This window comes from Parafrankia sp. EUN1f (genome assembly GCF_000177675.1).
Taxonomy (GTDB): domain Bacteria; phylum Actinomycetota; class Actinomycetes; order Frankiales; family Frankiaceae; genus Parafrankia.
This window is the reverse complement of sequence record NZ_ADGX01000001.1, coordinates 1-56145: the sequence shown is the minus strand read 5'-3', so window position 1 is coordinate 56145 and position 56145 is coordinate 1. Positions and strand designations below refer to the sequence as shown.

Annotated in this window: 52 protein-coding genes, 3 pseudogenes and 1 other annotated feature (1 of these 56 only partly in view); of the genes and pseudogenes, 37 read left to right on the top strand and 18 right to left on the bottom strand. The window is 68.5% G+C overall.

The features are described from left to right. On the bottom strand, window positions 1–512 hold the 5' portion of the coding sequence (gene fabG, locus FREUN1FDRAFT_RS00255) for a 3-oxoacyl-ACP reductase FabG (protein ID WP_006537896.1). The gene continues 250 nt to the left of window position 1, outside the view; the window shows 512 of its 762 coding nt (coding positions 1–512); its start codon is at window positions 510–512; its stop codon lies beyond the left edge, outside the window. A 145-nt stretch (window positions 513–657) separates the two neighbouring features. Here fabG and FREUN1FDRAFT_RS00250 point away from each other — a divergent pair, with 145 nt between their 5' ends. Together FREUN1FDRAFT_RS00250 and FREUN1FDRAFT_RS00245 are read left to right on the top strand one after the other, a co-directional pair. Beyond that, window positions 658–1896: an acyl-CoA dehydrogenase family protein gene (locus FREUN1FDRAFT_RS00250; RefSeq protein ID WP_006537895.1), complete on the top strand. Its 1239-nt coding sequence runs from the start codon at window positions 658–660 to the stop codon at window positions 1894–1896. A gap of 9 nt (window positions 1897–1905) precedes the next feature. After that, complete coding sequence (locus tag FREUN1FDRAFT_RS00245) at window positions 1906–3018, top strand: acyl-CoA dehydrogenase family protein (RefSeq protein WP_006537894.1); 1113 nt, start codon at window positions 1906–1908, stop codon at window positions 3016–3018. Window positions 3019–3942: 924 nt separating this feature from the next. Here the strand turns inward: FREUN1FDRAFT_RS00245 and FREUN1FDRAFT_RS00240 are convergent. Then, window positions 3943–4233: a hypothetical protein gene (locus FREUN1FDRAFT_RS00240; RefSeq protein ID WP_006537893.1), complete on the bottom strand. Its 291-nt coding sequence runs from the start codon at window positions 4231–4233 to the stop codon at window positions 3943–3945. Between the two features lie 132 nt (window positions 4234–4365). Between FREUN1FDRAFT_RS00240 and FREUN1FDRAFT_RS00235 the strand changes: the two genes are divergently transcribed. The 3 genes from FREUN1FDRAFT_RS00235 to FREUN1FDRAFT_RS00230 all read left to right on the top strand — a co-directional run bounded on the left by FREUN1FDRAFT_RS00235 (window position 4366) and on the right by FREUN1FDRAFT_RS00230 (window position 5707). After that, entirely contained in the window at window positions 4366–4905 is a 540-nt protein-coding gene (locus tag FREUN1FDRAFT_RS00235; protein ID WP_006537892.1) for a VOC family protein, read from the top strand. Between the two features lie 12 nt (window positions 4906–4917). Beyond that, window positions 4918–5328 (top strand): nuclear transport factor 2 family protein, encoded by a 411-nt coding sequence (locus tag FREUN1FDRAFT_RS40835; RefSeq protein ID WP_006537891.1) that lies wholly within the window; start codon window positions 4918–4920, stop codon window positions 5326–5328. A 91-nt stretch (window positions 5329–5419) separates the two neighbouring features. Next, window positions 5420–5707, top strand: a complete 288-nt coding sequence (locus tag FREUN1FDRAFT_RS00230) for a hypothetical protein (protein ID WP_006537889.1) — start codon at window positions 5420–5422, stop codon at window positions 5705–5707. A gap of 67 nt (window positions 5708–5774) precedes the next feature. On the opposite strand, the gene FREUN1FDRAFT_RS00225 is transcribed toward FREUN1FDRAFT_RS00230, so the two are convergent. Beyond that, window positions 5775–6881 carry an ABC transporter substrate-binding protein gene (locus FREUN1FDRAFT_RS00225; protein WP_232294973.1) on the bottom strand — a complete coding sequence of 369 codons (1107 nt, stop codon included), beginning with the start codon at window positions 6879–6881 and terminating at the stop codon, window positions 5775–5777. A gap of 189 nt (window positions 6882–7070) precedes the next feature. On the opposite strand from FREUN1FDRAFT_RS00225, the gene FREUN1FDRAFT_RS44840 reads away from it, so the two are divergent. The 3 genes and pseudogenes from FREUN1FDRAFT_RS44840 (at window position 7071) to FREUN1FDRAFT_RS39315 (ending at window position 8360) form a co-directional block, all read left to right on the top strand. After that, window positions 7071–7340, top strand: a complete 270-nt coding sequence (locus FREUN1FDRAFT_RS44840; RefSeq protein ID WP_035948338.1) for a hypothetical protein — start codon at window positions 7071–7073, stop codon at window positions 7338–7340. After that, window positions 7337–8047 (top strand): annotated as a pseudogene (locus tag FREUN1FDRAFT_RS47825) (aldo/keto reductase); the annotation flags it as partial. The gene FREUN1FDRAFT_RS44840 and the pseudogene FREUN1FDRAFT_RS47825, both read left to right, overlap by 4 nt. 19 nt (window positions 8048–8066) lie before the next feature. Next, entirely contained in the window at window positions 8067–8360 is a 294-nt protein-coding gene (locus FREUN1FDRAFT_RS39315) for an aldo/keto reductase (RefSeq protein ID WP_006537886.1), read from the top strand. 104 nt (window positions 8361–8464) lie between these two features. On the opposite strand, the gene FREUN1FDRAFT_RS00210 is transcribed toward FREUN1FDRAFT_RS39315, so the two are convergent. Together FREUN1FDRAFT_RS00210 and FREUN1FDRAFT_RS00205 are read right to left on the bottom strand one after the other, a co-directional pair. Then, window positions 8465–10225 (bottom strand): NAD(P)/FAD-dependent oxidoreductase, encoded by a 1761-nt coding sequence (locus FREUN1FDRAFT_RS00210; RefSeq protein WP_006537885.1) that lies wholly within the window; start codon window positions 10223–10225, stop codon window positions 8465–8467. A gap of 331 nt (window positions 10226–10556) precedes the next feature. Further along, window positions 10557–11291: an NADPH-dependent F420 reductase gene (locus tag FREUN1FDRAFT_RS00205; RefSeq protein WP_006537884.1), complete on the bottom strand. Its 735-nt coding sequence runs from the start codon at window positions 11289–11291 to the stop codon at window positions 10557–10559. 365 nt (window positions 11292–11656) lie between these two features. On the opposite strand from FREUN1FDRAFT_RS00205, the pseudogene FREUN1FDRAFT_RS47820 reads away from it, so the two are divergent. Together FREUN1FDRAFT_RS47820 and FREUN1FDRAFT_RS44835 are read left to right on the top strand one after the other, a co-directional pair. Further along, window positions 11657–11989, top strand: a pseudogene (locus tag FREUN1FDRAFT_RS47820) (LLM class flavin-dependent oxidoreductase); the annotation flags it as partial. A 133-nt stretch (window positions 11990–12122) separates the two neighbouring features. Beyond that, on the top strand, window positions 12123–12563 hold the full coding sequence (locus FREUN1FDRAFT_RS44835) for a hypothetical protein (protein WP_006537882.1): 441 nt from the start codon (window positions 12123–12125) through the stop codon (window positions 12561–12563). A 155-nt stretch (window positions 12564–12718) separates the two neighbouring features. On the opposite strand, the gene meaB (FREUN1FDRAFT_RS00195) is transcribed toward FREUN1FDRAFT_RS44835, so the two are convergent. The 3 genes from meaB (FREUN1FDRAFT_RS00195) to FREUN1FDRAFT_RS00185 form a co-directional block, all read right to left on the bottom strand. Further along, the gene (gene meaB / locus FREUN1FDRAFT_RS00195; protein WP_035948336.1) at window positions 12719–13702 is read right to left on the bottom strand and encodes a methylmalonyl Co-A mutase-associated GTPase MeaB; all 984 of its coding nucleotides are present in this window, start codon (window positions 13700–13702) and stop codon (window positions 12719–12721) included. Window positions 13703–13822: 120 nt separating this feature from the next. Next, window positions 13823–14518 (bottom strand): GntR family transcriptional regulator, encoded by a 696-nt coding sequence (locus tag FREUN1FDRAFT_RS00190; protein ID WP_006537880.1) that lies wholly within the window; start codon window positions 14516–14518, stop codon window positions 13823–13825. A gap of 21 nt (window positions 14519–14539) precedes the next feature. Further along, complete coding sequence (locus tag FREUN1FDRAFT_RS00185) at window positions 14540–15436, bottom strand: enoyl-CoA hydratase/isomerase family protein (RefSeq protein WP_006537879.1); 897 nt, start codon at window positions 15434–15436, stop codon at window positions 14540–14542. On the opposite strand from FREUN1FDRAFT_RS00185, the gene FREUN1FDRAFT_RS00180 reads away from it, so the two are divergent. Further along, window positions 15410–15964, top strand: coding sequence for a nitronate monooxygenase family protein (locus FREUN1FDRAFT_RS00180; RefSeq protein WP_083828430.1), 555 nt, complete (start codon window positions 15410–15412; stop codon window positions 15962–15964). The two genes, FREUN1FDRAFT_RS00185 and FREUN1FDRAFT_RS00180, sit on opposite strands and share 27 nt — an antisense overlap. Window positions 15965–16296: 332 nt before the next feature. Here the strand turns inward: FREUN1FDRAFT_RS00180 and FREUN1FDRAFT_RS00175 are convergent, their stop codons facing one another. Then, window positions 16297–16587 carry a hypothetical protein gene (locus tag FREUN1FDRAFT_RS00175; protein WP_006537876.1) on the bottom strand — a complete coding sequence of 97 codons (291 nt, stop codon included), beginning with the start codon at window positions 16585–16587 and terminating at the stop codon, window positions 16297–16299. Window positions 16588–16622: 35 nt separating this feature from the next. Then, window positions 16623–17521 (bottom strand): IS5 family transposase gene (locus FREUN1FDRAFT_RS00170; protein WP_369809761.1). Its coding sequence is split into 2 segments (ribosomal slippage): window positions 16623–17152 and window positions 17152–17521, totalling 900 coding nucleotides; the frame shifts between segments, so codons are not numbered across the junction. An 88-nt stretch (window positions 17522–17609) separates the two neighbouring features. On the opposite strand from FREUN1FDRAFT_RS00170, the gene FREUN1FDRAFT_RS00165 reads away from it, so the two are divergent. The 18 genes from FREUN1FDRAFT_RS00165 (at window position 17610) to FREUN1FDRAFT_RS00085 (ending at window position 37711) form a co-directional block, all read left to right on the top strand. Next, a complete protein-coding gene (locus tag FREUN1FDRAFT_RS00165) occupies window positions 17610–18377 on the top strand; it encodes a cyclase family protein (RefSeq protein WP_006537873.1) in 768 nt (255 codons plus the stop codon). 50 nt (window positions 18378–18427) lie between these two features. Continuing rightward, window positions 18428–18631 (top strand): hypothetical protein, encoded by a 204-nt coding sequence (locus FREUN1FDRAFT_RS44830; RefSeq protein WP_035948333.1) that lies wholly within the window; start codon window positions 18428–18430, stop codon window positions 18629–18631. Window positions 18632–18829: 198 nt separating this feature from the next. Then, window positions 18830–20368 carry a sugar ABC transporter ATP-binding protein gene (locus FREUN1FDRAFT_RS00155; protein ID WP_198144209.1) on the top strand — a complete coding sequence of 513 codons (1539 nt, stop codon included), beginning with the start codon at window positions 18830–18832 and terminating at the stop codon, window positions 20366–20368. A gap of 46 nt (window positions 20369–20414) precedes the next feature. Then, window positions 20415–21470, top strand: a complete 1056-nt coding sequence (locus FREUN1FDRAFT_RS00150) for an ABC transporter permease (protein ID WP_198144208.1) — start codon at window positions 20415–20417, stop codon at window positions 21468–21470. 125 nt (window positions 21471–21595) lie between these two features. Further along, on the top strand, window positions 21596–22705 hold the full coding sequence (locus FREUN1FDRAFT_RS00145; protein ID WP_035948330.1) for a substrate-binding domain-containing protein: 1110 nt from the start codon (window positions 21596–21598) through the stop codon (window positions 22703–22705). 91 nt (window positions 22706–22796) lie between these two features. Then, window positions 22797–23708, top strand: coding sequence for a mycofactocin-coupled SDR family oxidoreductase (locus FREUN1FDRAFT_RS00140; protein ID WP_006537868.1), 912 nt, complete (start codon window positions 22797–22799; stop codon window positions 23706–23708). Window positions 23709–23802: 94 nt separating this feature from the next. Then, a complete protein-coding gene (locus FREUN1FDRAFT_RS00135) occupies window positions 23803–24663 on the top strand; it encodes a TIGR03619 family F420-dependent LLM class oxidoreductase (RefSeq protein ID WP_006537867.1) in 861 nt (286 codons plus the stop codon). A gap of 122 nt (window positions 24664–24785) precedes the next feature. Next, window positions 24786–25535, top strand: coding sequence for an SDR family NAD(P)-dependent oxidoreductase (locus FREUN1FDRAFT_RS00130; RefSeq protein ID WP_006537866.1), 750 nt, complete (start codon window positions 24786–24788; stop codon window positions 25533–25535). Window positions 25536–25598: 63 nt separating this feature from the next. Continuing rightward, window positions 25599–26453: an SMP-30/gluconolactonase/LRE family protein gene (locus tag FREUN1FDRAFT_RS00125; protein ID WP_006537865.1), complete on the top strand. Its 855-nt coding sequence runs from the start codon at window positions 25599–25601 to the stop codon at window positions 26451–26453. Between the two features lie 152 nt (window positions 26454–26605). Beyond that, entirely contained in the window at window positions 26606–26746 is a 141-nt protein-coding gene (locus FREUN1FDRAFT_RS43285; RefSeq protein ID WP_157474163.1) for a hypothetical protein, read from the top strand. 418 nt (window positions 26747–27164) lie between these two features. After that, window positions 27165–28634, top strand: a complete 1470-nt coding sequence (locus tag FREUN1FDRAFT_RS00115) for an NAD(P)/FAD-dependent oxidoreductase (RefSeq protein WP_006537863.1) — start codon at window positions 27165–27167, stop codon at window positions 28632–28634. 47 nt (window positions 28635–28681) lie between these two features. Then, window positions 28682–29152, top strand: a complete 471-nt coding sequence (locus tag FREUN1FDRAFT_RS39310) for an SRPBCC family protein (protein ID WP_006537862.1) — start codon at window positions 28682–28684, stop codon at window positions 29150–29152. Between the two features lie 92 nt (window positions 29153–29244). Continuing rightward, window positions 29245–30834 (top strand): alpha/beta hydrolase fold domain-containing protein, encoded by a 1590-nt coding sequence (locus FREUN1FDRAFT_RS40825; RefSeq protein WP_006537861.1) that lies wholly within the window; start codon window positions 29245–29247, stop codon window positions 30832–30834. A gap of 524 nt (window positions 30835–31358) precedes the next feature. Beyond that, on the top strand, window positions 31359–31775 hold the full coding sequence (locus FREUN1FDRAFT_RS43280; protein WP_157474172.1) for an acyclic terpene utilization AtuA family protein: 417 nt from the start codon (window positions 31359–31361) through the stop codon (window positions 31773–31775). Between the two features lie 321 nt (window positions 31776–32096). After that, window positions 32097–33320 carry an ABC transporter substrate-binding protein gene (locus FREUN1FDRAFT_RS00100; protein WP_035948326.1) on the top strand — a complete coding sequence of 408 codons (1224 nt, stop codon included), beginning with the start codon at window positions 32097–32099 and terminating at the stop codon, window positions 33318–33320. Between the two features lie 2 nt (window positions 33321–33322). Beyond that, on the top strand, window positions 33323–34084 hold the full coding sequence (locus tag FREUN1FDRAFT_RS00095) for an ABC transporter ATP-binding protein (RefSeq protein WP_006537859.1): 762 nt from the start codon (window positions 33323–33325) through the stop codon (window positions 34082–34084). Then, on the top strand, window positions 34081–36822 hold the full coding sequence (locus FREUN1FDRAFT_RS00090) for a branched-chain amino acid ABC transporter permease/ATP-binding protein (RefSeq protein WP_006537858.1): 2742 nt from the start codon (window positions 34081–34083) through the stop codon (window positions 36820–36822). Before FREUN1FDRAFT_RS00095 ends, FREUN1FDRAFT_RS00090 begins: the two co-directional genes overlap by 4 nt. 34 nt (window positions 36823–36856) lie before the next feature. Continuing rightward, window positions 36857–37711 carry an SDR family NAD(P)-dependent oxidoreductase gene (locus FREUN1FDRAFT_RS00085; RefSeq protein ID WP_006537857.1) on the top strand — a complete coding sequence of 285 codons (855 nt, stop codon included), beginning with the start codon at window positions 36857–36859 and terminating at the stop codon, window positions 37709–37711. Window positions 37712–38187: 476 nt separating this feature from the next. Here FREUN1FDRAFT_RS00085 and FREUN1FDRAFT_RS00080 read toward each other — a convergent pair whose 3' ends face one another. Continuing rightward, window positions 38188–38715, bottom strand: a complete 528-nt coding sequence (locus FREUN1FDRAFT_RS00080; protein WP_006537856.1) for a nuclear transport factor 2 family protein — start codon at window positions 38713–38715, stop codon at window positions 38188–38190. Between the two features lie 333 nt (window positions 38716–39048). On the opposite strand from FREUN1FDRAFT_RS00080, the gene FREUN1FDRAFT_RS39300 reads away from it, so the two are divergent. Continuing rightward, window positions 39049–40179, top strand: a complete 1131-nt coding sequence (locus FREUN1FDRAFT_RS39300; protein WP_157474161.1) for an iron-containing alcohol dehydrogenase family protein — start codon at window positions 39049–39051, stop codon at window positions 40177–40179. A 92-nt stretch (window positions 40180–40271) separates the two neighbouring features. Here the strand turns inward: FREUN1FDRAFT_RS39300 and FREUN1FDRAFT_RS00070 are convergent, their stop codons facing one another. Both FREUN1FDRAFT_RS00070 and FREUN1FDRAFT_RS00065 read right to left on the bottom strand, forming a co-directional pair. Further along, entirely contained in the window at window positions 40272–41132 is an 861-nt protein-coding gene (locus FREUN1FDRAFT_RS00070) for a MaoC family dehydratase (RefSeq protein WP_006537854.1), read from the bottom strand. 47 nt (window positions 41133–41179) lie between these two features. Continuing rightward, window positions 41180–43558 carry a CoA transferase gene (locus FREUN1FDRAFT_RS00065; protein ID WP_006537853.1) on the bottom strand — a complete coding sequence of 793 codons (2379 nt, stop codon included), beginning with the start codon at window positions 43556–43558 and terminating at the stop codon, window positions 41180–41182. Between the two features lie 635 nt (window positions 43559–44193). On the opposite strand from FREUN1FDRAFT_RS00065, the gene FREUN1FDRAFT_RS00060 reads away from it, so the two are divergent. Beyond that, a complete protein-coding gene (locus tag FREUN1FDRAFT_RS00060) occupies window positions 44194–44532 on the top strand; it encodes a transposase (RefSeq protein ID WP_006537852.1) in 339 nt (112 codons plus the stop codon). Further along, window positions 44474–44602 (top strand) — a sequence feature (AL1L pseudoknot). Its footprint overlaps the gene before it by 59 nt. Next, window positions 44513–44761 (top strand): IS3 family transposase, encoded by a 249-nt coding sequence (locus tag FREUN1FDRAFT_RS43270; protein ID WP_006537851.1) that lies wholly within the window; start codon window positions 44513–44515, stop codon window positions 44759–44761. (Overlaps the previous feature by 90 nt.) Before FREUN1FDRAFT_RS00060 ends, FREUN1FDRAFT_RS43270 begins: the two co-directional genes overlap by 20 nt. A 97-nt stretch (window positions 44762–44858) precedes the next feature. On the opposite strand, the gene FREUN1FDRAFT_RS00050 is transcribed toward FREUN1FDRAFT_RS43270, so the two are convergent. The 4 genes from FREUN1FDRAFT_RS00050 to FREUN1FDRAFT_RS00035 all read right to left on the bottom strand — a co-directional run bounded on the left by FREUN1FDRAFT_RS00050 (window position 44859) and on the right by FREUN1FDRAFT_RS00035 (window position 49322). Continuing rightward, on the bottom strand, window positions 44859–46016 hold the full coding sequence (locus FREUN1FDRAFT_RS00050) for an acyl-CoA dehydrogenase family protein (RefSeq protein WP_006537850.1): 1158 nt from the start codon (window positions 46014–46016) through the stop codon (window positions 44859–44861). Window positions 46017–46367: 351 nt separating this feature from the next. After that, the gene (locus tag FREUN1FDRAFT_RS00045; RefSeq protein ID WP_006537849.1) at window positions 46368–47327 is read right to left on the bottom strand and encodes an LLM class F420-dependent oxidoreductase; all 960 of its coding nucleotides are present in this window, start codon (window positions 47325–47327) and stop codon (window positions 46368–46370) included. 58 nt (window positions 47328–47385) lie between these two features. After that, window positions 47386–48351 carry an alpha-ketoacid dehydrogenase subunit beta gene (locus tag FREUN1FDRAFT_RS00040; protein WP_006537848.1) on the bottom strand — a complete coding sequence of 322 codons (966 nt, stop codon included), beginning with the start codon at window positions 48349–48351 and terminating at the stop codon, window positions 47386–47388. Window positions 48352–48380: 29 nt separating this feature from the next. Then, the gene (locus tag FREUN1FDRAFT_RS00035; RefSeq protein ID WP_198144207.1) at window positions 48381–49322 is read right to left on the bottom strand and encodes a thiamine pyrophosphate-dependent dehydrogenase E1 component subunit alpha; all 942 of its coding nucleotides are present in this window, start codon (window positions 49320–49322) and stop codon (window positions 48381–48383) included. A gap of 433 nt (window positions 49323–49755) precedes the next feature. Between FREUN1FDRAFT_RS00035 and meaB (FREUN1FDRAFT_RS00030) the strand changes: the two genes are divergently transcribed. Next, entirely contained in the window at window positions 49756–50694 is a 939-nt protein-coding gene (gene meaB / locus FREUN1FDRAFT_RS00030) for a methylmalonyl Co-A mutase-associated GTPase MeaB (protein ID WP_006537846.1), read from the top strand. A 40-nt stretch (window positions 50695–50734) separates the two neighbouring features. On the opposite strand, the gene FREUN1FDRAFT_RS00025 is transcribed toward meaB (FREUN1FDRAFT_RS00030), so the two are convergent. Next, window positions 50735–51520 (bottom strand): enoyl-CoA hydratase/isomerase family protein, encoded by a 786-nt coding sequence (locus FREUN1FDRAFT_RS00025; protein WP_006537845.1) that lies wholly within the window; start codon window positions 51518–51520, stop codon window positions 50735–50737. A 141-nt stretch (window positions 51521–51661) separates the two neighbouring features. Between FREUN1FDRAFT_RS00025 and FREUN1FDRAFT_RS00020 the strand changes: the two genes are divergently transcribed. From FREUN1FDRAFT_RS00020 to FREUN1FDRAFT_RS00005, 4 genes and pseudogenes are all read left to right on the top strand, one after another. Then, a complete protein-coding gene (locus FREUN1FDRAFT_RS00020) occupies window positions 51662–52378 on the top strand; it encodes an NADPH-dependent F420 reductase (protein ID WP_006537844.1) in 717 nt (238 codons plus the stop codon). Window positions 52379–52670: 292 nt separating this feature from the next. After that, window positions 52671–53384, top strand: a complete 714-nt coding sequence (locus FREUN1FDRAFT_RS00015; RefSeq protein ID WP_006537843.1) for an ABC transporter ATP-binding protein — start codon at window positions 52671–52673, stop codon at window positions 53382–53384. A 79-nt stretch (window positions 53385–53463) separates the two neighbouring features. After that, a complete protein-coding gene (locus FREUN1FDRAFT_RS00010) occupies window positions 53464–54672 on the top strand; it encodes an ABC transporter substrate-binding protein (protein ID WP_006537842.1) in 1209 nt (402 codons plus the stop codon). A gap of 42 nt (window positions 54673–54714) precedes the next feature. Next, window positions 54715–56145: pseudogene (locus FREUN1FDRAFT_RS00005) on the top strand (ABC transporter); the annotation flags it as partial.

Genomic DNA, 56145 nt, shown 5'->3' with positions numbered 1-56145 from the left:
TCGATCGCGTGCGTCTTGGTCATGCCCTGCAGGCCGGCCTTCGCGGCCGAGTAGTTGGTCTGCCCCCGGTTGCCCAGCGCCGCCACGCTCGACAGGTTCACGATGCGGCCCCACCGCTGCTTCACCATCGACGCCTGCGCCGCCCGGGTGAACAGGAACGTCCCCCGCAGATGGGTGTCGATCACGGTGGTCCAGTCGTCGAGCGACATCTTGAAGACCAGGTTGTCCCGCAGCACGCCGGCGTTGTTCACGAGGACCCCAACCGGGCCGAGCTCCGCCACGGTCCGCTCGACGGCGGCCGCGACCTGGTCCTCCTGGGACACGTCGCATGCCACCGCCACAGCGGCGCCGCCGGCCTCGGCGATCTGGGCGGCGACCGACTTGGCGTTCGCCTCGACCAGATCGATCACCGCGACCGCGGCTCCCGCGGTGGCCAGCCGCTGCGCGGTCGCGGCCCCGATCCCCTGTCCTCCTCCGGTGACGATCGCGACCCGGTCCGTCAGGTTCACCATGTGGTCGTTCCTCTCTGGGAGCGGACCGAAGAGCGGCGGCCCGCACCACTGCGAATTCCGCCTGCTGCATCCACCATAAGCATGCCATACTGCATGCCAAGTAGATGCTTACCATACGAGGTCATGCCCTACTAGGAGGAGCAACGTGGACCTTCGCTATTCCGCCGCCGAGCAGGCCTATCGCGACGAGGTCCGGTCGACGCTGCGCTCCCTGTTGCCCGCGGACTGGGCTGGCTATGGCGCGCTCGGTACGGAGGAACGGGCCCGATTCGACCCGTGGTGGCGGGAACGACTGCTGGAGAGCGGCATGTTCGCAGCGGGCTGGCCCGCCGAGTACGGCGGCGGTGGGCTGAGCATCATCGAGCAGTCGATCGTCGCGGAGGAGCTGGCGGAGGCCGGCGCACCCCAGTACCCGACACCGAACGACACCTTCGGCCTCCAGCTGCTGGGCCCGACGTTGATGCACTACGGCTCCCCGGAACAGCGTGACTACTTCCTGCCCCGGACCCTCTCCGGCGAGATCCGCTGGGCCCAGGGCTACTCCGAGCCCGAGGCCGGCTCCGACCTGTTCAACGTGCGGACCGTGGCGCACCGCTCCGGCGATACCTGGATCGTCAACGGGCAGAAGGTCTGGCAGACCGCCGGCACCACCGCGAACTGGATCTTCACCGTCGTCCGGACGGACCCGGAGGTCAAGGGAGCCAAGGGGCTGAGCTTCCTGCTCATCCCGATCGACCAGCGCGGCGTGACCGTCCGGGGCATCCGGAACATGGCCGGAGAGACCGAACTCGCCGAGGTGTTCTTCGACGATGCCGTGGCCCGCGCCGACCACGTCGTCGGCGGTGTCGGGCAAGGCGCGACGGTGGCCATGGCGCTCCTCGGGTTCGAGCGCGGCGCGGGCGGCCTGGCCCTGGCCGTCTCGTCCCGGATCGAGCTGGAGCGGCTGGCGAAGCTGATCGTCGAGAGCGGCCGGGCCGACGACACGTCGGTGACCCGGCGCCTCGCCCGCTGCCGGGCCGACGCGCACGCGATCCGCTGCCTGGCCCTGCGCACGCTGGCCGCCGTCTCCTCGAAGGCGGTCCCCGGAGCCGAGTCGTCGGTGACCAAGTGGTTCGTCTCCCGCTACCGCCAGCGCGTCACCGAACTCGCGCTGGACGTGCTCGGTCCGGACGCAGTCGCTCTGGTGGGCCCCGACACCGTCGCCGCACGCGGCCCGCAGCCGAAGGGGGTCGACCCCACCTCGCGCACGGCCTGGATCCAGGCCGCCCTGCATGCCCGGCCGATCACCGTCTACGGCGGCTCACTTCAGATCCAGCGCAACACCATCGGTGAGCGGCTGCTCGGCCTGCCCCGTGAACAGCGCCCGACCACAGCTGCTCGGTAGGAGACGGACATGCGTTTTGAACTCGACGCCGACCAGGCCGACCTCGCCGCCTTGGCCCGCCGGTTCTTCACCGACGTGCTCGCGGACGACCGTGCGGCGATCCTGGCCGGGCGCCCCGGTCAGGAGCCCAAGATCTGGGCCCGGCTGGCCACCGAGGCGGGCTTTCCCGCCATCGCGGTGCCGGCCGAGCACGATGGCGCGGACGGAACATGGCTGGATCTTGCGCTCGTGCTGGAGGCCGCCGGGCAGGCGGTGTCCTCCCAGCCGCTGCTCGCGACCGCGGGCGCGGCGGTGGCTGTGCTGCGCGCCGGCGGGCCGGGTGCCCACCCCGCGCTGACCGAGATCGCCGCCGGGGAACGCACAGCCACCTGGGTGGACGCCGCGCGGCCCGCGGACGGGCTCACCGCCAGCGCCCGGGACGGGGGCTGGCGCGTGACCGGCCAGCGGGCGCACGTGCTGCACGGGGACTCGGTCGACCTGCTCCTCGTGGCCGCGAGAACGGCGGACGGTCTCGGCCTCTTCACGGTCGAGCGGGGGAGTGCCTCCGTGACGTCCGAGACGCCACTGGACCCGGCCCGCTCGCTCGGGACGGTGGTCCTGGACGGGACGCCGGCCACCTCGGTGGCCACCGATCTCGACGAGGCCGCGCTCGTCCGCGCCCAGGCGATCACCCGCATCCTGCTCGCTGCCGAGCAGGTCGGCGTCGGCCAGGGCGTCCTGGACCTCGCCGTCGAGCACGCGCTCACCCGGCAGCAGTTCGGCCGGCCCATCGGTGGCTTCCAGGCGGTCAAGCACCTGCTGGCCGACGCCTATGCCGACGTGGACTCGGCCCGGGTGGTCGCCCGCTACGCGGCCTGGGCGGTCTCGACCCCCGCCGCTGCTGTCGACAGGCTCGAGGACCCGGTGGAGCTCGCCGCGCTCACCTGCGCCCATGTCTCCCCGGCGATCGAACGCGCCGCCGCCGCCGCGCTCCAGGTCCTGGGCGGGGTCGGGTACGCGTGGGAGCACCCTGCCCACCTCTACTACAAGCGGGCGCTGTCCTCCGCGCGGCTACTCGGGCCGGCCGACGAACACCTCGACCGGCTCGCTGCGGGCCTCGGGCTGGGACCGGCACGTCGGTGAGCGATGGACCTGTGCTGTGGTCCTCGGTGCGGTTGCACCACGGCCCGGGCAGCGCCGCCCGGCTCGCTGACGAGCTCAGCCGGCTCGGCTCGCGCCGCCCCGCGCTCCTCGCCCCCCGGTCGGTCGCGCACGATCCGGGCCTGCGAGCCCTCCTCGGCGGCGCCGCCGGGCGTCCGTACGCCAGCCGGCGGGGTCCAGCCACATCCAGGTCGGCAAGCGGATCAACTGCCGGCCGATCGGGCTCAACGCGATCGCCGGGCCTTGCAGCCGCAGCTGGCTGCGGGCCTGCTCCGCCAGCCCACCCACATCCCGGCCTGCCTGCCACCGGCCCGCCCTGGCCGTCGGCTATCCATACCGGCGGCCGGTACAACGCGTCCCGCACCCCTTCGGTCTGGCACTGGTAGACATACCAGGCACCCGGCCGACCGTCCGGGCCCCGTCGCGACCGGCCGCGCGAGGAGCGGGCCGGGCCGGTCGACCGCCGTCACCACCCGCAGACCGCCGTCGTCGGGGGCCGGGCGGAACAGCACCGGCTGGATCGCCTCTGTGGTGGGCTGGAGGTCGCTGCGGACGTAGGAACAGCGCGCGACATCCGCAGGGTCGAGCGCCACATCACCCGGAGGGCGGGTCGACCCACCGCGACCCGAGCCGCCGCTCCCGCCGCCCTGCGGTGGCGGCGCCTGCCCGCCAGGAGATGCCGGTGCGAGGCCGTCACCACCCGCGGCCAGGTCACAGCCCGGGATCGGATTCTGCGCACAGTCCGTGGTCGCGTAGCTGTCAGCGAACGCCGGAGCCCCCGCAGCAAGTAATCCCAGTAGGCATGTGCCGGTGAGGACGAGGCGTGTCAACTGCATGAGCTCACCGGCTCGACAGCGAACCGGGTCACCTTCCACGACCCGTCCTGATGCAGCCGTACCTCGGACGTCACCGCCCGCCGCCCACCCGGCTCGCGGTGAACGGCGCCCCGTCCGCACGGTGACGCAGCCAGTTCGTGCTGTCGGAGCAGTCGAACACCATCACCGTCGTCGGCGCGTCGGCCGGCTCCACGGAGGTGACCTCCGGATGCAGCACGGGGGCGCCACGCGACACCAGCCCGTTGTAATGATCGGCATACAGGCTGCCGGAGACTGCCTGTAACGCATCCCCCGATGCGTACCGCGCCAGCTCGGGCGACTGCCAGTCCGAGGTATGGCCGCCTCGGCCATCGCCTCCCACAGACCGACATATGCGGCCACCAGAGCAATGGTTGAGACCTGTGGATCGGCTGGGGAGGGCGTACCTTCCCGGTGATCGAGGTTGAGGTCTCAGTCAGGCCGACGTTGGCGCGTCGGTCGGGAAGGCACACCCGTGCTCACGGTAGTCCCCGAGGAGAACACGCCCGAGAACGGTCCGGCGGCAGGCCCGTCGCTGATCGACGGGATCGAGCTCTCGGGATTCCGGCCGGCTGGGAGCGCGCCGTCAGTCGAGTTCAACCCGTTGACGCCAACGCTGCGCTGCGTCGGACTCCTCGTCGAGGACCTCGACGCCGCCGTCGACTTCTACACCGCGGGCCTCGGCTTCGCCGCGGAGTTGCCGACTGTCAGGACGCACGTGTTCGGAGAAGAGGTCGACCGAGTGGACCTCCGGCCCGGAGTCGGACCGTCGATCGAAATGATCCGTGGTGTCTCACCTGGGGGCCTCCACCGTATGTTGGGCGTCCCGGCGCCCGGCGTCGCCTACGTCGGCTTCGAGTCGTCCGCCCTGGCGGACCTCGCTCGGCACCTCGAGCGCAGTGAGGCACGGACAGCCGAGGTCCGCGCTGGAGACACACCGGACGAGGTGTGGATCCACTCGGACTCCACCGGCGGCCTCGCTGTTCGCATCCGCCCGGCGGTTCAGAATCAGTAAGGAGTGGACATCGTGCCTCCAGGACCGACTGGTATCGGCCGTGTCATCGCCAAGGACGAGATCAGGGACGTGATCTACCAGTGGTCACGTGGAGTGGCCCGGAAGGACTGGGATCTGGTCGCTTCCTGCTACACACCCGACGGCCAGGACAACCACGGGTCGGTCAACGGCGGGGTCCAGGAGTTCCTCGGGTGGATGAAGGACTACCACGCCCACATCGAGCAGGTGATCTTCTACTCCACCGACATTCTCATCGAGTTCGTGGAACGAGACGCACGCCTTGGTCGAGTCGCACGGCATCAGCTTCCAACGGCACGACGCGGGCGCGCGCGGAGCTCGGGTCCAGTTCCTCGGCCCGGAGTGGGAGCGAGCGCGAGGCCTTCATGGATCCGCAGGTCATCGCGGACACCGCCCTGTACCTGAACTCCGAGCTAGCCGCGGTAGTCACCGGCGTGACCATCCCGGTCGACGCCGGTCACATGGTGCTCCCCAGCTTCAACCACGCACCCGTCACGTGAGCGCGGAGACGCTGCGCCACTGGCCCCGCGCACGGACCCACAGCCTTGTCTCCTGCGATGAGCCGCACGACCGGCGCACCTGCGCCGGGCCGCCCGCTCCCCACGGCGGGTCGTCGGCCCTTGACGGCGGGATCGTCCACCGGGTGGACACGGCCGGCAGCGAAGGCCGAGCGGAGTACTCCGCCATGGCTACCCGCTGCCGGCCGCTGCGGTACCAGCCGAACTATGCCGAACCAAAGCAGGCGCCCGCGCAGAAGCGGCCGCCGCAGTTCACCCGCCCGTGATCACAATCGGTGGCCCGCTGCCGCAGGGTGCACGGGCGGAGCGCGAGTGGAGATCGTGACGGTGACGTCAGTCGATCGACTTGCCGCACCGCAGGGCGGGTTGCAGCGGTACGAACCGGCTGCCGTCGTCGCTGACCCGGACGAAGGCGTAGCAGTTGCTGAGCCGGCCGCGGTTTGTCGCGAAATCGACCTTTTGGGGCAGCAGGCCGCCGCCGTCATAGTCGTGGACCCCCCGTAGGCCGCGGATGAACGACTCACGGGTCGGGCAGTTGCCCGCCGCCTGGAGGCCGCGTAGAAACAAGTCTGCGGCCAGCCAGCCATATACCGCGCTGTCCCGCGCCGGAGGTTGGATCTGTGGGGCGTACCTGACCATCGCGGTGAGAAGCCGTGCATGCGTGGGGGTGTTCGTCTCGAAGGGGACGAAGTCCACGTAGATGGTCGCTCCAGCGAGGGCGGGACCGATCTCCTCCAGCAGCGTCCCGTCGTAACCGGTCGGGCTGAGCACAACCCTGAGATTGACGCCCGCTGCGCGGACCGCCGGAAGAAGCTTGGCGAGGACGTTCGGGTAGATGATACCGGTGATGGTGTCGATTTTGGCTGCCTTCATCAGCCGGGCTATCGTGTCGAAGCTGGTTACGGCGGCTGTCACCTCGAAGGTCAGGTCAACGCTGACGCCAGCAGCCTGCAGGCTGTCGACAAGCTGTCGGTTATAATTCCGGGTGGCCTCGCTCAAGGCCATGTTCACTATCGCGGCGCGGGTTCCGCCCTGACTGCGGACGAAGTTCCCCCATACGTCGGAAGAACCTGCCGCAGCGCTGTAGTAGTGCCAGGAGAACATGTTTTCGTACGCGCCCCAGGCAGCCTCGCCAGCAAGCCCAACAACCGGGGCCCTCCGGTCGCTCAGGTACCCCGCGGAAACAGATGCAGCGTTTCCCCCTTGGATAACGCCAAAGACCCCTTCGCCTTCAACGAGCTCGCGGGCTGCGGCGAGATTTAGTGTGGTGTCCGTGGCGTCGTCCCGCCAAGAATACGTGATCCTCCTGCCGTTGACGCCGCCCGCATCATTGGCCACACCGAGACGAGCGTCCACACCGGCGCGGAATGCAAGACTACCGGACGCCTCCCGCCCTGTGTCGCTGAACAGCAAGCCGGCTCGGACTTCGGAGCTGGTCACACCCGGCGCCGTGCACGACCTCGCTCCGGCCGGCCCCGCTGAATCTGGTGCGTCGCTACAACCCGTCGCCATCACGCCAGCGAGACAGTAAATCGCCAACGGCGCGGCAATATGACGTATTAATGAAGATCTCCCGACCGGCAACACGTTTGGCTCCGTTCTCCTATCGTAAATGTCGTTGAGCGCGCGGTGTTTGTTACCCAGAGGGCCGCGGACCGTCTGGTCATCGGCTGCGATCCGGGCGGCGTCACGGATCCGCCGGGTATGAAGATCGAGGTCGGCGCGGTCCATCGCGACACCCGCCGCGTGGGCGCGCTCGGCGTGCGCCTTGAGTTCGAGGAGGCCGTCGGTGACCTGCTGGGCCCAGCGCCAGTCGTCGCCGTCGCCGGTCGCGCCGATGACGGCCTGGAGTTCCCGCAGGAGATGCGCGGTTGCACAGGGCGTGACCGGCGTCGGTGAACGTGTCGTACGGGGCCCAGGCCGTCGTGCACCGCGATGCCGGTGGACCCGGGGAGCACCCCGGCGGCGAGCATCGCTTCCCGGCCGCGCCGACGGTGCGCGGTCAACAGCGAATACTCGGCGGTGGAGGCGGAGTGAATCCAGTGATTCGCGCCGTCGACCCGGAACCCGGTCTCGTCGAAGAGAACCACGCCCGCTCCCCACGGCGGGTCGTCGGCCCTCGACGGCGGGATCGTCCACCGGGTGGACACGGGTTCGGCCGTTCCGAGCGGGTCGTCGGCCGGGCGCTCGCCGAACTCCCTCCCGGCCGACGTCCCTACGTGTTCACCAAGGCGTCGTTGCTCGAGGGCCCGGGAGGGACCATCGAGCACAGCGTCAAGCGCGAATCGATCCTGCGCGAGGCGGAAGCGAGCTTGCGGCGATTGGGGCGGGCGGCGATCGACCTCTACCAGGTCCACTGGCCCCTGCCCGCCGAAGACCTGGAGGAGGGATGGTCGACCTTCGCCGAGTTCAAGGAGCAGGGCCTCGTCCGGCACATAGGCGTCTCCAACCTCAGCGTGGACCAGCTCCGACGGATTCAGCAGATCGCGCCCGTCGAGACCGTTCAGCCGCAGCTTTCGCTCCTCGACCGCGCCGCCGAGGACGACGTGCTTCCCTTCGCACTGGGCGAGGGGATCGGCGTCATCGTCTACGCTCCCATGGCCCTCGGGTCTTCTGTCCGGCGCCATGACGCACGAGTGGGTCGCGAACCTGCCGGACAACGACTGGCGCAAGGACGACCCGCGCTTCCAGGAGCCCCGGCTGTCGAGTGCCCTCGCGCTCGTCGAGCGGCTCCGCACGACAGCCGAGCGCCTCGGCACCAGCCCGGGCACGGTGGCGGTGGCCTGGACACTGCGCAACCCGGCCGTCGACGGCGCGATTGTGGGCTTTCGCCGTCCGGACCAGGTCGACCCATTGGTCACGGCGGCCAACCTGCGGCTCGACGATGGCGACGTGGCCGCGTTTGAGGAGCTCGCCTGAAAGCACGACCTCCTGTCCCGTCCGGGGGCCGGCACGTGGACGACCGCGTGCCGGCCCCCGGAGAGGTCCCCGCCCAGCAGGACGGAACCACTCCCGTCATCCGGCTACCGGAGTCCGTCCAGATCCGCGGCGATCTGCAGAGCGAGGAACCGGTTGTAGATCCGGCTGTACGGGAAGCTACCCGCCGAGAACCACAGGTTCGGGTGACCGGTAGGCCGCCACATCCCGTTGAGCTCGTGACCCTCGTCGAGCCCCCAGAGCGGCCCGCACGCGTCGGCCACCCGATCACCGAGGACCTTGCGCACCGTCTCGCGCATGTTCTTGAACCCGGTGGCCAGTACGACGATGTCGGCCTCGAGGACCGTGCCGTCAGCGAGCTCGAGCCCCTCCGGCACGAACCGGCGGATCTCGCCGTGGGCGACCGCGATCTTCCCGTCGATGATGTACTGGGCAGAACCGACGTCGATGAGGTAGCCCCCGCCGACTCCCAGGCCGAGGCCGACCAGGCCACCGCTCACGGAGCCGTCCTCGACCCGGAAGCCTGCGCCCTCGAGGCCCTCGATGGTCTTCCGGTCGAGCTCGCCCATCTTGCGGGTCAACTCGGGGGCGATCGCGAGCATCTGCCCAAACGGCATCGCGAGCTGCATCAGGTCGGCGATGTGCACCCCCGGACCGGTTGCGGTGTACGCGGGCCCGTCGACGAAGGGCTTGCTGCCATCCTGCGTCATCACGTACGTCGCCGACCGCTGGAGCATGGTCACCTGGGCACCGTGGTCGCAGAGGTCCTTGGCGACGTCGTGTCCGCTGTTGGCGGTGCCGACGACGACGGCTTTCTTGCCCTCCCAGTCCCGACCGTTGACGTACTCGGTGGTGTGGATGACGGTCCCCGTGAAGTCGTCCCGGCCCTCGAACGTGGGGATGTTCGGCTCGGTCATGAGGCCGGTGGCCATGACGAAGTGGCGCGGTCGCAGTGTATGGGTGGTCCCGTCGCCCCGGCGGACTTCGACCGTCCAACGCTCGTCAGTGGGCGAGTACGTGGCCGAGGTCAACTTCGTGCTCGTCCAAACGTTTAAGTCGAGCGCCTTCACGTAGACCTCGAACCAGTCGGCGATCAGGTCCTTGGGCAAGTACTGCGGCCAGGTCGCCGGATACGGCAGGAACGGCATCTCGTCGAGCCAGACCGGGTCGTGCAGCACGAGCGAGTCGTAGCGGTTGCGCCAGCCGTCGCCGACGCTCGCATTCCGCTCCAAAGTGAGCGTGCTAACCCCCATGAGCTGGAGGTACGCGGTGGCCGCCAGCCCGGCGTGCCCCGCCCCGAGGACGACGACGTCCGGGTCCTGTTTGAACTCCAGCGCTTCCCGGCGCCGTGTCGCCCAATTTCGGGTGGGGATCCGCTCGCCCTTCGGACGGTTGAGGCCGACGGGGAGCTCACGACCGTCCAGCTCCTGCAGCGAGGTCATCAGGCTGTGCGCCTTCCACCGTCCCTCGACCTCGATCAGCCGGGCCACGGCGAGCCCTCGCCCCACGCTGGTTCGGAAGCTCAGGAACACCTGCACGAAACCGCTGCCGTCCCCGTTGTCCACGAACGCCGGGTCGGCCTCATCCCACACCCTGAACTCGCCGATGCCCGACGCGGCCGTCCGGTCCTCGAGGAAGGTGCGCATCTGCTGCGGCCCCCGCAGTGTTCGAAGATTCCATGACATCGCGAGCAGGTCGCGCCACCAGGAGTCCTCGGCGAAGAGATCGACGATGGCGCCGACGTCTCGGGCAGCTACAGCTGCCGCGAACGGCGGGAGCCAGGCGGCTACCGCCTCGTCCGGTGCGCTTGACGCGACGCTCGACCTACCTGCGATTGCCTGAGTCACTCGAGATCCTCCCCTGGCGCCCGCGCCGCCCTCACGACGCCGGTCCTTGGTCGCTGTGACCGTCAGCCCCTGTGGCGTCGACGGTGACGTCGGAAAATGCATAACAGCGTATCGCTGTGCATGCATAACAGCATGCACCTTGTGGTCGATCGCCGGCCATCGCTTCGCTGGGGGCCGCGGTTCACCTCGTGTGTCATCGAGGTGAACCGACTGGCCTATGCCGTGCTCATGTCCCGGTCAGCGTTGCTGCCGTAACGCGCGGCGATGAGGCCCCCTATCGGGTGCCTGACGACGACGTGACGTCGACAGCTGCGCCGCGACGGGTACTCGGTCAGGAGTGCTCGGCTCGGTTGGTCGCGACTGTGTCCTCGTGGGAGGGCCATTCCGGAAGGCTCGCGAAGTGCCGCATGAGGCGGTCGCGGGTCTCAGGCGCCTTATCCTTGTCGGCCATAGCGAGGGCCCGGGCCAGCTGCTCAAGGTTCAGCTCGGTGCAGTACGCGGGTGTTCCCGGCTGCTGACGCCAGGAGTCCGCCAGCACGCCGGCGTCGAAGGCATCGAAGCCCGTGTCCTCGACGAGGCGCATGACAGTGCTGCGGGCCTCGGCCGAGTCGGCCGCGACGGGGATGGCGATCCGACCAGGCGATCCGGCGGGAAGGCCCTTGGTCTGCTGGGTCGCTGCGAGAGCTGCGTTCCAGGCCTTCACGATCGGCCGGCCAAGCTGCTCGGCGCTCCACAGGCTCTCGACCTGCCCGTCGTCGACGGCCCTGATGTTGCCGGCGATGAAGGGGTAGTAGTTCCCCGTGTCGACGATCACCGCCTCGCGTGGGGCAGTGGCGACGAGGTCGGCGACCTCGGGCTGCCTGCCGAACGGAATCGACAGGATGATGACCTCCCGACCTTCGGCTGCGGCTGCCAGCTCCACGGCCCGCGCCCCTGCCGCCAGCACCTCGGCCGACACGGCCTCCGGTCCCCGGGCGTCCGCGACCAGGACATCGTGTCCGGCCGCGCTGAGCAGCCGTGCGAGGTTGCCGCCTATCGCGCCTGCTCCGATGACCGAGATCTTCATGGTGTGTCCCTCTCCTCAACCGTCCCCGCGCACGAAACGTCCCCGCCGGAGGGCACCGCGCATCGGCGGCGTGGCACCCGATGCGTGGGATCGTCCGCATAATTGACGACAATTCTGCACACAGATAAGGTCGCGGTCCATCGTAAGCCGCTGGACGAGGTGGTGACACCCAGGTGACGCGTCGTTGCGAACGCGAGGCGGCCGGGACGCCAGCCCACAGTAGATCTGGCGCTGGCTCACGCCGGTGACCTGAGAGGACCGCGTGCCATGGGACGCCCGGACAACGTCACAGGGACGACGCATATCGTCGACGCAGGGGAGCTGCCGCCGTTCAAGATCCTCCCCCCTTGGCGCCGTGCCTCCTGATGCAACGTGCATCGATCTCCTTCCCGTCGCGCCTCGGTGTCTGGTGGCGCACCGACAACTGGCCGTCCCGAGATGCGCTCTCGGTTGCCGGCGAGATCGAGGAACTCGGCTACGGTTCGCTTTTCTTCCCCGAAGGGGCGGGCAAGGACTCCCTGATCCAGGCCAGCACCTTCCTCAACGCCACCCGAGAGCTCGTCGTGGGTACCGGGATCGCGAATATCTACCTGCGGAACGCGCTGGCGGCCGAGGGGGCGGGCCGCACCCTGACAGGCCTCCACCCGGGTCGATTCGTGCTCGGCCTCGGAGTCAGCCACGCGTCCACCGTCGAGGGCCGCTTCGCGGAGCACTACGGGACGCCGATCGCGACAATGCGCGGATACCTCGAGCGGATGGAGCATTTCCCGGCCGACGTCGAGCCGGGTGCCGGACGGGCGCCGCGGCTGCTCCGCGGCCCTCGGACCAAGGATGATCGAGTTGGCCGCCGCGGCCAGCGACGGAGTCCATCCCTACCTGGTCACCGTCGACCAGACTCGCGCGACCCGCGAGGCGGTCGGTCCCGACAAGTGGGTCGTCACCGAGGTGGCGGTAGCGGCGGGTGGCGACATCGACGACCAGCTACGCCGTGCGCGTGATCACCTGCGCCTCTACCTGCGGCTGCCCAACTATCGCCGGTCCTGGCTACGCCAGGGTTTCGCCGAGTCCGACTTCGAGGACGGCGGCTCCGAGCGATTGGTCCGCTCCCTGATCGGCCTTGGCTCCGTGGACGAGGCGGCCGGGGCCGTCCTCGCTCACCTCGAAGCCGGCGCCGACCATGTGGTGGTGCAACCGCTCGGGGACGACGGGCTGTTTGATCCACGCCCAGCGCTGCGCGAGCTCGCTGCGGCATTCGAGCTGCCAAGCCGCTGAGGACGGCCGACAGGTCCTCGCCGCACTGTTTCGGGTGCTGCCTCGTCGCGGTCGGACCGGGTCCTGCCCGGGGACGTCAGATCGCTGCCCTGGTGACCCCACCGCCCCGCCGCACACCAGGAGCCGCGGGCGGGGCCCTTGCTCCGAACCACCGATCAGAGCGCCCCGAGCAGGTCGTCGGCCGCGCGGTAGGGGTTGGTCTCCCCTGCGACGACCGACGCAGCCAGCGAGCTCAGGGTGGCTGACCAGTGCACGTTGCCCAGGCGCTCGCGAAGGCCGGCGATGGCGATCGCCTCGATCTCGCGCCTGACGTGGTCGGTGCGCCGGCGGTGCCCCTCGCCAGAGGACGCCAGCCACGCCCGGTGCTCATCCAGCCGGTCGAGGACCTCGTCGATGCCACTGTCGCCCTCCTGGCTGGCGACGGTCTTTATGATCGGCGGCCGCCAGGCACCGGGCTCGGCGTGCCGGCCGCCGAGGGACAGCATGGCGCGCAGGTCGCCGACCGTCTGGTCCGCGCCCTCCCGGTCGGCCTTGTTGACGACGAAGATGTCGGCCACCTCGAGGATCCCCGCCTTGGCCGCCTGGATGCCGTCGCCCATCCCGGGCGCCATGAGCACGAGCGTTGTGTCCGCGAGCGAGGCGATCTCCAGCTCGGACTGCCCGCCGCCCACGGTCTCCACGAGGACGATATCGCAACCGGCGGCATCGAGGACGCGCAGCGCCTGCGGGGTCGCTGGCGCCAGCCCGCCGAGCCGCCCGCGGGTGGCCATGGACCGGATGTAGACGTCGCGGTCGCCGGAGTGAGCTTGCATCCGCACCCGATCACCGAGCAGGGCCCCGCCGGAGAAAGGCGACGATGGGTCGACCGCGAGCACCCCGACGCGCCGGTCGCGGGCGCGGAGCGACCGCACGAGGGCGGTCGTCGTCGTGGACTTCCCCACCCCGGGAGGTCCCGTCAGTCCGATCACCTGGGCCCTGCCGGTGTGCGGTGCGAGGGCCGCGGCCACCTCGCGCAGCTCGGGGCCGGCATTCTCGACCATCGAGATCAGCCGCCCGACCGCCCTCGGGTCCCATGTGCGCGCCCGCGCGACCAGCGACGGGACGTCGAGCGCAGGGCCGCCGCGCCGCCCCGGGAGCATGGCACGATCGGGCGTCGCCAGCGGCGGCCCCTGCGCCCTCGTCACGGCGTCACCTGGACGAGCCTGGATCGTGCCGTATCGCATCCATGTCGGGCATCACAGTGATCCGTCGCGCCGACGTCAGGCGACCGATATCCGCACGCCCAGCTGCGCCTTTGACTGGGGCAGTCCCATCAGCGACTGAGGCCGGCCGTGGCTCAACATGTCGTGCAGCAGCATCCGGGACGTGGCGCGATGCGCGTCCTGCAGCTCGATGAGCCGCGCCGGGTCGCGGGACTCGATCGCCTCGATCATGCGGTCGTGATCGATGGCGACATGCGAGCGCCGCTCGCGGTTTGACAGGTGAAGGGCGCGATAGGGGTCCGACACCCGCCAGACCCGCTCGAGCTCGTTCACCATGATCGTCAACGTCGACCAGCGGAACATGCCGAAGTGGAAGGCCCGGTTGGCCGTCATCAGCTGATCGAGGTCGCCCGCCTCCGCTGCGACGCGACAGTCCTCGTTCGAGCGCCGCAGCTGGTCCAGCTCCTCCTCGGAGGGCCAGTGGAGCGCTGCAAGGACCTGGGTCTCGAGAAAGGCCCGCAAGGAGTAGTACTGCAGCAGATCCTCCGCGCTGAGCTTCGCCACCGCGTAGCCGGCATTCGGAGTGCGCGTCAGGACGCCATCGATGGCGAGCGCTCGCAAAGCCTCGCGGAGCGGCGTCCGACTGACCCCGAGCAGTTCCGAGATGACTCGCTGGTCCACGCGCTGCCCTGGAGACAACTCGCCGGTACGAATAAGCCGATACAGGGCATCAACCAGCGGGTCGTCACCCATGACCCGACCTCCTCTGTGCACTCACGATGACCGTACCGGATCGGGCATGCAAAATGGGCGGCGCGGGTGGCCTCGCGTCGGCCGTCGGGCCGGCGCCGGCTCCGGGATGACGGCTGGGGGCGTCATCCCGGAGCCGGGAGGGGCCTCAGCGGCCTGGGGCCCGGGCCGCCCGCTCGTCAGCTTCGCGACCATGGCCTTCCTGGCCGCGATCCGCCCCGGATGCGTCGACGCCCGGTCGTACATCCTGGCTTCCGCCTCGAACTGCCCGGCCAGGCTGTTGTGGCCGGCTGCCTCAAGTAGCTCCTTCACCGCCTGCACCGCGATCCCGGGCTTCGCGCTCAGCAGTTCGGCGAGCTCGACCGCCTCCGTCATCAGCGCCTCGTGCTCGACGACCCGGTTGACCAAGCCGATGGCCAGCGCCTCCTCCGCCCCCACCTTCCGTCCCGTCGCCAGGATCTGGAATGCACGGCCGTGGCCGACCAGTCGCGGCAGGAAAAAGCTCGCGCCGGTGTCAGGCGCCAGCCCGACGTTGACGAAGCCTGCGGAGAACATCGCTCGCGTCGACGCAACCCGGAGGTCCGCCGCGAGCGCCAGGGACAGTCCCGCACCGAGCGCCGGACCGTTGACGGCCGCGACGGCCGGCAGCGGCAGCGCAGCCAGTCGGGCGACGACCGGGTTGAAGACCTCACGCATGCGGCGTGATCCCGGTTCGATGGGCAGCCGCGCCGCCTTGAGGTCGCCGCCGGCGCTGAAGGACGGACCGTTGCCGGTCAGGACCGCCGCGCGGATCGACTCGTCCGACGGCAGCGGCAGGGCCTCGTTGAGGTCGGCCATTAACTCGGCGCTCGTGGCGTTGCGCCGCTCGGGAGGGCGGGGGTCGACGCCGTCAGCATCGACGGCTTCGAGTGCGCCGGGCATCCGGGCGAGGACGACGTCCCGGCTCTCGTGTTGATCCCCGCGACCGTCGCCGCCGTCTCCGTCCCCGTCATAGCGTGTGGTGGGATCGCCACCGGCGCAGGCCTGGCCGCCGCGCTCGCGCTCGGCGCGGACGGCGTCAGCATGGGAACACGATTCCTGGCTTCGCAGGAAGCGCCGGTTCACAGCTATGTGAAGCGCCGGATCGTCGAGGCGACAGAGCTGGACACCAACCTGATCATGCGACAGGTCAACAACACCTCCCGGGGCGCCCGCAACATCGTCAGCGACGAGGTCCTCAGCCGTCTCCGCGCCGGTTGCGCATTCGCCGACATCCAGCCGCTTGTTGCCGGAGCACGGGGCCGCACCGTTTTCGAGACGGGCGACCTGGACGCCGGGGTGTGGACGGTCGGTCTGTCGCAGTCGCTGATCGACGACGTACTGAGCGTGGCAGAGCTGGTCCACCGGATTGTCAGTCAGGCCGAGAGCATCATCTCCACCCGGCTGCGCGAGATGGTGACGCCCACGTAACGGCGCGGGGGCTGCGGGCCGATCCGAGCGAGCGCGCGACGATGGAAGGGGAGGCACATTGATGCCTGATGGTGTCGTGGATGCGCTGGCGGATGCGGACCGTATTGGGGTCCCGGGCGAGGTGCGTGCGGCTGCTCGCCGGGTGTGCAACTGGGGCAGGTGGGGCAGCGAGGACGAGCTGGGGACGCTGAATCATATCTCGCCGGCTTCCGTGGCACGCGCCGGGACCCTGATCCGGCAGGGAAAGATGTTCTCGCTCAGTGTGCCGCTGGACTCCTACGGTCCCCAGGGGGCTGGGCCTGTTTTAGAAGTGGTTTGAGCTGGTCGGCGGGTTAGCGGCTGGTCATCCAGGCCGTGAGGTCGTGGGCGATGGCCGCGGGGTTGGTCATGGTGGTCTTGGCCTGTTCACCGGTGCGGTGGTCGTGGCGTTCGACTTCGTAGGTGACGGAGTCGAGCAGGACCGCGGAGGTGAACCAGGCCGGGTCGTCGGTGTCGGGCTGGATCACGACGAACGTGTTCCCGGCCAGGTCCAGGGACGCGATCAGCCTGGTCAGGACCCGTGCCGACGGGTCGTCGACGTGGTCGCCGTTCTCGCTGTCGGCGCAGTAACGCTCGGCGACCATGCCCCTGCCTCTCCGGCTCGCTGACGGTTACGGGTTCAGCATGACAGTCCGGTCCCGGCCAGCGGCCGGAGCCATTCGCCGATCACGGCGAGGTGGATCGTGGCCTCGTAACGGACCGCGAGTTTGTCGAACCTGGTGGCCACGGCACGGTGGCGTTTGAGCCGGTTGATCCCACACTCGACGGCGTGCCGGGCCTTGTAGTCCTCCCGGTCGAACCGGGGCGGACGTCCACCGGCCCGGCCACGTCGTTTCCGGTTCGCGATCTGGTCGGCGGGCTCCGGGATCGTCGCGGCGATCTTGTGGGCGCGTAGCCAGGCCCGGTTCGCGCGGGACGAGTAGGCCTTGTCCGCGCGGACCCGCGCGGGCCGGGTCCGGGGACGTCCGGGACCCTGGCGGGGTACCCGGATCCGGTCGAGGACGACGGTGAACTGAGGGCTGTCACCGCGCTGCCCGGCCGTGACCAGCACCGACAGGGGTTTCTGTCCCTGCTCGACCGCCAGGTGGATCTTGCTGGTCAGTCCGCCGCGGGACCGGCCGAGCGCGTGGTCCGCCGGTTCGGCGGTCACGCCGCCGGGTGTTCCTTCTGCGTGTCACCGTCGCGGCGGGCGCCGGCGGCGTGCTGGTGGGCCCGGCAGACCGTGGAGTCGACGTTGACGTCCCAGACGATCAGACCGGCCGCGTCCGCGCGGGCCTGTAAACGGGTCACAATCCGCGCCCAGACCCCTTCGCGCTGCCAGCGGCGGAACAGGCCGTAGACCGTCTGCCACGGCCCGTACTCCGCGGGGAGGTCCCGCCACGGTGCGCCTGTGCGGATCCGCCACCGGATCCCGTCGATCAACCTGCGCCGGCACCCGGCCGGACGTCCCCGCCCCGCCACCGGCAGCAACGGTCCCAGCACCGCCCACTGCTCATCCGAAAGATCCCCACGGCCCACAGCGGATCATCATCACGGCGGTGATCCACTAGGAAACCGGGGTTCTGAAACAGGCCCTAGTGGTTACCGTCGGAACCCGATCCACCTGATGTCGTTGGACGGCGGTGACGACGAGATGACCCGGCGGCTGGGCGACTGGGGAGGCCCGACGGAGCATCGTGTGGGGCAGGTCTGGCGCAGTCCTTTCCGCTTCACCGACGACTTCATCATCATGCCGCTGCAGGCGGCGACCCAGTGGGATGCCTTGTCCCACGGGTACTACGAGAACCAGTTGTACAACGGGTTCCCCGCGGACTCGATCACCAGTTTCGGAGCGGCGCGGGACGGCATCGACAAGGTCGCCGCCACCGGCGCGGTTGTGGGTCGTGGGGTCCTGCTCGATGTCGCGCGCCACCGTGGCGTGCGATACCTCGAGCCATTGTCGATCATTGAGCCCGAGGAGCTGGAAGCGACGGCGCGGGCGCAGGGCGTGGAGGTGGGTGAGGGCGACATCGTCCTGGTCCGCATGGGCTGGTGGCAGCGGTGGCTGGAGACGCGCGATACCGCGACATGGGGTCCCACGTCGCCGGGCATCAGCTGGCGCTGCGCGGAGTGGCTGCACGAGCGGAGCGTCGCGGCGATCGCGGCGGACAATTTCGCCGTCGAGACCCCGGTCCAAGAGTTCCCGGGGGTGTTCCTGCCCTTCCACATGCTCGCGCTGCGTGACATGGGGATGATGCTCGGCGAGATCTGGGACCTCGAGGCTCTCGGTCGCGATTGCCACGAGGACCGCGTGTACGAGTTCATGCTGGTGGCCCAGCCCCTCCTGATCACCGGCGCCGTGGGCTCGCCGGTCAATCCGGTGGCACTGAAGTAGTCAAGGGCTTTGTGCCGGTTGATCCATACAAAGAGCGGTCGCCGCAGCGAGTGGACCAGCGGATCATCTCGGAGCGACTGAAGGTGAGCCGGACGCTGCGTGCGGCGCTGCACGCCCTCCCGGTCGCCCGCATCCTGACGCGCACAGCCACAACAGTTCTCTGTCGTTGCCTGGTGCCCGGCAAGGTCGGCGACCCGGTCGCGGATCACCCGCGGGCGGTCGGCGGCTTCGCTGCCTGCTTCGTCCTTGAATGAGCAAAATGGCATGCATCCTTGACAACGATCCTGCATGCAAGGAACCTGTGACACGAGACACGTTCGTGCGGGGTGACGGTAGTACGGAGAGGGTGACGTGGTGCCCATGAGCCTCTGGTGGCCTTCGAGCCGGTTCACGGATGTGGGTCGGTGAGCAGCCCTGTGTCGGGAGCGAGAGCGGCGCTGGCGCTCCGGTCGGTGAGCAAGACCTTCGGCGCCCAGTTGGCGTTGGACTCGGTCGACCTGACGGTCAGGATGGGTGAGATCCACGCGCTGGTCGGGCAGAACGGGTCCGGCAAGTCGACGGTGGTGAAATTGCTCGGTGGTTACCACGTGCCGGATGAGGGCTGCGAGGCGTTCGTAGGGGATCGGCCGTTCCAACTGGGGTCGATGACGGCGGCGCATGCTGCCGGGTTGAGGTTCGTGCACCAAGACCTCGGTCTCGTCGAGCACATGACGGTTGCGGAGAACTTCTTCATGTCCCCCCGAGCGGGGTGGGTGCGGCCGCTGTCGGCTGGCGCGGAGCGTTCTCGTACGGCGCGGGCGCTGGCCGATTTCGGATACGAGATTGATCCCGGCGCGCAGGTGTCGTCATTGTCGGCGGCGCAGCGCACGGTGGTCGCGATCGTGCGTGCCCTCCACGGGGAAAGGCCTCCCGCGCTGCTGATCCTCGATGAGCCCACGGCGTCCCTACCGGGGCCCGATGCGGAGTTGCTGTTCGCCGCGTTACGGCGGTTGGTCCGTGGGAGTGGATCGGTGTTGTTCATCAGCCATCACCTGGACGAGGTGATGGGGCTGGCGGACTCCGTGACGGTGTTGCGCGATGGCCGGCTGGCGGCCACCACCTCCTCGAAGGAGTTGTCTCACGATCGGCTGGTGGAGTTGATGCTCGGGCGCCCGTTGGCTCCGCGGGCTCCGGTGGCCGGCCCGTCCCGCACCGAGGACGCAGGTGATGGTCCGGTGCCGCGGCTCACGGTCGACAGAGTTCATGGCGTGAACCTGCACGGATTGAGTCTGGAGGCGCGGTGCGGTGAAGTTGTGGGCGTCGCAGGACTAACCGGGTCTGGGCGCGAGAACCTCGCGGGCGCGGTGGGCGGTCAGACTGACGTGTCGGGACAGGTGGCGATCGATGGTCATCCGCTCAAGCCCGGTGATCCCCGCGACGCGCTCGCTCGGGGGTTGGCCTACGCGCCCGCGGAGCGTCGACGGGATGCGTTGCTGGGTGCGGCGACCTTGCGGGAGAATCTGACGATCGCCGATCTGCGTTCGGTGTCCCGGCGGCGGCGGCTGAGCCGGCGTCTGGAGCGCAAGGAGGCGCGGACCTGGATCGAGACGTTGGATGTCCGGCCTCGCGATGAGGAGCGGGCGATCCTGCAGTTCTCCGGGGGGAACCAGCAGAAGGTTGTGCTGGGTCGACTGTTACGGACCAAACCGAAGGTTCTGGTGCTGGACGAGCCGACGCAGGGCGTCGACATCGGTGCCAGGGCAGCCATTCACGATCTTATCGAGGAGGCCGCCGCCGGCGGCGCGACGGTGATCGTGTGTTCCTCGGACCTTGAGGACCTGATCCAGGTCTCCACTCGAGTGGTGGTGGTGCGGCGGGGAGTGGTCGGTGCCGAGCTGACCGGTGCGGCACTGACTGTGGAGCACCTCGAAGAGGAACTACTGCGGCCAACCGTAGTTGAATCGACCACCGCCGACAGCGCGGGCCTGTACAGGGAGAGTTCGAATGCGTGACAGGACAGGTCTGCTTGGGATGTTAAGTCCACGCCGGATCAGCGTGGTGTACCTGCTGGTCGTCATCTTCGCGGTGTTCAGCATCACCATTCCCGACCTATTCCTGTCCTCGATCACCCTGCAGAGCGTGGCCTCGAGTCAAGCGGTCGTGGGAATCCTGGCGGTCGGCGCGCTGCTGCCGTTCGTCGCGGGGGAGTTCGACATCACGGTCGGTTCCAACATGGCGTTGTCGGTCATCATCATCACGTCGCTGAGCAACTCCCACCCCGGTGTGGGGGTCATCCCCATGTGCCTGATCGCGGTGCTGGTCTGCGGGTTTGTGGGGCTGTGCAACGGGCTGTTGGTGGGCCGGTTCGGCATCAACTCCTTCATCGCGACGCTCGCCACTAGTCAGGTCATCGTGGCGGTCGCGTTGAAGATCTCCAACAACCAGCAGGTGCTGGCGTCACTGCCGCACGCCTTTATGAACCTGGGGCAGGGCCGGAGCCTCGGTCTCCCCAACGGCGTGTTCGTGGCCCTGGGCCTGGCCCTGGTGGTCTGGTACATCCTCCAGTTCACCAAGCTGGGCAGGCATCTGTACGCCGCCGGGTTCAACCGTGAGGCCGCCCGGCTGTCGGGAGTGCGCACCAGACCGGTGGTGATCGGTTCCTTCGTCGCCTCCGGACTGATCGCCGGGGTCGCCGGCGTGGTCTACGTCGGTCAGGTCGGCACGTTCTCCAACTCCATCGGTGCGCCGTTGCTCTTCCCCGCGTTTGCCGCCGTGTTCCTGGGCGCCACGCAGTTCAACTTCCGGCCCAACGTGTGGGGCACGCTACTGGCGATCTTCACACTCGCGCTGGGAGTGCAGGGGCTGCAACTGTCCTCCTCCTCCGGAGGGTTCTGGATCACGCCGCTGTTCAACGGTGTGGCCTTGGTCGCCGCGGTCATGTTCAGCCGGCAGCAGGGCATCCGGCAGGCGCAGCGCGCCGAGGTCTCAGTGGATCGCGCCGAGGATCCGGTAAATCGCGCGGAGGTCCCAGTGGATGAGAAGACCACGAGCGTGAGCCCACTGACCGAAGACGTGGCCGCGACCACCCCCGACTCCGAGGTGTCCCGCCGCTGAGCCTCGCGTCCGGTGCCGACGAACCATCGGCTGTTCGACACCTACATTCGTTGGGAGCTACCACTATGTTCGCGTTATTCACGCGCATACGCCGAGGCACTCCGGGAGCGCGCGGACTCGGTGCAGTGTCCCTCGGCCTCGCCGTGTGCGTCCTCACCGCGTGCAGCAGTTCCTCGTCGGACGTCACGTCCACCGGCAGCGGATCATCCGGAACTGGGGACGCCGCGGCGGTCGCGGCGGCGCAGAGGCGTCTCGAGCCGTACCTGAACCCGGTCGACAAGATCGAGGTGAGCACGCCGCTCACGCGTAAGCCTGACGCCGGCAAGAGCGTCTACTACATCCACTACAACCTGCCCATCGCCGCGGAACTGGACGCGCCGTTCGTTGAGGCGACCAAGGCGCTGGGCTGGAAGGGCACTGTCCTCGCGGTCGACGCGAGCGACCCGCAGTCGGTGCCGAACGCGATGATCCGTGCCGTCAGTCAGGGCGCCAACTACATCGCCGTGAACTCCGGCAGCATCCCGGGGATGGGACCGGGTCTCGAGGCAGCCAAGAAGGCGGGAGTGCCGGTCTTCCTCGCGGCTGGCGTGGGCGAGCCGGGCGGTGCGACGAACGGCGTCTACGGCAACACCCAGGCCAACACCACCCAGGTGGCGAACCTCCGGCTCCTGGACAAGATGATCGTCGACAGCAAGGGATCCGGCAGCGCGCTGTTCGTGAACGCGCCGGACTACCCCCTGCTGACGCCCCTTGATGCCCAGATGAAGAAGTTCGTCGCCGACAACTGCAGTGGATGCTCCCTCGCGACCCGGGACATCTCCGCCGCGGATCTGGGCGGGGACGTGGCCTCTGGCACGGTCGCGGCGATCCGCCAGAACCCCAAGATCAAATACGTCGTGGCGAGCTTCGACGCCCTGGTCAGCGGCCTGCCCGAGGCCCTCAAGGCCGCCGGGCTGGCCGATGTCCAGATCTTTATCTGCACTCCCACCTCCGCATCCGTGCAGATCATCGCCAAGGGCGGCTACGCGGCCGGCGTCCTACCCCCCGACGAGGACCGAACCTGGCTGCTGATTGACCAGATCGCTCGGCAGAGCGTGGGAATGGACGTCGACCAGAAGTCACACGGTGACATGTACATGCGGCTCTGGACGACGAACAGCGTGCCGAAGGGCGTGACCGGTTGGGACCCCACCAACTTCAAGGAGCAGTACGAGGCGCTCTGGCAGGTCTCCTAGGCCCAGGGGGTGTCATAGGTGATCCATCGGTCGGCCGGGATGCAGCCCATCTAATTGCGCGAAGACGACACGTCGAGAAAGGGATGCAGACATGGGATGCATGGATGGCAAGGTCGCTTTCATCACGGGAGGGGCGCGGGGGCAGGGCCGGTCGCACGCCCTGCTGCTGGCGAAGGAGGGCGCAGATGTCGTGGTCACCGACATCTGTGAGCCGATTCCGCAGGTCGCGCCGTACAACGCGACCCGCGAGGACCTCGACGAGACGCGGCGGTTGGTCGACGCTCTCGGTCGCCGGTGTCTAGCGATCAAGGCGGACTCCCGCCGGTCAGGTGAGATGAAGGCGGCCGTCGACACTGCCATCGCGGAATTCGGCAAGATCGACGCGCTGTCGGTCAACCACGGTATCGGGCCGGTCAGCCTCTGGGACCAGATGTCGGACGAGTTCTTCGACATGGTGATCGAGAACAACCTGGCGGCGGGGTGGCGCACGGTGAAGGCGGTCTTACCGCACATGGTCGAGCAGCGATCGGGGTCGGTCATCTTCACCGCTTCGGTCGCTGCCGCGCGACCTCAGTTCGCATTGTCGGCATACAGCGCGGCGAAGGCCGGGCTGGTAGGGCTGATGGGTGCGCTGGCGTCCGAGGTGGCGCCGCACTCGGTCCGTGTCAACGCTGTCCTGCCGGGCAGCACGGCGACACCGATGCTGTTCAACCAGGACGTGCTCGATGCGTTCAAGGGCGGTCCGGGCGGAACGATCGAGGACGTTAGGTTCCCTTCCCAGGCGACCTTTCTCCTGCCGATCCCGTGGATGGAGCCCGACGACATCTCGCAGGCCGTGCTGTTCTTGGCGTCCGACGAGTCGCGTCACGTGACGGGGATCGCCATGCCGGTCGACGGGGGAACGCTGGCCCAGCCTCCTGGTGTCCCGCCGACCGCCGCCGAACGCCTCGGGTCCCTGGCCGCACAACTCGACGAGCGGCAGATCCTCGCGGAGCCCTTGTGAGCCTGGTGAGCCGTCGGCCGCCTCATCGCCGGCGGCCGAGCCCGCTCCGGAGCTCAGAACGGGGCCCTAGCAGCCGCCGGGCGGGAAGAGCGCAATGAAGTACGGATTATGCTTCACCCACATGCTCGGCCCATCGCCCGGCGCCCAGGATGTCGTGCGTCTGGCCCAGGAAGCCGAAAAGGTCGGATACTACTCGATCGTGGCGTCGGATCACGTCCTGCAGCCACGGTCCTTCGATGAGTCGACGTACCCCGCGGGCACACTCCAGTCCGACGTGCACTGGTACGACTCCTTCGTTGTACTGGCCGCTATCGCCGCCCGTACCCAGACTATTCGCCTGGGTACGGGCGTCGCGGTGGTGCCGTACCGGCCCCCCATCCAGCAGGCGCAGGCTGTGGCCACTCTGGATTTCATCAGCGGCGGCCGGCTCTCCTACGGCGCCGGGGTCGGCTGGATGCGGGAAGAATTCGGAGCGCTCGGCGTCGCCTTCTCGGACCGAGGGCAACGTGCTGACGAGTACCTTCAGGTGATGAAGCTGCTCTGGTCGGGAAACGGCGAGGGCCACCGTGGTGAGTTCATCGACTTCCCTGGTGGCTACCTCAGCCCGCCTCCCACCCAACGACCTCATCCTCCGATCCTCATCGGTGGTGATTCCCCGCCGGCACTCAGGCGCATCGCCAGGTACGGCGACGGGTTCTATATCAACTGGAAGACGCCGGAAGAGTTCAGCGGGTTCTTGGAGCGACTTGCGAAGCCGATGGCGGACCGGGGGCGGCAGGTATCAGACCTGTACATGCAGCTGGGCGCCACGGACATCGACCTGGTGCGTCCGCACAAAGACCGCATGTCCAACTATGAGGCGTTGGGGTTGGACGAGATCATCTTTTGCCCGGTGTCGACGTCTGCGGCGGAGGGGCTCGACATGATGAGGGGATTCGCTGCCGAATTCTTTTGACGCTGTCGCGTGCTTGCCGGGCTCAGGCTGCCTGCTCGTGTGCGACATGACGGAGGCCGTCGGAACTCTGCCGGGCGGGAACTCGCAGGCGTGGCACTAATGACGAGTGTGGAGGGTCGACGATGGAACTAGAAGGTAAGAGTGCATTCCTGACGGGTGCCGCCACTGGTATCGGCCGGGCGGTCGCTGAATTGTTTGCGCGCGAGGGCGCGAACGTCTACGTCGCAGACATCAACGAGGAGGCAGGAAAGCTCGCCGAGACCGAGATCCGGGCGTTGGGGCTCAGTGTCACATTCGTACGGGTCGACGTCACCGATGAGGCTTCGGTGAGAGATGGCCTGGCCCAGGTCGGCTCCGAAGCAGGTCGACTGGACTGTGCGGTCAACTGTGCTGCGGTGACGGTCCAAGGTGCTCGGAACCGTACCGGGGACGTCGACGTCCAGACATTCGACGAGATCCTGTCCGTCGACCTGAGGGGACTGTTCCTGTCGGTGAAATATGAGATCCTGCAGATGGGAGAGACGGGCGGTTCGATCGTCAATGTCTCATCGGGATCGGGCGTAGTCGGTACTCGCTGGAATCCGTCGTACGTGGCGGCGAAGCACGGCGTCGTGGGCCTGTCCAAGGCGGCGGCACTGGACTACGCCGACAAGGGGATCCGCGTCAACACGCTGGTGCCGGGCGTGACCGAGACTCCGATCCTGGCCGGGATCCCGAAGTCGGTGCGGGACGAGATCGAGACACAGATCCCCATGCGGCGGCTCGCGCGTCCCCTCGAGATCGCCAACGGCGCCCTCTGGCTGTGCTCGGATCGCTCGTCCTACGTCACCGGCTCCATGCTGATCATCGATGGTGGCTTCACGGCACAGTAGCGGCGGGCACGCCCAGGGATTGCCCATGAAGTTCGTCGAGAGAAACACTGAGGAGGAGGAAACGTGAGCGAATTGAAGAGCACCGTGCTGGCCAGCGGTCTGGTGATGCCGGAGGGCCCGCGGTGGCATGGCGACAAGCTCTACGTCTCGGACATCTACGGGAAGCGCGTGGTGACCTGCGACGGCGCGGGCGTGCTGACGACGGTGGCCGACGTTCCGAACTGGCCGTCCGGTCTGGGATTCCGGGGTGACCAGCTCCTGGTCACCTCGATGCTCGACGGTCAACTGCTCGCCCTGTCCGATGACGGAAGCCTAGGCGTATTAGCTGATCTGTCCTCGTACGCTGATGGGACGAACTACTGGGGCTGCCTCATCAACGACATGGCCGTCGACGGCCGGGGGAACGCGTATATCGGCAGCTACGGGGCGGGACCTAACCACGACTCGACCGGCATCCTGCTCGTCAGGCCGGATGGCACCGCGCTCGAGGTGGCGGACGGCATCGCCGGCGCCAACGGCATCATCGTCACTCCGGACTACAGCACGTTGATCATCGCGGAGTTGGACTCCGATCACCTCACAGCGTTCGACATCGCGGAGGACGGCACGCTGAGCAACTCGCGGGTCTGGGCGCGGGTGCCGGGAGCCACGCCGGACGGCATCTGTCTGGACGCGGAGGGTGCTGTCTGGTTCGGATCGGTCTACACCCACGAGTTCTTCCGCGTGGCTGAGGGCGGCAAGGTCCTGGACCACATCCAGCTGGACAAGTGCGGCATCGCGCCGGCACTCGGCGGCCCGAACCGGACGACGCTCTTCCTATGCACGGCCGAGACCTCGAAGGAGCAGCTCGCGCGGGGAGAGGCTAAGGGGTTCATCGAGTATCTCGAGGTCGATGTTCCCGGCGCCGGCTGGCCGTGACGCGGCCAACCCGAGCCACAACGCGTGATCACCGGCTGGCGTCCCCACTTCATCCGCACGAGCTTCCGGCCTGCCGGAACCCGAGGCTCTGGGCCTTCACCGGCGGCATTCAGCAGTCCCGGTTCCACTCGCGACCGTTCGCGGTCATGATCATGGCGATCGAGTTGGGGCTGGTGAGCGCGGACATCAGTGTGAAGCTCAAGGCGTCGGAGTTCCGGCGAACCGAGTTCGACTTCGCGCCGCCGCCTGACGTCGATCACCTGCACGATGTGGACGGCGCTGTCGGCGCCTGACGCCGGTGCCACGATGAATACTGCCGAAACACCGATGACCATGCCTATCGCTTCACCCGGGGAGGTGGTGACGGGCTCCGACGCGGGATGTCGGTGGGAGCGGGTCGATCGGCGGCTGCCGCCTGATTCTTCTCCGGCCTCGTCCTCCTGAGCCAGCCTGGGCGACCGTGAGACGGGTCAGGGCCGGTGATTCAGGCCTGCGCCGTCACGGGCAGTCATAGGCGCGTCGCTCGCTTGGCGCACCGTCTCGATGCCTTGCGTGTATGGCAAATCGCATGCAAAGATGTGCACGTCGGAGTCCATGGGTGGCCGATCACTAGCCGCTCGCCGTGCCGCGAGCACTCATTGGTCAGATCACCGGGACGTGCCAACCGGTGCCACTCTTCCATCGGCTGCGGACCAACGAAGGTGAGGTGCCATGGGCGTCAAGGTATCGTCCCCGCCCCCGCGGGTTGTCGTCGTCGGAGCGGGCCTCGGCGGAGTGACGATGGCCGTCAAGCTCACCAAGGCGGGGTTCCACGACTTCGTCGTCCTTGAGGCGGAGGAAGGAGCCGGTGGTACCTGGCGGGTCAACGACTATCCCGGTTGCGAGGTCGACGTCGACTCCGCCATCTACTCGCTGCCTTACCGGGATCACGTGTTCACGCGGACGCACGCGAAGCAGCCCGAATTATTAGATTACATCGAGGAGACGCTCGATATCTACCACGTTCGGGAGCGCTTCCGGTTCGGCGTTCGCGTGGAGGAGATCCGCTGGGACGACCAGACCTGCACGTACACGGTGAGGACCGCCGACGGCGAACGTCTGGAGTGCGATGTAGTGGTGTCGGCCGTCGGCATGTTGAGCGATCCGAAGCCTCCGCCGTGGCCAGGCGCCGCGACGTTCCAGGGTCGGATGTTCCACACCCAGAAGTGGCCCAAGGACGTGGACCTGTCCGGCAGGCGCGTGGCTGTCGTAGGTGTCGGCGCCTCGGCGGCCCAGATCGTCCCGTCCATCGCCGACGAGGTCAAGCAGCTCTACGTCTTCCAGCGTGAGCCTGGCTGGGTGCTGCCTAAGCACGACCGCGACTTCAGTGAGGCCGAGTTACGGGAGCTGAGCAAACGGTCCAAGCGGCTCGGGCGCAAGCTGAAACTCATGGCGAAGAACGAGTGGGCCTACTTGTATCACCCGGTCTTCCAGGTGAACAGCAAGCGGAACCTGGCCGGTAGGGACCGCGCGTTGGCCTACCTGGACGAGGTCTTCGCAGACCGTCCCGACCTGAAGGCTGCGCTGACCCCTCAGTATCCGTTTTCGGGCAAGCGCCGGATCCTCACGGACGTCTTCTATCCGACGCTGAAGCGCACTAACGTCGAGCTCGTGCCGCACGAGGTCAGCGGCGTCACCGCGACGGGGATTGTCGACAGCACCGGGTACGAACGTGAGGTCGACGTGATCATCACGGCGATCGGCTATAAGGCCAGCGACTACCTCTCGTCTCTGCGCGTGTACGGCCGGGGCGGCCGGGACCTCCACGAGAAGTGGCGTGACGGCGCCTTCGCATTCCTGGGCACCACTGTGCCCGAGTTCCCGAACTTGTACCTCCTGTACGGCCCGAACACCAACGGCGCCGCACCGATCACCTACGTGCACGAGCGTCAGGCGGCATACGTCGTCGCCAACCTGAAGCGGATGCTTCGGACCGGGGTCAAGTCCATCGAGGTCAAGTCCTCGTGGACCGACCGGTACAACAAGGTGCTGCAACGGCGCCTCAGCAGGACCGCCTGGGCGCAGGGGAACAACTACTTCAAGGGCCCGAAGGGTCAAATCGTCACGCAGTGGCGGGACGGTCTCGTGGTGTTCTCGCTGCTGCTCAAACTGCTACGCCGGCCTGCGTCCATCGAACGGTGATCGGGGGCTCTCGATCGAGATGGGGCGTGGACGTGGAGGTGGATGAGATGGACCAGCCGAACCCGTTCGACGAGCAGCAGGGTCGTCCCCGTGCGCTCACGAGCTTCACGACCACCGGGATCCTGGCCGCGCCGATCGAGCGCGTATGGCAGCTCGTGCGTGACTTTGCAGGCATCATGGCGTGGCATCCCTCGGTCACCAGCTGCAAGGTCCAGGGTTCCGGGGTCGGAGCGCTGCGCGTGGTCCAGCTTGGTGATCGAGAGGTCGTCGAGCGGCTGGACGAACTGGATGACGCCAGGCACGCCGTCCAGTACAGCGTCGTCGTGGGCCGGCCGCAGACCATCGGGCTGACCGGCCGCATTCAGCTTGATCGGACGGCGGACGGGGAGACCGCCGTGTCCTGGCTCACGACCGTGCCGGATCTACCCGGAGCAGCTGAGTTGGTGGACGGGTTCCGGACGTACTACGCGGGTCGCGTCGAGAACCTCCGGGACGCGGTGTCCGGCTCCGCGTCCTGATCCGACCCGAGACGCACCTCGGTGGCGCGACCCGCTGTGCGATCGCCGTCCGCCGCGACCCATGTCCGGCATCTCACGAGAGGTAGGACCACATGACTGACGCCGAGACGGCTGGCATCGGCCGGGACGAGGACCGGCTCGCGCGCCTGGAACGACGGATCGGCGAGCTGGAGGACGAGCGGGAGATCCGGTACGTCCTGTCCAGGTACGGATACATGTCGGACTTCGGTAGCGTCGACGACTTCGTTGACCTGTTCACGCCCGATGGTGCGCTGGACATCTCGATGGGGTCCTCATACGGCGAGTACGCGTCGTCGGAGCGGTGGGAGGGCAGCGCCCGTCTGCGCGACTTCGTCGCGGACCCGGAGGGCCGTTGGGACAAGAGCTGGTACGGCAATGTGATGCACGTGCAGGGCAACAATGTCGAGGTGACGGTCACGGGAAACACCGCCATCGCGAGCGGCTACGCCCTGAGCATCATCTCCCGGGACGGCGGTTTGCACGTCATCGGTGCGTCGTCCAACCGCTGGGAACTCGCGAAGGTGGGTGGGCGGTGGCTGATCCGGGAGCGCAAGCTCCGCGCGCTCGGACACCGCGAGTACGCCGCGATGGTGCTGGGTCCCGGAGCGTTCGCCGCGAGTGACCGCGGCCGAGGACGTCTCGTGTCGACATCGGCTGAGAGCGATCGGGCGGACCGGGTCTTCTCGCCCGAGTCTGGTTCGGACGCCTCGGTTCACCCCGAGCTCCGCGGGCCGCTCGCTGCCTACCATGCGGCGGTGGGTGACGTTGGCATCGCGGGCATCGTCGACGTGCACGAACGTCGCGCGGCGTTCCACGCCCATGCCCGGCGCGTCGCCGCGGCGCGCACGATGCCGGCCACGGTCACCGTGCAGGACCAGGTCGTTCCTGGTGTGCCGGGCTCGCCGGCGGTGAGGACGCGGCTGTACTTCCCGGCCGGGTACGCCGACGCCGCCCTGCCCGCCTGGCTCTACCTCCACGGCGGCGGGCTGAGCGTGGGAGATCTGGACTCCTCGGACCTCGCGGCGGCGAACCTCGCGGCCGACTCCGGGTGCGTGATCCTCTCCGTCGACTACCGACTCGCACCCGAGGTCCCCTTCCCGGGCGCTGTGGACGACTGTGCCGCCGCGTTGACGTGGCTATCCGCGCAGGCCACGCGCCTGCACCTGCGGTCCGACCGGATCGGTGTCCACGGGGTCAGTGCGGGGGGCCTCCTCGCTGCAAGCCTGGCCCTGCGCTCGCTCGACGGGGACGTGCCCCCGCTCGCGAAGCAGGTCCTGATCTACCCGATGCTCGACGAGCGGACGTCGGTCGAACCGACGACGGCGGACGCTGCCCAGGGCACGTGGAGCCATTCGGCGAACGCGAGCGCGTGGGCCGATTACCTCGGCCCGGCGCTCGATCGGAGTACTCCACCGAGGCACGCGGTACCAGCGCGGGCGGAGTCGCTGCGGGGTCTCCCGCCCACGTACCTCGAAGTCGGGGCGCTCGACATCCTCGTCACTGAGAGCGTCGACTACGCCCGCCGCCTGATCGCCAGCGGCGTCACGACCGAGTTCCACGTCTACCCGGGCGCGTACCACGCCTTCGATGTCATGGCACCCGCATCGAGCGTGGCCAGGGATGCGCGCGCCCGCCGATTGCGTGCCATGATCGACATCTGACGACCGTGATCAGCATCCTGGTGCCTGCACTGAGGTGTATCCCGTTCCTCGGACACCTGCGTATCGGGAACTATATCAGCATTAGGGCCTGCAAAGGCAACGGCTCTGTGTCACATTCGGTGGTAACCGTGCGTTAGTGTCGGCGGATGCGTGCTGCCGGTCGGCAAATCGGCCAAGCCGGGCAGTTCGGCGTCGATTCGAAGTCCCGGCGAGCCCCGGCGCGGGGCGCTCAAATCCAATGGATACAGGGCAAAGTGGGCGCCGGGGCGTCTACTCACGTTTAGTCACCACCGAATGTGCACCAGAGCCGCTAACTTTACAGACCCCGTCCACCACGTCCTCGATGACCAGCGGCGAGAGACCCGAAAACACCAGCTCAACCAGACGATTCGATCCCGACATGACACATCGTGTCGCCACACGCCGGGCGGATTGGCCGCCTTCCGCCGTCAGGCCTCACCAGGGACCACACTCCGTCACCACCGAAAGTGAGCCAGAGCCCATTCTTCCGTGCACGATGAGACATCGACCCCATCCTGTGCGATTGCCTCCGTGACGCCCTCGGACGGGACATCACGATCCGCTGCAATGCGGGCAGGATGAACCCGTCCGGATGTGCGCGGCGGGTGCTCGAGCTCGGTGTCGGCGACCGGATCCGCGTCGCGGCCGTTGCCGGGGACGATCTCATGCCCCGGATCGATGTGGATCTGAGCGGCAGCGGCGGTTGGGCAGGTCCGGCCGGATCCACCTGGAGTCGGCGACTGCGGAGGAGACAACGGCGCTCTGGGTGGCGACCCTCCGGATATGCCTGGCTCTGCCGACCTGACACCGGGTCTGGAGTGGTACTACACGATGCGGGTCGACCAATTTCGTCAGGCACTTCTCGGCTGAGCGCTCCCGCTCCCCTGGCAGGACGTCACTGCCGGCAGTCGCCTGGGTGACGGAGCGCGCCGGCGGTGGCGGATCGGCGCCAGGCTACCCGCGTCGATGCCTGCCGGACACGAGGCCCGCTGCCGCACCGCTCTCGGTGAACCGCATGCGATCATCGGCCAAATAACATGCCAAGTGGTGTTCAGCCAGAACTCTGACTGTTAGTGTCGTAGGCCACGCGACGCCACGCCACGATCCGCAGAGGTCGTCGGCGCTTCCGCGAGCGCGCCAACCATCGGCTGTCCAGAGAAATCATGCTGTCCAGAGAACGATAGGAACCTACGATGAAGATGCCTTCTCGCACCCGCTTATCCCGGCTCCGGCCGGAGCGCGTGGCCCTCGCCACCCTCGTCATGCTCCTCGGCGCGACAGCCTGCGGTTCCGCTGACGGTGGCTCGACCGCTGACGGAGCCAAGCCCGACGGTTCGCCGATCAAGATCGGCTTAACAGTGCCTACCGGGAGCCCGATCTACGATTCGCAGGTCTCGTTAGACGGCGCCCGGGCCGCGGTCCGGGCGATCAACGCCGCCGGCGGCATCATGGGCCACGAGGTGGTTCTCGACTTCTGCAACAACAAGAACGATCCGAACGCCAGTATCACCTGCGCTCGCGACTTCGTGAAGGACAAGGTGGTGGCTACGGCGTTCAACTTTACCCTTTCCACGAACGGCCCCGCAAAGATCTTGAGCGACGCGGGAATCGCGCAGGTCGGTCCGATCCCCTTCACCCCCGCCGAGTTCGACAACCCGACGACCTTCATGACCGATACCGGAACCGTCGGTCAGCTGATCGCGACCTACGTGGAAGCCAAGAGGCAGGGCGCCAAGCGCGTCACCCTCGTGCGCAGCGATGCGGCCTCCCTGCAAGGGGCCGAGGACGCCGTGCGAGCCGCCGCGGAGGCCTTAGGGTTGGAGTGGGTCGACGCCCTGAGGATCTCGCCCACCACGTCGGACTGGGCCCCTGTCGTCCAACGGCTGACGAATTCGGACGTCGACTACGTGGCGACCATATTCGGCGCCTCCGCCTTGGCCTCAGCGCTGACGGCGCGGCAGCAGCAGGGCGCTACCTTCACGATGGGCGGAACGGAGTCCGGGCTCGACCAGAATACCATCAACAAACTGGGTCCCGCGGTCGACAGCTACATCATCGGTAGCAGCTTTCTGCCCGTCCTGTCCGACGACTCCGCCGCCTCACCCGACATGCAGGAGTTCCTCGGCGACATGAAGGCCGAGGAGGACGCGGGCAACGGCGGTGCCGCGCGGAACAGAATCCGAGGCGAGACGCTCCGCGCCTGGGTGGCGGTCAAGGCGATCGCCGACGTGGTCAACGCCGCCAAGCCCGCGGAGGTTACTAACGAGACAGTGCTGGCAGCCTTCAAGCAGGCGCACGATATCGATCTGGGGTTCGGCACGCCGCCGTGGACACCGACCAACTTCGTCGGACCCAAGAACTTCGAGCGCATCTCGAACGACGCCAGCTTCGTCTCTGTCGTCGACGACGGCAAGCTCAAGCTCACGAGCAAGACCCCTATCGCCCCCTTCGGCGAGAGGCACTGACGGTGGCCGGGGTCGCCGAGGGCACGTCGGCCGTACATGGCGCCGACGAGCCGGTGATCGCCACCCAGGACTTGCAGGTCGGGTTCAATCGTCGCGCCTTCGTGCGCGAGGTGAATCTGGACGTAAGGTCCGGCGAGAAAGTCGCCTTGCTCGGGGCCAACGGGGCAGGAAAGACCACCACGCTCATGGCGTTGGCCGGACTCGTCGCACCACTCGGTGGCACGGTGATGTGGCTCGGTCGCGCCACCTCGGGTCTCCTGCACCAACGCTCCAAGCATGGTTTGGGATTCGTCCCCGCCGAACGGTCGATCTTCAGCAGGATGACCGTGGCCGACAACATCCGGGTCGGGCGGTGCGCCGTCGACGACGTGCTGCGTCACTTTCCCGAGCTCGAAAAGCGCCTGACGGTCTCGGCGGGCTCGATGTCCGGCGGCGAGCAGCAGATGCTGAGCCTGGGAAGGGCGCTTGCCCGAAAGCCACGACTGCTGATCATCGACGAGCTCTCGCTGGGCCTGGCGCCCGTCGTCATCGACCGGCTCTACCGCGCCATCAATGAGGCGGCCCGTGAGGGAACCGGCGTCCTTTTCGTCGAGCAGCACGTCGAGAAGGCGCTGAGTCTCGCCGATCGGGCCTACGTGCTTGCCCGGGGGCGCATCGTCATGGCCGGCACGGCGGCAGCCGTCTCGGCACGATCGACCGAGATCGAGGAGGTCTACCTCGGCGGCCGTACCCAGGTTGACGAGGCCTCGGAGGCACACGGATGACCGACTTCTTGCAGCTGGCCGTGCTCGGTGTCGGTGCCGGCGCCGCGCTTTCCTTGCTGTCTCAGGGCATCGTGCTGATCTACCGAGGCTCTGGTGTGCTGAACTTAGCTCACGGCGCCATCGCCATGCTCGCGGCGCACATCTACATCGCGTTGAGCGACGCCGGATGGGCCTCGTGGCAGGCGGCGGTCATCACCATCGCGTTGTCCAGCCTGATGGGAGCCGTGATTCACAACGCCGTGCTGCGCCCCATGGGCGAGGCGTCGATCCTGGTCAAGTCCATCGCGATGATCGCCGTGCTCCTCATCACGCAGGCCGGCGTGACCTTGATCTTCGGCACCGACGCCACGTTCGTGCAATCGTTCCTGCCTCAGGCCGTCACGCGAGTCGGTGGGATCTCAGTCCCGCAGGACCGCATTGTGCTGGCCCTCATCGCCCTGCTCCTGACGGGGCTGCTCTACGCCGTCTTCCGGTGGTCCACGATCGGCCTCGCCATCTCGGCGACGGCCGAAAACAGCGAGGCGGCCGCCGCGCTCGGCTGGTCGCCACATGTCATCGGGACGGTGGCATGGGCGAGCGGATCAGGGCTCGCCGGGCTGGCCGGCATCCTGGTCGGGCCCTTCACCGGAGTCGACCCGCAGACCCTGACGCTCATCGTCATCGGCGGGCTCGCCGGAGCGCTCATCGGCGGCCTGTCCTCGTTCCCCCTCGCCGCGCTCGGCGGCTTCGGGATCGGCATCGCACAGGCAGTCATCCCCAGCTACGTCGAACTGCAGGGCGCGGCTCAGACCGTCCCCCTGGTCATCATCATCGGCCTGCTGGTGTGGCGTGGGAGCAAGCTGCCGGCGCGTGACCACGTCGGGGTGAAGTTCCCATCGCTGGGCGACGGCCGGATATCCGGCTACGGAGTCGCGGGGTTCGCGGCCATCGGTGCCGCCGCGCTGCTCCTGTTGCCGATCCCCTGGGTGGACGCCTTGCGGGTGACGCTGGTCTGGTCCATCTTCCTGCTGTCCGTGGTCGTCCTGACCGGGTACGCCGGTCAGCTCTGCCTGGCCCAGTTCGCCCTGGGGGGCGTCGGCGCGCTCACGACCTCGTGGTTGATCAGCAGCAAGGGCTGGCCCCTCGAGGCAGCCGCGGTCACCGGCGTCGCCGCCGCGACCGCGGCGGGCCTCCTGTTCGCGCTTCCAGCGTTGAGGACTCGCGGCATCGAGCTGGCTATCGTCACGCTCAGTCTCAGCGCCGTCCTCCACGCCATGGTGTTCAACAGCGCCGAGTTCACCGGCGGGGTGTCGGGCATGGACGTCTCGCAGCGGTCGCTTTTCGGCATCGGCATCGACTCCTTCGATCACCCTCGACGGTTCGCGATCGTCGTACTCGTGGCGTTCGTCGTCACCGCGCTGCTCGTGGCCAACCTGCGCCGCAGCAAACCGGGGCTCAGCATGATCACCATCAGGACCCGCGAGCGTGCAGCGGCGTCGCTGGGGGTCAGCGTCGCCGTCACCAAGCTCACCGCCTTCGCCGTCGGGTCGGCCATAGCCGGCCTCGCCGGAGTCCTGCTCATCCTGGGCAATCCCGTGGCACTGTTCAGCCAGTTCGATCCCATCGGCTCGCTGATGACGGTGACGCTCGCGGTGATCGGCGGCGTCGGTTACATCGTCGGCGCTCCGCTCGGGGGCCAGCTGAGCACCGGCGGCGTCGGCACCCGGCTCGGCGACTCCTTCGGTCTCGGCAATCTCAACCAGTGGCTGGTGCTGTTCACCGGAGTCTTCCTCATCCTGCTGCTCATCCAGGACCCGAACGGCATGGCCAGACCGACGATCCTGCAGGTCAAGGCCGTCAAGCGGGCGGTCCTGCGGATGTTCGGCCGGCAGCCGGCACCGGGTCGGCGGGGCCGCGAGGTCGTGGTCGACACGGCGCTCGACGCAGCGGAGGCCGGCCCTCGCCGGCGGCTCGAGGTCCAGGACCTGACAGTCAGGTTCGGGGGTGTCACCGCGCTCGCCGGCGTGAGTTTGTCGGTCGAGCCGGGAGAGGTCGTCGGAGTGATCGGACCCAACGGAGCGGGCAAGACCACGCTGATCGACGCCATCACCGGCTTCGTCGACCCCACCGGCGGCGTCGTGCGGCTCGGGGTGGACGACGTGACGTCGTGGCCCGCACACCGACGCGCACGAGGGGGTCTGAGCCGCTCGTTCCAGTCGCTCGAGCTCCTCGACGACATCTCGGTCGCGGACAACTTCCGCGTCGGCGGGCCGGGCCGGGATACGCGGTCCCTCGTGAGAAGCCTCCTCCTGCACCGGTTCGAGCCCCTGCCGGCCTCAGCAATCGGTGCCATCCGCCAGTTCGACCTTGAGCGTGATCTCGACGAACTGCCCGCGAACCTCGCCTACGGGCGCCGACGGCTGACGGCCGTCGCACGGTCCGTCGCTACTTCGCCGGCCGTGCTTCTCCTCGACGAGCCGGCCGCGGGACTGAGCGACGTCGAGTCGGCCGAGCTCGCTCAGCTGGTTCGTCAGCTGGCCGACGAGCTCCGAATCGCCGTGCTGCTCGTCGAGCACAACGTGGCGCTGGTCCGCGAGTGCTGCGACCGGATCGTCGTGCTCGACTTCGGCAGGGTGATCGCTGCCGGCGACCCGTCGATTGTCAGTACCGACCCCGCTGTCGTCGCGGCCTACTCAGGCCGGGCCAGCACCCCGGAACGCGACGAGCGTCCCGCACCGAGCGTCGTGCCAGGTCCATGACACCGACCACCATTACCCGCACGAGGAGATCATCGTGGCAACGACTCGACCTCTCGCTGGGAAGGCCGCCTTGGTCACCGGCGGGAACCGGGGCCTCGGCCGAGGTTTCGCCATACGCCTGGCCGCGCTCGGGGCGAATGTTGCCGTGAGCGACGTTGACCTCCACAACGACGGGGAGTTCGAGTTCGACAAGGCAGCCAGCGCCGGGAGGCCGGTCACCCAGGAACTCGAGCAGCACGGTGTCGAGGCCATGGCCACGCAGCAGGACGCCGCCGACTTTGCCGCCCAGGCCGCACTCGTCGAGCAGGTGCGGGAGCGCTGGGGACGACTCGACGTCGTCGTCTGCAACGCCGGCGGATCCGTCGGGCTCCCCGGCATCTCGATGGGGCCATCGATGTTTGCCTCCCAGCTCGACCCCGAGGAGTTCGACCTCATCCTGCGCCGCAACCTGGTCTCGACGGTCGCCACGTGCGTCGCCGTGGCGCCCGTGATGAAGCGGCAGGGTGCCGGGGTGATCGTCACTCTTGGATCTGTCAACGGAATCGAGGCGCTCAAGAGCGGGGCGTCCGCGCACTACGGCGCCGCGAAGGCCGCGGTGATCATGTATACGCGCTACCTCGCTCAGGAGCTCGGCCCCTTCGGCGTCCGCGTCAACTGCCTCGCACCAGGGGTCACGCGGACGGGTCGCATGCTTTCGGTGTTCGGCGAGAGCGACAGCGCGCGGTTCGGAGAACAGGCGACCCAGCTCGAGGAACGAAACGCCTTGCGTCGCATCGGGGAGGTCGACGATTGCATCGACGCGATGGAGTTCCTGTGCACCGATGCCTCGCGTTTCTTCACCGGTCACGTCCTCCCGGTCGACGGCGGGGAGCTGCGCAGCCAGGTCTGACCCGCGGTGCGGCTCGATGGGGGAGCTCGACGCAGACCGTGAGCAACGACTACTCAGATGTCTCCACGCCGAGGTCTACGACGACGAGACAGCTGAACCGCGGTCGGCGCCTGGGGCGCGCAACGCGGAAGACCGCCAAGACGCCACAACCACAGCGGCGAGATGTCGAGCGACTTCGGCGTGGGGATCAAGATGGGCGCTGCGAGTATCAGCATTGGCAGGGGCTCCATGAGACCAGCAGCTGGAGTGACGGGTCCCCGAAGGCCAGCGGGACCAGAAAGTGGCCGGGCCATGAGGGAATCGACGTCACCCGGCCGGGGCGTAGACGTCCGTGACCAACCTGTCGACGAGAACGTCAGGTCGATCTTGTCAGGCGTGTGCCACTCGGCGAACGAGGCGCAAGGGGCTCTGCTCTCGTAGCCCAGGTCGGCGATGGCACGACGCCGCGTCAATGTCTGCGTTAATTTTGCATACCTTCAGTTCGACGGAGCGAAGAGCTCCAGCGGCAACCCGCCGGGAGGCAGGGAGTGGATCGTGCGCTGGTAGATGAACCAACCCGCCGGAGTCCTTCGGTACCGGTCACGGTAGAGGCCGGCGTTCCCGATGCGGTACCCGTCGTCGTCCGTCAGTAACCGGACGAAATAGCTGAGCCCGGTGGCGTCGTCCTGACCATCGAAGGTGATCACAGTGTTCGTCGTGACGTGGAGGCCCCGGGGAAGCGGCGATCTCGGCATCGACCGCAGGTCCGCGCGGCCCCGGTAGGTGACGAAGGCCGAGGGCGGCAAGGGCGAGGAGGACGGTGGCGTGGCCAGTGGCGACCGCTCGAAGCTCAGCGCCCCGTCCGCGGTGAACAGGGTGCTGAGCTGTTCGTGGTCCTGCTGGTCGGCGGCGTGGCAGTATCGGTGGACCAGGTCGCGGATCTCGCCCTGGTCCACGAGCCGTCGCAACTGCTGGGACGCGCTCAGAATGTCTCCATGTCTCGTCCGTCCGGCGGCACGCGCCACCCTCCTCCTAGCGGTCCGTCGGCTGGCGCTCGACCGGCGCCTGCGGGCCCGATGTCACGACATCGGGCCCGCGTCGTCGGTTGCTGATGTCCCTCTGCCGTCGCGTGCTTACGCGGCCATTACCGAGGGTGCAGGTTAGGTCGCAGGGTGTCGAGTGCCGAGGCGTCGTCGATGGTGGAGGGCACCCTCTGGTAGCGGCCCCGCAGAGCGGCGGCCGGGCGGCAATGCCGTATCCGCGAAGGCATGCCATACTGTATGCCAAGCTGCTGCGCCTATGGGGTCACATCCGACGAGGAGGAGCGACGTGGACCTTCACCTGGGACCGGCACGTCGGTGAGCGATGGACCTGTGCTGCGGTCCTCGGTGCGGTTGCACCACGGCCCGGGCAGCGCCGCCCGGCTCGCTGACGAGCTCAGCCGGCTCGGCTCGCGCCGCCCCGCGCTCCTCGCCCCCCGGTCGGTCGCGCACGATCCGGGCCTGCGAGCCCTCCTCGGCGGCGCCGCCGGGCGTCCGTACGCGATCGTCGAGTCCTCGCTCGCGCAGCACAGCCCGATCGAAAGCGTCCTCGCGGCCGCGGAGCGGCTCCGCGCCGCGGGTGCAGACGCGATCGTGGTCGCCGGCGGCGGCTCCGCCATCGTGACCGCGCGGGCGACCGCGATCGTGCTCGCCGACGGACCCGAGTTCCGCAGGCCGGGAACGGCCCCGCGGCTGCCGATCGTGGTCCTGCCCACCACTCCGACAACCGCGTCCGTGAAGGCAGGCACCGCGGTGACCGAGCGCGGCCTGATGCGCCGGCGGGCGATGCTGGACCCGGCGACCCGGGCCACCGCCCTGATCGTCGACCCGCGCCTGCTCGCCTCGACCCCGCCCGCCCTAGTCCGCGACGCCGGACTGACCACGCTGGTCATGGCGGTCGAGGGCCTCACCACTCGACGCCGCGACGCCGAGGCCGAGCAGGCGCTGGGCCGTGCCGTCCTGGAGCTGCCCGATCTGCTCCGCCGCGCGGCGACCGAGCCCGCCGACCTCGGTGTACGGACCCGGCTCGTGTTGGCCGCCGCCGCCGTCGGCGATGCGACGGACGCCACTGGTGGTGCCCTGACCGCCGCGATCGCGCACACCGTCGGACACGTGACCGGGGGGCACAATGGGCCCGTCGACGCTGTGGTCCTCCCGCACGCCCTACGGCTCTGCGCCCAGCGCGACCCGGCCAGTCTGGATCGACTCGCCGCCGTACTCGGCTGCGCGCCGGTGGCGGTTCCCCTGGCCTGCACCCGGCTCCTCGAGGGCATCGTGCCGGTCAATGGCCTCGCCGAGCTCGGGGTGTCCCGCGAGGACGTTCCCGCGTTGGCCGCCACGGCGCTGATGGACCCCGCGGCCCGCGGCACGACCTTCCAACCCGTGGTCGAGGAGCTGGAAGACGTCCTGCTCGCGGCGTTGGCGGGGCCGGTCGATGCGCACCGCTGAGGGGCGAGGCCTGGCGCCGCTGCGGCCCACGGGACGGTGAGCGACCGCCCGGCGGCCCGACCCGCCCGGAGGAGAGCGGGTCGGGCCGCCGCTCAAGCGCCGAAGGCCAGCCGTCCCCTGTCAAGAACCGTCCGCCCGTCCGCGTCCTTCGTGCGGAATCGGACATCCGAGCCGCGCCGCCACACCTCGGTGCGCAGCAGCGTCCCCGGCATCACCGGTCGGCTGAACCGCGCGTACATGCCGCGAACCAGGGAGACGTCCCCGCCACGTTCCGATGCGACCAGCGCCCGGTGGACCACGCCATATGTGCAGAGTCCGTGCAGGATGGGACGAGGGAAGCCGGCTCGAGCGGCGAAGGCAGGGTCCGAGTGGAGCGGGTTGCGATCGCCGTTGAGGCGGTACAGCAGCGCCTGATCCGGCCGTGTCGCCGTCTCCACGACCTGGTCGGGTTCGATCTCGGGTTCCGCCCAGCCGTCCGGCGGCGCGCCTGCACCACCGAAACCGCCCTCACCGCGGATGAAGTAGCCGAGCCTGCTCGTCCACATCGGCCGGCCCGTCCCCGGGTCGCGTGCCTGGGCTGAGACGACCAGAAGCGCACCGCTGCGCTTGTCGTAGATGCCGTCCAGACGAGCGTGCACGACGGCCGATCCCGAGGGCGCGACGCGGGTGTGCACCTGGAGGCTCTGGTCGGCGTGCACCAGCTTCGTGCGGTCGAAGTCGCCGACCGGCAGACGACGCAGCAGCCTGCTCTGGACGAGCGGGATACCGAGAGTCGGCAGCGCCCGCAGCGCAACCCCGGCGGTGTTCTCCGTAGTGAGATCCAGTTCCGCGAGGGGGTCGGTCTGACCGGCGCCAACCCCCAACGCGTACCGGATCGTGTCGTCCTCCGTCCAGTCGACGGTGAACGGTTCGGCGCTGGCGCCGACGGCATCGATGTTGAGGGCCACTGTCATCCCCCGCTGGACGTGGCTTCGAGCAGGTTCTCGCGCGCCATCACGTCCTACCGCAGCACGCCGTCGGCGCGCAGTTCCCCGATCTCGCGCGGCGTCAGCGCGAGCAGGCGCTGCAGGACGTCGTCGGTGTCCGCCCCGAGGAGCGGAGCCGGCTGGGCTCGCCCCGCCGTGTGGCCGCCGAACCTCCACGGCACGACGAAGACTTCGACGTCCCCGAGGTACTTGTGTGACACTCGTACCGTCAGCTCCCGCTCCTTCGTCCACGCGGCGTCAGTCAGTTCCTCGAAGCTCGCCACCGGCGCCGCCGGCAGGCCGGCGGAGAGCAGGCGGTCTACCAGCTCATCGCGCTCCTGCCCCGCGGACCATTCCGCGACGGCGGCCTCGAGCTGTGACCGTCCGCTGATCCGCTCCCGCAGGCTCGACCAGCGGGGTTCCGAGGCGAACGGCGCGTCGGCGGCAACCGAGGTGAAGGCGGACCAGTCGTCGTCCCGCACGCTGAGGGCGATCCACCGGTCCTCCCCGCGGCAGGGGAAGTGACCGTGCGGGGCGATCCGCGGGTGCGAGTTCGCGGGAACAGGGATGGCGGGTTCCAGCTGGCTCTGGACAACGGGCGCCGGCAGGGCACAGAGCAGCGCCTCGATCTGCGACAGGTCGATCCACGCCCCGCCGCCCGTCCGCCGCCGCCGGATCAGGGCACCGAGCAGGACCGTGAGGGCGTGTCCGGCGGCATTCGGGTCGCCGAGGGCGGGCGAAAGGCTGCCGACGATATTGGCCTCGTCGTACCCGATCAGGGATTCCAGGCCGGACATCGCGGCCATGATCCCAGCGTAGCCCTTCATGGTCCGCAGCGGTCCCTCCTGGCCGGCCATGGACATGGACAGCATCACGATGGACGGGTTCCGCCCCGCGAAGTCGGTGTAGGACAGGCCCAGCCGCTGCAGCGCGCCCGGCCTCATGTTCTCCACCACCACGTCGCACTGCTCCGCCAGGTCCAGCAGGAGTGTGCGCGCGCGCGGATGCTTGAGGTCGACCGTAATGCTCCGCTTGCCGTGGTTCATCTGGTTGAAGTAGGGCGTGGCCTCGTGCTCGGGGCCCTCGACCTCGACGCCCCCGCGCCGGGCCTTGCCGCGCAGCCGCCCGGTGTCGAGATGGCCCTCGTGCTCCACCTTGATCACTTCGGCGCCAAGGTCGCTCAGGATCGACGTGGTGAGCGGGCCGGACCAGACCCAGCTCAGGTCCAGCACCCGCAGCCCCTCGAGCAGCCGGGCCGGCTCGGTCGCCGAGGACCCGACGGGCCACGAACGGGCCTCCGACGGAGCGTCGCCGATCTCGGACAGGTGCCACGGGACGGTCGCGACCCTGACGGGCCGCGGTGCCCTCGGCAGCTCACCGAGGAAGCCGCGCTCCGCGAACTGTGGCTCCTCGAGCGCCTCACTCATCGAGCGGATCGGTGCGACCGCCAGCCCGTGCTTCTGGCCGATCACCATCAGCTCCTCGGTGGTCTGCCCCCGCACCCAGGGCATCAGATGGCTGTCGGCCTCGTCGGCGTGCAGCCGGGCGACGACCCGCGGATCGTCGAACCGGGCATCGCGAGCCCACTCCGGATCATCCATAGCGGCCAGCAACGCCTTCCACTCCCGCTGGTTGCGGCACATCAGGACAACGTGACCGTCCGCGCAGGGGAAGATGCTGGCCGGGTAGACCCCCGCGGAGCCCGGCGGCCGGGCGCCGTCGCGGGTCCAGGGCCGCTCGTACGGAAGGAAGTTCGCAGTGATCATGCCGACGTAGTAGGCCAGCACATCCCTGGTGGCGACCTCGACGGAACGGAGGTCCGGCGCCGCGGGGTCGGCGAGCAACGTAGCCAGCCCAGCAGCCGCCCCGTAGAGGGCGGCCTGGAAGTCCGGCAGATCGAACGGCAGGGTGAGCGGTTCCCTGTCCGCGCCGCCGATGGACCAGCTCATCGCCGACCAGGCCCCTACCGACAGCGCGTCGGACGGGATCGGCCGACCATCGACCACGGCGCCTTCGACGCGGAGCACGACGGGTGGCCGCACCGAGTCGCTCGAGGGCCGACGTCCGGCCGCCGCCTCGACCTCGGACGCCCAGCTCCGCCACTCGGCGTCGGCCGAGTCGACTTCGAGCAGCACCAGGTCCGCCCCCGACACGACCTGCTCGGGCTCCATCCTCGACGCGGCGCCCAGGGTCTTGCCCTCGTGCAGCCACTGCTCCGTGAGGCTCGCGACGGTGCCGACCGCAGCAAGATCCAGCACCGGCCCATACCGGACGACAGAGGCTCCGAGCACGGAGAAGAGGCGTCCCGCGTACGCGCCCGAGGCTCGGGAGGACACCTCGACCACCCGGATTCCTTCAAGCAACGACCTGGACGGCAGCGCCCGTGCCACGGCGTCAGTGCTGATATCGCTCACCCTCGGTCTCCTTACCGTTGCACAGTTGTGCGGCTCCACGTGACCCGCTCGGACCGCGGTCCCTCCTGTTGCCTCGAGCTGCCCACCCTCGACCCGTGGGCGTCATCCGCTCGGGTGGCTAACGGGGAAGGACCCGCACGCGGCTGCGGCAGGGGCGGGGAATCCGCGCCCGTCCTGGATGCTCCTTGTACGCCCACAGGCATGCGTTGATCTGTCGATCGTCGCACGGATAGGGCAGAATTGGCAACCAATTTGCATGCAAAGCGGTGTGCATTTCGTTCGAGTGGTGGGGGGTAGCCTCGGCCGGCCTTGCCCACACGTTCCTACGGCCGTGCGGGCAGAGGGGCCGGCAGCGTCGTGACACCGCGGGAGATGACCCGACCGCCCCAGGCCGCGTCGCCGTCGGGCTGCATGTCCGGAACGTGGTCGAGTAGCTAGCCAGTACCAACCTCAACTGGAGCTTCGCCAGCGCCTCCCCCGTACACCGCTGCCGGCCGGCGACCGGCCCGGGTCGGGTACGGGGACGGCCGATCGGCCCGGGCACTCGTACCTTCTCCAGCTCGGGTATGAACTGCGGGCTGTCTGAACCGTGCCGGGTTTGATGGAGAGAGTCGGACCATGAGGATGCGGACGACATGGGCGCGCCGAGGAAGTACCCCGATGAGCTGCGGGAGCGGGTGATTCGGCTGGTGCTGGACGCGAGGGCTGAACCGGGGGCGAGCGCGAAGGGTGCGTGTCAGCGGATCGGGTCGCAGTTGGGGATCTCGCCGGAGACGCTGCGGGTGTGGGTCGCGAAGGCGGAGGTCGACGCGGGCACGCGGCCAGGGGTGCCGAGTGAGGTGGCCGAGCGGCTTGCGCAGTTGGAGCGGGAGAACCGTGAGTTGCAGCAGGCGAACAAGATTTTGAAGTCGGCGTCGGCTTTTTCGCGGCTGAGCTCGACCGCCAGCGCCGGTAGTGCTCGACTATATCGATGAGCGCAAGGAGCGGTTCGGGGTCGAGTCGATCTGCGCCGTACTCAAGGATGCCGGTGTTCAGACCGCCCCGAGTACCTACAATGCTTCGAAGAGGCCGCCGTTACGGCGGGCGGTCAACGACGCTGAGACGTTGAAGGAGATTGAACGGGTCCACGACGAGAACCACGGCGTGTATGGGGTGCGGAAGGCCTATGCGCAGTTGGGCAGGGAAGGCGGAGTGGGTGGTTGACGCGTCGGGTGGCCCGGCTCATGCGCCAAGCCGGTCCCTCGGCCGACCGAGCGGTCACCGACGCGGACGTCGAGCATTGCCGGTGTCCTGGCGCGGGTCATGCCCGCTGGTCGAAGCGCCTGTCCAGGTGCTCAGAAGCGATACGGACGCGCTGCATGCTGGGCGTGCCACCGGCCAGCGCCCAGCCGTGCGCGTCCCGGTGCATCCGCTCCACCTCATATTCGGCCGAATAGCCGTAGCCCCCGTGCAACTGGATCGCGAGATCGGAGACACGCTTGGCCGTCTCGTTGGCGAAGCACTTCGCAATGGACGCCTCCAGCGCCAGTGGATATCCGACGCCGGCATTAACCGCCGCCCGACGGATCAGCAACCGGGCCGCGTCCACCTGCATGACCATGTCTGCCAAGGCCGCCTGCACCAGCTGGAACTGCGCGATCTCTTTGCCGAACTGGCGCCGTTCCCGCACGTATCGTGTGGTGCGGTCCAACGCGGACTGGCCAATCGCCAGCGACATCGTGGCGTTGCCGAGGCGCTCGATGGAGAACGCAGCGAACAGCGTCCTGAACCCGCCCTTTGGCACGACAATATCTTCCACCGGCACCCGGACATCGGATAGGAACATGTCTGCGGAACCGATTCCGCGGAAACCCATCAGCTCCTCCTGCGGGCCGAATGTGAGCCCCGCCGCCTCCTTGTCGACCACCACCGCACCTATCCCGGCAGCACCCCGCTCGGGGCCGAAGCGGACATAGACCAGGTACTTTTCGGCGAAGCCCGCACCTGAACACCACCGCTTCGTGCCGTTGAGCACGACCTCGTCGCCGTCGATCCGGGCCGTGGTGGACGCGTCGGTGGCCGCCGAACCCGCGTCCGGCTCGGAGATCGACACCGCGATCGTCGACTCCCCGGCCGCCACCGCGGGCAGGTACCTCTTCTTCTGCTCCTGCGTGCCGAACAAGTCGATGACCCGGGCTGGACCGGTGCAGGCCTCGAACACCGGCCAGGCGGCGACCGGGCTCGCCTTCGCCAGCTCCTCCAAGACGACCAGCGCGTCCATCAACGGCCGCCCACCTCCGCCGTGCTCCTCCGGCAGCGTCAGCGCGAGCAAACCGAGCTCACCCAGACGCCGCCGCTCGACATCCGGCAGATGGGTACGGTTCCGATCCCACTCGCCTGCCCGCGGCCGGTACTGCTCGGCAGCCAGCCGCGCGGCCAGATCCCGCAGCTCCCGCTGCTCGTCGGTCAGATCGAACATGTGTCTCTCCAGTCACTATGTGCCATGGAACGTATGGGCGGGCGGCAGGTGATCGCCCCGCTGTCAGGCGCCGACCCACACCGGCGCGCCCTTTTCCACGAAGGCCCGCACACCCGATCCGGCTCATCGATTCCAAACCCGAGGCGACGACGACGTCGTACGCCCGCGATGATCCCCTGCGCGCCGAAGTCAGCCGTCTACTGGCTCGACCCGCACGCACGGTGCAGAGCGAACGACGGGATGTGCTCGGGCAGACCGGCGGCCAGCCACGCCCACCGGCCGACCGGCCCGGACTGACCGGCGCAGCGCCCCCGTGCGGAGGACGGCGAGGGCAGGGCTACACGCACGGCGTCAAGAGCAGGACCGCAGGACTGGAGCGAGCTCGCGCCACTGGTCGAGCGGGGCCACCGTCGTGTCCGGCGACAGGACCTGCACGCTGACGTGATCAGCTCCCGCATCAAGGTGGGCCTGGACCCGGGACCTCACCGCGTCCACGTCACCCCAGGCGATGACAGCGTCGATCACGCGATCAGTGCCGCCACTGGAGAAGTCGGAATCGACGAACCCGTGTTTCTTCAGGTCGTTGCGGTAGCTCGGAAAGCCGAGATAAAACTGAGCGTATCTCCGTGCGATCGCGCGGGCCTGATCAGGGTCGGTCTCGAGGACCACCGCCTGTTCGGGGCACAGCAGGCGGTCCGGTCCCAACACTGCCCGGGCGGCAGCCGTGTGCTCCGGGGCCACGAAATAGGGATGGGCTCCCGCACTTCGCCGCCCCGCCAACTCGAGCATCCTCGGCCCGACAGCCGCGAGGACACGGGGAGGTGTGTTGGTGGGAGCGGGAGACTGGTAGCGGACCTCGTCCATCGCGTCCAGGTAGGACGACATTCGCTTCAGAGGACTGCTATACACATGTCCCCGCACACCTTCCACGATGGCCGGCTGGCTGACGCCCATACCCAGCAGAAAACGGCCGTCGAACGCCTCCGCGAGGGTGAGCTGGCCTGCCACCATGGCCGCAGCGTCACGAGCCCAGATGTTGGCGACTCCCGTCGCCACGACCATATGGCGGGTGGCGCTCAGAAGGAGCGAGGCATTCACGAAGATCTCACGACGTAGGCCTTCCGAGATCCACAGCGAGGGGTAGCCCAGATCCTCCAGTTCCTGGACCACATCACGGGCCATCGAAGCCGGCAGCAGGTCCAGGGCCTGGCTCCACAGACCTACCCGACCCAGGGCGCGGATCGGATCCACGCCCACATCGCTCGTTCTCGCTGTACTGGCTGCAGCCACTGCCGTCTCCTTCCACGCCACGAGGGCCTCCCCGACCACAATTCTCGTGCGAGCGACAACCCGTCCCTGGCTGGGCAGGTCAGCCCGTCAGCTGCTTCGCCCCAGCGAGGACGTCCGCAGCCGTCGGCAGGAAAGGCAGTCCCGACGGGGCGTAGGGCGCCGGCGTGTAGGCCGCTCCCAGACGCTTGACCGGTGCGAGAAGCTCCTCGAAGAGCTCCTCGTGGATCCTGGCGGCGATCTCCGCGCCGGGTCCGCAGAACATCGTGGCGTCGTGCAGCACGATCGCTCGGCGAGTCAGGCTCACCGACTGGAGAACGGTGTCCCAGTCAAGCGGCATGAGGGTACGCAGGTCGATGACCTCGAGCGAGATGCCGGCCGCCGCCGCCTGCTCCGCGGCCTCGAGTGCCGTGTGGACCGCCGCCCCATAGGTGATCACCGAGACGTCACTGCCGGCGCGCTTGACCGCCGCCTCGCCGAGAGGGATCCGGAACTCCCCGACCGGGACGTCGCCCTTCTGGCTGAAGACCATCGCGAAGTTCTCGACGAACAGGCACGGGTCATCGTCGGCAATGCACGACGCAAGCAGGCCCTTGGCCTCGGTCGCGGTCGACGGCATGACGACCTTGATACCTGGTGTGTGCATGAACCACGCCTCGAGCGACTGGGCGTGCTGAGCCCCGAATCGCTGCATGCCGATGCACGTCCGGATGGTCAGCGGAACGGGAGAGGCTCCGCCGGACATGTAGCGGAGCTTGGCCGCGTGGTTGACGATCTGGTCTAGGGCCACGGCGGTGAAGTCCATGTACATGACCTCGGCGACCGGCCGGTAGCCGCCGAGCGCCGCCCCGATCGCGGCCCCGACGATGGCCTGCTCCGCGATAGGGGTCGCACGGACCCGGCCGGTTCCGTACTTCGTGGAGAGGCCCTTCGTGACCTTCAGGACGCCACCGGCGGGGTCGGCCACGTCCTCCCCGATGATGATGACCTTGTCGTCGAGCTCCATGGCGTGGTCCAGCGCGGAGTTGAGCGCGGCAGCCATGGTCATCCGCGTGACCTGTCGGTCGGCTGTGGTCGTCACAGTCCCTGCACCAGCCTCTCGTCGGCGAAGACATCGGTGAACCGCTCGGACGGCGGCGGGAACGGCTCTTCGAGGGCCTTGCTGAACGCGGCGTCGACCTCGGCAGCGATCTGACTGTCGATCTCCTCGATCTCGGCGACCGGGGCGACGCCCTGCTCGACCATCCTCCGCCGGAAGGTCGGGACGGGATCCCGCTCCAGCGCACGGGCCAGCGCGTCCTTCGGGACGTAGGAGTAGTCGGAGACGCCCGAGTGCCCGGTGAGGCGGTAGGTGACCACCTCAAGGAAGGTCGGGCCCTCGCCTCGGCGAGCCCGCTCGACGGCGACGCGCACCTCGAGGGCGGTGGCGATGGGGTCGAAGCCGTCGACCCGCGCCGAAGCCATGGCATAGGCGGCCGCGCGACCGGCCAGATCGGTGGACGCCGCGTATTCCGCGATCGGGGTGTGCTCACCCCACTGGTTGTTCTGACACACGAAGATCACCGGGAGCCTCCACAGGCTCGCCAGGTTCATGGACTCGTGGAACGCGCCGATGGAGGTCGCGCCGTCCCCGAAGGTCGTGACGACGACGCGGTCGCTACCGTCGAGCTGCGCCGCGACGCCCAGCCCGACCGCGATGGGGATGCCGGACCCGACGATGCCGGTACTGGTGACGAAGCCGACGGACTGGTCCTGCAGGTGCATCGCCCCGCCCTTGCCCTTGGACGCTCCCGTCAGCCGCCCATAGATCTCCGCGACGAGGGCGTCCAGCGAAGAGCCCTTGGCGAGGGCGTCGCCGAGGTTCCGGTAGGTGGAGACCAGCTGGTCGACCGGCCGTAGGTTCAGACCGACCGCGGCGCACGAACCTTCGAGACCCCGCACCGGGTACGTGGCCGCGTTCAGAGTGCCCGCCCGGACCTCCTGGTTGATGCGTTGATCTACCGCTGCGATCAGCCGCATAGACCGGTAAAGCCGAAGCATGTCGGCCGGTGAAAGTGCATTCCGCGTAGGGTCGGTCTCGGACAACGTGTTGGTCACCATCTGCTCCCATGAATGCTGGGGCGCGTATGCCCTAACGGTGGGCTCGTACGACTCCAGGGTCGTCGTGTCGCAGTCGATCGTTCGGTGGCCGTCGGCGCCCCGTTGCCTGCTCGTCCGTGCCGGTCTGCCCGGGTACCGCTCACGCGCCCGAGCGGACGCAACCACGACTCGACACTCCTTCTTGTTCCTACTCTTGCCGGATCTCGTGCATGCACTTTAGCATGCGAAACCGAATGGAGGAAGATATATCCTGCGGTGATCCACGAGCGCCCTGAGGGCCCGTGGGTGCCTCCTCCGACAATCCGGGGCGCTCTCCCCGGTACCGATCACGTCCAGCGAGGTGTTCACGGCCATGGCCGGCAACGATGTGACGTCACTGCTTACCCGCGCGCGAGCCGCCGACATCCGTGCGCTGGGCCGGCTGATCACCCTGGTGGAGAACGAGCCATCGATCGTCCAGGACATCAACGAGCTGATCCTCCCGCTGGTCGGCCGGGCCCATGTCGTCGGGGTCACCGGGCCGCCCGGAGCCGGCAAGTCTACGACGGTCGGCGCCCTGACCGCGGTGCTGCGAGAGCGGGGCCGGACCGTGGCCGTGCTGGCGATCGACCCGAGCTCCGCCACCACGGGCGGCGCGCTTCTCGGCGACCGCCTGCGGATGCACCAACACGACCTGGACCAGGGTGTCTTCATCCGGTCGATGGCGAGCCGTGGGAGCCTCGGCGGCCTGTCGTCCAAGGCATCGACCGCCGTCCGTGTCCTCGACGCGGCCGGCTTCGACGTCGTCATCCTCGAGACCGTCGGGGTCGGGCAGTCTGAGGTCGACATCGCCGCTGTCGCCGACACCACGGTGGTCATCCTGGTCCCGGGCATGGGCGACCAGGTTCAGGCAGATAAGGCGGGCATCATCGAGCGCGGCGACATCTTCGTGGTCAACAAGGCGGATCGTGGCGGAGCCGAGACCACGCGCTCGCAGATCAGGTTCGCGGTGTCCGGCGGTGCGCACGCCACGGCGTCATGGACCCCTCCCGTCGAGTTGACGACCGCGACGACGGGAGCGGGTGTCGACGCGGTGGTCGACGCGGTGGATCGCCACTGGGCCCAGCTTGTCTCCTCGGGTGAGCTGGATGGGCGGCGTGCGGCGCGCAGCCGTCGCGAGATCGAGACGCTGGCCCTCGAGCTACTCCATACCCGGCTCGACTCCCTTGCCGCCGCTGTCGCAGGCGGCCGGCAGGACCCGCTCTCGGCGGCCCGCGAGCTGGCGGAGCTGCTGTGGCGGGCAGGCCCGTAGTTCTCTGCGCCGGGCGACCGCGTTCACGCGAGTGGCCCGATCAGCGGCCCGAGTACTTCGGACTGCGCTTCTCGATGAAGGCGGCGATGCCTTCGAGCAGGTCCTGCGAGCTCATGGTCTCCGCCTCATAGGCGAAGGAGAGCTCGAGGACCTCCTCCGCACGCAGGCGCATCACGTGGTTGAGGGACCGCTTGGTCCCCTGCACCGCGAGCGGCGGCAGCGCGGCGATGCGATCGGCTAGGGCCCGGGCCGTCGGAAGGACCTCCTCGGGGGTCTCCACCAGGTCCGACACCACGCCCAGGGCGGCCGCGTCCTCGGCGAGCAAGGGGTCGCCGGTGAGCAGGTGACGCTTTGCCTTCACCATGCCCATGGCCGCCGGCCACATGACGGCACCGCCGTCCCCCGCGACGAGGCCGATTGCGACGTGCGAGTCGACGATCCGCACGCCGCGCGCCGCGACGACCGCGTCGCAGGCCAGGACGAGTGTCGACCCCAGGCCGACCGCGTGACCGTGGACGGCCGCGACGACCGGTACCGGCGTGTTGAACAACGTGTCGATCAAGCGCCGGCCGGCGTCGGTCCCGCGGTGGATGGCCGCCAGGTCGCCGTGCTTCGCCTTCATCATCTCCATGTCGCCGCCGGCGGAGAAGACCCGGCCCTGCGCACCCAGGACGACGCACCGCGTGGTGCCGTCCACGGATACCTCGCGGAAGGCGGCGATCAGCGCGTCCCGGAGCTCGTCGTCCACGCGGTTCAGCAGGTCGGGACGGGTAAGGATGATGTCGGTCCGCCCGTTGTCGTGCGTGGTGATGCCGATCGGGGCCATGATCACTGAACTCCTCGCTCATACAGGAAGGCATGTCATACTGCATGCCAATCCGGTTTGCAGGCAAGGCCGTACACGAAAGCACCTGGCCGACCTGCGACCGCGGCTACGGGTTCGACCGACAACGCCGATGGGGTGGGCATGGCGACTCTGGGAATCATCGGAAGCGGCAACATCGGCTCGGCGGTGGCGCGGCTGGCGGTCAGCTGCGGGGAGACGGTGGTCGTGGCCAACTCGCGCGGACCGGAGAGCCTGGGCGAGCTCGTCGCGGAACTGGGCCCGTCCTCCTCCGCCGGTACGATCGATCAGGCTGCCGCTGCAAAGCTGGTCGTTCTTTCCGTGCCGTTGTTCGCGATCCCGTCCCTGCCGAGTGGGCTCCTGAAGAACCAGATTGTTCTGGACACGACCAACTACTATCCGTCCCGTGACGGCCGGGTCGCCGAGCTCGACTCCGACGAACGGACGACGAGCCAGCTGGTGCTTGACTGGCTGGGCGGCGACGCCCGTGTCGTCAAGGTGTTCAACAACATCCTGGCGCACCACATCCCCCAGCTAGCGCGCCCAGTGGGAGTCGCGGCCCGGACGGCGCTGCCGGTCGCGTCCGACGATGACGAGGCGAAGACCGTCGCGGTCGAGCTCATCGAGCGGCTCGGGTTCGAGACCGTCGACGCCGGTTCGCTGTCCGAGAGCTGGCGGTTCGAGCCCGAGGCGGCGGCCTACACCCGGATGTACCTCGCCGATCCGGCGACTCCCGTCGAGCGCTTTCTCGAGGCGCCCGGGGGCCCCGTCTCGGTGGACCGGCTCCGCTCCACCCTGGCATCGGCCACGCGGGTGCGGGTAGCTGGCCGGATCTTCTGAACCACTTTCACCCAGGCGGCTCGCCCGGGGGTCATCCGTGACGGCCCGGGCGGGCCACTCCGGCGCCCGGTAGGTCACCCGGTTCCGGCAAGAGCGTGCGCACTCCCCTCGTAGAGCGGGCCCCCGAAGCCTCGTTGCTCGAAGACAGTCTAGACGTGCATCACAAAGATGCATACATTCCTGCCTACCAAGTGGGCGACAGTGTCCTGCTAGCGGCGAGACGAGGTACCGGAGTGAACTGCTCTGAAGTGATCCCCGCGGTGTCGGCCAAGCCACCGGTGTCGTCGTGGCGATGGTGAGTGCCGCGGCGCCAGGGACGTACGCGCCCAGTGCCCAGACAGTTCTCGAGGCGAGGGACCTGACTACCGGTTACGGAGAGCTCGCCGCGGTACGGGGCGTCGACCTCCAGGTCCGGGCCGGTGAGATCGTGGCGCTCCTGGGCCCCAACGGAGCTGGCAAGACGACGACCTTGGCGGCCTTGGCCGGCGCGCTTCCGGCGCTCGGTGGCGAGGTGCGCCTCCTGGGCAAGCCGGTGACGGGACCGGTCCATGCCCGCGTCCGCAGCGGTCTCGGGTACCTGCCTTCCGATCGTGCGATCGTCAACCGACTGACGGTCGCGGAGAACCTCAAGCTCGGTCGCGGCCGGCCCGACGAGGCGGTCGACCGCTTCCCCGCGCTGGAAGCACTTCTGCGCCGGCCTGCCGGGCTGCTGTCCGGGGGCGAGCAGCAGATGCTCGTCCTGGCCCGGTGCCTGGTGGCCCGGCCGCAGGTGGTGCTGGTCGACGAGCTGTCCCAGGGCCTGGCGCCGATTGTCGTCCAGGACCTGCTGGCCTCGCTACGGCGAGAGGCGAAGGCGACCGGCGTCGCGGTCCTGCTCGTCGAGCAGCAGGTCCGGCGCGCCCTCTCTGTCGCCGACCGGTGGTACCTCCTGCGCCAGGGCACCGTCGCCGACAGCGGCGACGCGGACGAAGCCTCCGCGCAGCGCCTGGTCACCACCTATCTCTGAGTCCGAGCTCTCACCTCTCAGTGAGTTCTCACCTCTCGGAGCCCTTACCACCCGCACCCCGTGACAACGAGGAATCTCCATGAAGATCGCACTACGGACCAAGGTTGGCGCTGCTCTGGTCCTTGCCAGCTTGTTAGCCGCCTGTGGCTCTAGCAGCCCGACGGAGCAGGCCAGCTCGACCAGGCCGACCGGGCCCGCCCCCACCGGCGAACCCGTAAAGATCATGATTATCGGGGCGAAAAACAACCCGGTCGCCAGCCAGGAAAACATGTTCGCTGCGGCTCAGGCGCGCGTGGACTACGTCAACGACAGCGGCGGCCTCGGCGGGCGCCCGCTCCAGCTCATCGTCTGCGATGCCAACCTCGACCCCAATCTGGAAGCCGGCTGCCTTGACCAGGCGGTCAGCGACAACGTCGCCGCGATCGTGGGGTCGATGCTCCTGTTCACCCGGGACTACAGCAAGCTGGAGGCCGCGAGCATCCCCCTGATCGCGACGCAGAGTCTGAGTCCGGGTGAGATCGCCTACCCGCATGCCTACCTGCTCGGCAACAACATGGGCTGGTTCAAGGGCCTCGGCCGGCTGGTCGCGGACGAGAAGAACGACACGGTCGCTGTGACCTACACCGACACGACCACCGGTGCCTTCGCCAACACTCTGATCCGCAGTGTCCTCGACCCCGCGGGGGTCAAAGTGATTACGTCGCTGGCACACGCGGCTTCGAGCGGCGACCGATCAGCGGAGGCGGCGAGCCTCGCTCGGGGCAATCCCAGCGCCGTGGTGTTGGCGGGCACCGCAGAGGCGGTCGTCCCGCTGATCCAGGCGGTGCGGCAGACGGGATACGCCGGCCGCATCTACACCTACTCGTCCGCCCTGCCGCCTAGCGGAGTCGAGGCCCTGCGGGATGCGGGCGAGGGCGTTCGGGTCGTCGGCCGCGGCCGCTTCCTCTCCGACACCGGTCCCGAGATGCGTCAGTACAAGGACGACATCCTCAACTACGCACCCGCCGGCACCCGCATGGACGAGCGTGGAACCAACGGCTGGTCGTCGGTGGAGCTGTTCGCGAAGGTGATGGCGAACTCCGCGGGCTCGTTCACCGGCCAGGATGTCATCGCGGCGTTCGACCGCCTCACGACCCCGGTCGAAGCCGGGACATTCGGCCCCTTCCTCGGTGCCGGGACGAGTTGCGATACCGAGTATCCGACGATTCTCAACACCCAGTACATGGTCGGCACGATCAAAGACGGCCAGATCGTCGCGGACACCGGGAAGTTCGAGAGCTACTGCTGACGGACTAGTCCGGTCCACTCTGCTGAGGAAGCGAGAGCGACGATGGAGATCCTTCGTTTTGCCCTGCTGGGGCTCGGGATCGGAGCGCTGTACACCGTCTGCGCGCAAGGGCTCGTCCTGATCTATCGCGCTTCCGGCGTGGTGAACTTCGCGCAGGGCGCCTTCGTGATGACGGGCGCGTACGTCTACTACGAGCTCGGTACGGTGCGCGAACTGGCGATGCCGATCGTGCTTGTCCTGGTCATCGCGGTCGGCGGCGTTCTCGGCCTGCTGATGCATCGTGTGTTGATGGCCCCGTTGCGTCACGCGTCTCCCCTCGTGCGAGCGGTGGCGACGCTGGGCGTCCTCGCCCTTCTGCAGAGCATCGCCGTGCTCCGCTACACGCACAGCATTGTCACCGCGGACGCGATCCTGCCCCATGGTCCGGTCGATCTGGGCGGAGTCGTCGTGACGGAGGATCGCATGATCCTCTTCGGGTTCGGACTCCTCATCACCGCAGTGCTGTGGGTCGTCTACCGCTTCAGCCGCTTCGGCCGCATCACGGCGGCGGTTGCGGAGAACGAGCTGGCTGCTTCGGTGACGGGGCATTCCCCCGACGTCGTGGCCACGGCGAACTGGGCAGTGGGATCAGCCCTCGCCACCCTCACCGGCGCCCTGGTCGCGCAGATCACCGTGCTCGAACCGAGCCAGCTCGCGGCGCTGCTCCTGCCGGCCCTGGCCGCGGCCCTCCTCGGGGGGTTCTCCTCGTTCCCGCTGGCGCTGGTGGCTGCGCTCGGGATCGGCGTGGTGCAGTCCGTGCTGACGTTCGAGGTCTCCCAGCACGGGTGGTGGACGGGGTGGCCGCAAGCGCTCCCGTTCATCGTCGTGATCATCTACCTCGTGTTTCGTGGTCGAGGGGTCCCGCTGCGCAGCCACGTGTTCGACCGTCTGCCCGCTGTGGGCACCGGGCGTGTCAGGCCGGTCCCACTGGGCGTGACGATCATCGCCGTGACGGGCGTGATCCTGGTCCTGTCCGACGGCTGGGTCACGGCGATGTCGGTGACATTGGCCAACGCCGTGGTCGGGCTCTCCGTCCTGCTGGTCACCGGGTACGCCGGCCAGCTGTCGCTGGCGCAGTACCTCATCGGCGCGATAGGCGCCTTCATCGCTGTGAAGCTGATGGACGCCCTCGGGCTTCCGTTCGAGCTGTCGTTCCTGGGTGGCGTCGTCAGCGCGATGATCATCGGCGCGGTACTGGGCGCACCCGCGCTCCGTACCCGCGGCGTCAACCTGGCGGTCAGCACCTTGGGTATCGCCATCTCCCTGTACGCCCTGTTCCTGGCCAACACCCAGCTCGCCGGCAGCACCGACGGCCTACCCGTGACGACGCCCTCCCTGTTCGGGCTCGATCTCGACCCGGGCGAGCATCCACGCCGTTATGCGATCGCGGTCCTGGCGGTTCTCCTGGTGACCCTTCTCGCCCTCGCCAACCTC

Coding starts and splice junctions, on each gene's coding strand:
- FREUN1FDRAFT_RS00245 (WP_006537894.1), top strand. CDS start 1,906: ATGCGTTTTGAACTCGACGCCGACCAGGCCGACCTCGCCGCCTTGGCC.
- FREUN1FDRAFT_RS39315 (WP_006537886.1), top strand. CDS start 8,067: ATGACGCACGAGTGGGTCGCGAACCTGCCGGACAACGACTGGCGCAAG.
- FREUN1FDRAFT_RS00205 (WP_006537884.1), bottom strand. CDS start 11,291: ATGAAGATCTCGGTCATCGGAGCAGGCGCGATAGGCGGCAACCTCGCA.
- FREUN1FDRAFT_RS44835 (WP_006537882.1), top strand. CDS start 12,123: ATGATCGAGTTGGCCGCCGCGGCCAGCGACGGAGTCCATCCCTACCTG.
- meaB (WP_035948336.1), bottom strand. CDS start 13,702: ATGCTCCCGGGGCGGCGCGGCGGCCCTGCGCTCGACGTCCCGTCGCTG.
- FREUN1FDRAFT_RS00190 (WP_006537880.1), bottom strand. CDS start 14,518: ATGGGTGACGACCCGCTGGTTGATGCCCTGTATCGGCTTATTCGTACC.
- FREUN1FDRAFT_RS00185 (WP_006537879.1), bottom strand. CDS start 15,436: ATGCCCGGCGCACTCGAAGCCGTCGATGCTGACGGCGTCGACCCCCGC.
- FREUN1FDRAFT_RS00175 (WP_006537876.1), bottom strand. CDS start 16,587: ATGGTCGCCGAGCGTTACTGCGCCGACAGCGAGAACGGCGACCACGTC.
- FREUN1FDRAFT_RS00165 (WP_006537873.1), top strand. CDS start 17,610: ATGTCGTTGGACGGCGGTGACGACGAGATGACCCGGCGGCTGGGCGAC.
- FREUN1FDRAFT_RS00140 (WP_006537868.1), top strand. CDS start 22,797: ATGGGATGCATGGATGGCAAGGTCGCTTTCATCACGGGAGGGGCGCGG.
- FREUN1FDRAFT_RS00135 (WP_006537867.1), top strand. CDS start 23,803: ATGAAGTACGGATTATGCTTCACCCACATGCTCGGCCCATCGCCCGGC.
- FREUN1FDRAFT_RS00130 (WP_006537866.1), top strand. CDS start 24,786: ATGGAACTAGAAGGTAAGAGTGCATTCCTGACGGGTGCCGCCACTGGT.
- FREUN1FDRAFT_RS43285 (WP_157474163.1), top strand. CDS start 26,606: ATGGCGATCGAGTTGGGGCTGGTGAGCGCGGACATCAGTGTGAAGCTC.
- FREUN1FDRAFT_RS00115 (WP_006537863.1), top strand. CDS start 27,165: ATGGGCGTCAAGGTATCGTCCCCGCCCCCGCGGGTTGTCGTCGTCGGA.
- FREUN1FDRAFT_RS39310 (WP_006537862.1), top strand. CDS start 28,682: ATGGACCAGCCGAACCCGTTCGACGAGCAGCAGGGTCGTCCCCGTGCG.
- FREUN1FDRAFT_RS40825 (WP_006537861.1), top strand. CDS start 29,245: ATGACTGACGCCGAGACGGCTGGCATCGGCCGGGACGAGGACCGGCTC.
- FREUN1FDRAFT_RS00090 (WP_006537858.1), top strand. CDS start 34,081: ATGACCGACTTCTTGCAGCTGGCCGTGCTCGGTGTCGGTGCCGGCGCC.
- FREUN1FDRAFT_RS00070 (WP_006537854.1), bottom strand. CDS start 41,132: ATGACAGTGGCCCTCAACATCGATGCCGTCGGCGCCAGCGCCGAACCG.
- FREUN1FDRAFT_RS00060 (WP_006537852.1), top strand. CDS start 44,194: ATGGGCGCGCCGAGGAAGTACCCCGATGAGCTGCGGGAGCGGGTGATT.
- FREUN1FDRAFT_RS00050 (WP_006537850.1), bottom strand. CDS start 46,016: ATGTTCGATCTGACCGACGAGCAGCGGGAGCTGCGGGATCTGGCCGCG.
- FREUN1FDRAFT_RS00040 (WP_006537848.1), bottom strand. CDS start 48,351: ATGACCATGGCTGCCGCGCTCAACTCCGCGCTGGACCACGCCATGGAG.
- FREUN1FDRAFT_RS00035 (WP_198144207.1), bottom strand. CDS start 49,322: ATGCGGCTGATCGCAGCGGTAGATCAACGCATCAACCAGGAGGTCCGG.
- meaB (WP_006537846.1), top strand. CDS start 49,756: ATGGCCGGCAACGATGTGACGTCACTGCTTACCCGCGCGCGAGCCGCC.
- FREUN1FDRAFT_RS00025 (WP_006537845.1), bottom strand. CDS start 51,520: ATGGCCCCGATCGGCATCACCACGCACGACAACGGGCGGACCGACATC.
- FREUN1FDRAFT_RS00020 (WP_006537844.1), top strand. CDS start 51,662: ATGGCGACTCTGGGAATCATCGGAAGCGGCAACATCGGCTCGGCGGTG.
- FREUN1FDRAFT_RS00015 (WP_006537843.1), top strand. CDS start 52,671: ATGGTGAGTGCCGCGGCGCCAGGGACGTACGCGCCCAGTGCCCAGACA.
- FREUN1FDRAFT_RS00010 (WP_006537842.1), top strand. CDS start 53,464: ATGAAGATCGCACTACGGACCAAGGTTGGCGCTGCTCTGGTCCTTGCC.